Annotated in this window: 54 protein-coding genes (1 of these 54 cut by a window edge); 27 read left to right on the forward strand and 27 right to left on the reverse strand. The window is 59.5% G+C overall.

Features of this window, described 5'->3' with window-relative positions; translation table 11 throughout:
• Positions 1-100: 100 nt before the first annotated feature.
• Positions 101-304 carry a Nif11-like leader peptide family natural product precursor gene (locus AAY81_RS03245; RefSeq protein WP_143117326.1) on the forward strand — a complete coding sequence of 68 codons (204 nt, stop codon included), beginning with the start codon at positions 101-103 and terminating at the stop codon, positions 302-304.
• 122 nt (positions 305-426) lie between these two features.
• Here the strand turns inward: AAY81_RS03245 and AAY81_RS03250 are convergent, their stop codons facing one another.
• The 3 genes from AAY81_RS03250 to bsh all read right to left on the reverse strand — a co-directional run bounded on the left by AAY81_RS03250 (position 427) and on the right by bsh (position 6449).
• The gene (locus tag AAY81_RS03250; protein ID WP_066661325.1) at positions 427-3330 is read right to left on the reverse strand and encodes a hypothetical protein; all 2904 of its coding nucleotides are present in this window, start codon (positions 3328-3330) and stop codon (positions 427-429) included.
• 510 nt (positions 3331-3840) lie between these two features.
• Complete coding sequence (locus AAY81_RS03255) at positions 3841-5400, reverse strand: dicarboxylate/amino acid:cation symporter (RefSeq protein ID WP_169815787.1); 1560 nt, start codon at positions 5398-5400, stop codon at positions 3841-3843.
• 98 nt (positions 5401-5498) lie between these two features.
• A complete protein-coding gene (bsh, locus tag AAY81_RS03260) occupies positions 5499-6449 on the reverse strand; it encodes a choloylglycine hydrolase (protein WP_066661331.1) in 951 nt (316 codons plus the stop codon).
• A gap of 337 nt (positions 6450-6786) precedes the next feature.
• Here bsh and AAY81_RS03265 point away from each other — a divergent pair, with 337 nt between their 5' ends.
• From AAY81_RS03265 to AAY81_RS03275, 3 genes are all read left to right on the forward strand, one after another.
• On the forward strand, positions 6787-7329 hold the full coding sequence (locus tag AAY81_RS03265) for a type IV toxin-antitoxin system AbiEi family antitoxin domain-containing protein (RefSeq protein WP_074777163.1): 543 nt from the start codon (positions 6787-6789) through the stop codon (positions 7327-7329).
• The gene (locus AAY81_RS03270; RefSeq protein WP_066661336.1) at positions 7330-8130 is read left to right on the forward strand and encodes a nucleotidyl transferase AbiEii/AbiGii toxin family protein; all 801 of its coding nucleotides are present in this window, start codon (positions 7330-7332) and stop codon (positions 8128-8130) included. It begins immediately after the preceding gene.
• 266 nt (positions 8131-8396) lie between these two features.
• Positions 8397-9407: a prephenate dehydratase gene (locus AAY81_RS03275; protein ID WP_066661338.1), complete on the forward strand. Its 1011-nt coding sequence runs from the start codon at positions 8397-8399 to the stop codon at positions 9405-9407.
• 159 nt (positions 9408-9566) lie between these two features.
• Here AAY81_RS03275 and AAY81_RS03280 read toward each other — a convergent pair whose 3' ends face one another.
• The 3 genes from AAY81_RS03280 to AAY81_RS03290 all read right to left on the reverse strand — a co-directional run bounded on the left by AAY81_RS03280 (position 9567) and on the right by AAY81_RS03290 (position 12759).
• On the reverse strand, positions 9567-11045 hold the full coding sequence (locus AAY81_RS03280; protein ID WP_066661340.1) for an AMP-binding protein: 1479 nt from the start codon (positions 11043-11045) through the stop codon (positions 9567-9569).
• A 132-nt stretch (positions 11046-11177) separates the two neighbouring features.
• Positions 11178-11396 (reverse strand): acyl carrier protein, encoded by a 219-nt coding sequence (locus AAY81_RS03285; RefSeq protein WP_066661343.1) that lies wholly within the window; start codon positions 11394-11396, stop codon positions 11178-11180.
• A gap of 10 nt (positions 11397-11406) precedes the next feature.
• Positions 11407-12759 carry a condensation domain-containing protein gene (locus tag AAY81_RS03290; protein ID WP_066661346.1) on the reverse strand — a complete coding sequence of 451 codons (1353 nt, stop codon included), beginning with the start codon at positions 12757-12759 and terminating at the stop codon, positions 11407-11409.
• A gap of 141 nt (positions 12760-12900) precedes the next feature.
• On the opposite strand from AAY81_RS03290, the gene AAY81_RS03295 reads away from it, so the two are divergent.
• A complete protein-coding gene (locus AAY81_RS03295) occupies positions 12901-13638 on the forward strand; it encodes an NAD-dependent protein deacylase (RefSeq protein ID WP_066661349.1) in 738 nt (245 codons plus the stop codon).
• On the opposite strand, the gene AAY81_RS03300 is transcribed toward AAY81_RS03295, so the two are convergent.
• Complete coding sequence (locus AAY81_RS03300; RefSeq protein WP_066661351.1) at positions 13635-14198, reverse strand: hypothetical protein; 564 nt, start codon at positions 14196-14198, stop codon at positions 13635-13637. The two genes, AAY81_RS03295 and AAY81_RS03300, sit on opposite strands and share 4 nt — an antisense overlap.
• Positions 14199-14730: 532 nt before the next feature.
• Between AAY81_RS03300 and AAY81_RS03305 the strand changes: the two genes are divergently transcribed.
• On the forward strand, positions 14731-14928 hold the full coding sequence (locus tag AAY81_RS03305; RefSeq protein ID WP_066661353.1) for a Nif11-like leader peptide family natural product precursor: 198 nt from the start codon (positions 14731-14733) through the stop codon (positions 14926-14928).
• Positions 14929-14957: 29 nt separating this feature from the next.
• Here AAY81_RS03305 and AAY81_RS10770 read toward each other — a convergent pair whose 3' ends face one another.
• From AAY81_RS10770 to AAY81_RS03330, 6 genes are all read right to left on the reverse strand, one after another.
• On the reverse strand, positions 14958-15125 hold the full coding sequence (locus AAY81_RS10770) for an FAD:protein FMN transferase (RefSeq protein ID WP_082867843.1): 168 nt from the start codon (positions 15123-15125) through the stop codon (positions 14958-14960).
• Positions 15122-16006 (reverse strand): radical SAM protein, encoded by an 885-nt coding sequence (locus AAY81_RS03310; RefSeq protein WP_066661355.1) that lies wholly within the window; start codon positions 16004-16006, stop codon positions 15122-15124. The genes AAY81_RS10770 and AAY81_RS03310 overlap by 4 nt, the downstream gene beginning before the upstream one ends.
• A 112-nt stretch (positions 16007-16118) precedes the next feature.
• Positions 16119-17420: an ATP-binding protein gene (locus AAY81_RS03315; protein WP_066661356.1), complete on the reverse strand. Its 1302-nt coding sequence runs from the start codon at positions 17418-17420 to the stop codon at positions 16119-16121.
• A gap of 480 nt (positions 17421-17900) precedes the next feature.
• Positions 17901-18725, reverse strand: coding sequence for a nucleotidyl transferase AbiEii/AbiGii toxin family protein (locus AAY81_RS03320; protein WP_066661358.1), 825 nt, complete (start codon positions 18723-18725; stop codon positions 17901-17903).
• A complete protein-coding gene (locus AAY81_RS03325; protein ID WP_066661361.1) occupies positions 18712-19248 on the reverse strand; it encodes a type IV toxin-antitoxin system AbiEi family antitoxin domain-containing protein in 537 nt (178 codons plus the stop codon). Before AAY81_RS03325 ends, AAY81_RS03320 begins: the two co-directional genes overlap by 14 nt.
• A gap of 343 nt (positions 19249-19591) precedes the next feature.
• The gene (locus tag AAY81_RS03330) at positions 19592-20272 is read right to left on the reverse strand and encodes a site-specific integrase (protein WP_240480617.1); all 681 of its coding nucleotides are present in this window, start codon (positions 20270-20272) and stop codon (positions 19592-19594) included.
• A gap of 66 nt (positions 20273-20338) precedes the next feature.
• Between AAY81_RS03330 and AAY81_RS03335 the strand changes: the two genes are divergently transcribed.
• Entirely contained in the window at positions 20339-21637 is a 1299-nt protein-coding gene (locus AAY81_RS03335; protein WP_066661364.1) for an MFS transporter, read from the forward strand.
• Between the two features lie 296 nt (positions 21638-21933).
• Here the strand turns inward: AAY81_RS03335 and AAY81_RS03340 are convergent, their stop codons facing one another.
• Complete coding sequence (locus tag AAY81_RS03340; RefSeq protein WP_066661366.1) at positions 21934-22146, reverse strand: hypothetical protein; 213 nt, start codon at positions 22144-22146, stop codon at positions 21934-21936.
• A gap of 597 nt (positions 22147-22743) precedes the next feature.
• Positions 22744-23109 carry a hypothetical protein gene (locus AAY81_RS03345; RefSeq protein ID WP_074777145.1) on the reverse strand — a complete coding sequence of 122 codons (366 nt, stop codon included), beginning with the start codon at positions 23107-23109 and terminating at the stop codon, positions 22744-22746.
• Positions 23110-23242: 133 nt separating this feature from the next.
• Between AAY81_RS03345 and AAY81_RS03350 the strand changes: the two genes are divergently transcribed.
• Together AAY81_RS03350 and AAY81_RS03355 are read left to right on the forward strand one after the other, a co-directional pair.
• Positions 23243-23518, forward strand: coding sequence for a transposase (locus AAY81_RS03350; RefSeq protein WP_066661370.1), 276 nt, complete (start codon positions 23243-23245; stop codon positions 23516-23518).
• 17 nt (positions 23519-23535) lie between these two features.
• Positions 23536-24414, forward strand: a complete 879-nt coding sequence (locus tag AAY81_RS03355; protein ID WP_082867844.1) for an IS3 family transposase — start codon at positions 23536-23538, stop codon at positions 24412-24414.
• Positions 24415-24533: 119 nt separating this feature from the next.
• Here AAY81_RS03355 and AAY81_RS03360 read toward each other — a convergent pair whose 3' ends face one another.
• Positions 24534-26012 (reverse strand): FAD-dependent oxidoreductase, encoded by a 1479-nt coding sequence (locus AAY81_RS03360; protein WP_169815788.1) that lies wholly within the window; start codon positions 26010-26012, stop codon positions 24534-24536.
• A 525-nt stretch (positions 26013-26537) separates the two neighbouring features.
• Here AAY81_RS03360 and AAY81_RS03365 point away from each other — a divergent pair.
• The 3 genes from AAY81_RS03365 (at position 26538) to AAY81_RS03375 (ending at position 30405) form a co-directional block, all read left to right on the forward strand.
• Positions 26538-27980, forward strand: coding sequence for a helix-turn-helix transcriptional regulator (locus AAY81_RS03365; protein WP_066661375.1), 1443 nt, complete (start codon positions 26538-26540; stop codon positions 27978-27980).
• 207 nt (positions 27981-28187) lie between these two features.
• Complete coding sequence (locus AAY81_RS03370; protein ID WP_156501484.1) at positions 28188-29822, forward strand: CpXC domain-containing protein; 1635 nt, start codon at positions 28188-28190, stop codon at positions 29820-29822.
• 130 nt (positions 29823-29952) lie between these two features.
• Positions 29953-30405, forward strand: coding sequence for a hypothetical protein (locus AAY81_RS03375; RefSeq protein WP_066661380.1), 453 nt, complete (start codon positions 29953-29955; stop codon positions 30403-30405).
• A 374-nt stretch (positions 30406-30779) separates the two neighbouring features.
• Here AAY81_RS03375 and AAY81_RS10375 read toward each other — a convergent pair whose 3' ends face one another.
• The 3 genes from AAY81_RS10375 to AAY81_RS03390 form a co-directional block, all read right to left on the reverse strand.
• Positions 30780-30926 (reverse strand): hypothetical protein, encoded by a 147-nt coding sequence (locus AAY81_RS10375; protein ID WP_156501485.1) that lies wholly within the window; start codon positions 30924-30926, stop codon positions 30780-30782.
• An 892-nt stretch (positions 30927-31818) separates the two neighbouring features.
• On the reverse strand, positions 31819-32064 hold the full coding sequence (locus AAY81_RS03385) for an IS3 family transposase (protein WP_066661386.1): 246 nt from the start codon (positions 32062-32064) through the stop codon (positions 31819-31821).
• Positions 32065-32069: 5 nt separating this feature from the next.
• Complete coding sequence (locus tag AAY81_RS03390; RefSeq protein WP_066661388.1) at positions 32070-32891, reverse strand: MerR family transcriptional regulator; 822 nt, start codon at positions 32889-32891, stop codon at positions 32070-32072.
• A gap of 221 nt (positions 32892-33112) precedes the next feature.
• Here AAY81_RS03390 and AAY81_RS03395 point away from each other — a divergent pair, with 221 nt between their 5' ends.
• From AAY81_RS03395 to AAY81_RS03405, 3 genes are all read left to right on the forward strand, one after another.
• The gene (locus AAY81_RS03395; RefSeq protein WP_066661390.1) at positions 33113-34615 is read left to right on the forward strand and encodes a carboxylesterase/lipase family protein; all 1503 of its coding nucleotides are present in this window, start codon (positions 33113-33115) and stop codon (positions 34613-34615) included.
• Positions 34616-34641: 26 nt separating this feature from the next.
• Positions 34642-35856 (forward strand): MFS transporter, encoded by a 1215-nt coding sequence (locus AAY81_RS03400; RefSeq protein WP_074777144.1) that lies wholly within the window; start codon positions 34642-34644, stop codon positions 35854-35856.
• Positions 35857-35984: 128 nt separating this feature from the next.
• Positions 35985-37190 (forward strand): MFS transporter, encoded by a 1206-nt coding sequence (locus tag AAY81_RS03405; RefSeq protein WP_143117323.1) that lies wholly within the window; start codon positions 35985-35987, stop codon positions 37188-37190.
• Between the two features lie 241 nt (positions 37191-37431).
• Here AAY81_RS03405 and AAY81_RS03410 read toward each other — a convergent pair whose 3' ends face one another.
• Positions 37432-38124: a leucine-rich repeat domain-containing protein gene (locus tag AAY81_RS03410; RefSeq protein ID WP_066661393.1), complete on the reverse strand. Its 693-nt coding sequence runs from the start codon at positions 38122-38124 to the stop codon at positions 37432-37434.
• Between AAY81_RS03410 and AAY81_RS10525 the strand changes: the two genes are divergently transcribed.
• Positions 38123-38485 carry a helix-turn-helix domain-containing protein gene (locus AAY81_RS10525; protein WP_066661396.1) on the forward strand — a complete coding sequence of 121 codons (363 nt, stop codon included), beginning with the start codon at positions 38123-38125 and terminating at the stop codon, positions 38483-38485. The genes AAY81_RS03410 and AAY81_RS10525 overlap by 2 nt on opposite strands.
• A gap of 843 nt (positions 38486-39328) precedes the next feature.
• Here the strand turns inward: AAY81_RS10525 and AAY81_RS03420 are convergent.
• Both AAY81_RS03420 and AAY81_RS03425 read right to left on the reverse strand, forming a co-directional pair.
• Entirely contained in the window at positions 39329-40342 is a 1014-nt protein-coding gene (locus AAY81_RS03420; RefSeq protein ID WP_143117322.1) for an MFS transporter, read from the reverse strand.
• Between the two features lie 48 nt (positions 40343-40390).
• The gene (locus AAY81_RS03425) at positions 40391-41764 is read right to left on the reverse strand and encodes an ISL3 family transposase (RefSeq protein ID WP_066660379.1); all 1374 of its coding nucleotides are present in this window, start codon (positions 41762-41764) and stop codon (positions 40391-40393) included.
• A 598-nt stretch (positions 41765-42362) separates the two neighbouring features.
• On the opposite strand from AAY81_RS03425, the gene tet(W) reads away from it, so the two are divergent.
• The 10 genes from tet(W) (at position 42363) to AAY81_RS03475 (ending at position 52189) form a co-directional block, all read left to right on the forward strand.
• A complete protein-coding gene (gene tet(W), locus AAY81_RS03430; protein ID WP_066661399.1) occupies positions 42363-44282 on the forward strand; it encodes a tetracycline resistance ribosomal protection protein Tet(W) in 1920 nt (639 codons plus the stop codon).
• Positions 44283-44487: 205 nt separating this feature from the next.
• Complete coding sequence (locus AAY81_RS03435; protein WP_066661409.1) at positions 44488-45030, forward strand: hypothetical protein; 543 nt, start codon at positions 44488-44490, stop codon at positions 45028-45030.
• A gap of 3 nt (positions 45031-45033) precedes the next feature.
• A complete protein-coding gene (locus tag AAY81_RS03440; RefSeq protein WP_066661410.1) occupies positions 45034-46071 on the forward strand; it encodes a hypothetical protein in 1038 nt (345 codons plus the stop codon).
• A 2-nt stretch (positions 46072-46073) separates the two neighbouring features.
• Positions 46074-46412, forward strand: a complete 339-nt coding sequence (locus AAY81_RS03445; RefSeq protein ID WP_066661412.1) for a hypothetical protein — start codon at positions 46074-46076, stop codon at positions 46410-46412.
• Positions 46412-46738, forward strand: a complete 327-nt coding sequence (locus tag AAY81_RS03450; protein WP_066661414.1) for a putative minor capsid protein — start codon at positions 46412-46414, stop codon at positions 46736-46738. The genes AAY81_RS03445 and AAY81_RS03450 overlap by 1 nt, the downstream gene beginning before the upstream one ends.
• Positions 46739-46744: 6 nt before the next feature.
• Positions 46745-47131, forward strand: coding sequence for a phage tail terminator protein (locus tag AAY81_RS03455; protein ID WP_066661416.1), 387 nt, complete (start codon positions 46745-46747; stop codon positions 47129-47131).
• A gap of 142 nt (positions 47132-47273) precedes the next feature.
• Positions 47274-47993 (forward strand): phage distal tail protein, encoded by a 720-nt coding sequence (locus AAY81_RS03460; protein WP_066661418.1) that lies wholly within the window; start codon positions 47274-47276, stop codon positions 47991-47993.
• Complete coding sequence (locus tag AAY81_RS03465) at positions 47993-49213, forward strand: phage tail spike protein (protein ID WP_074777358.1); 1221 nt, start codon at positions 47993-47995, stop codon at positions 49211-49213. The genes AAY81_RS03460 and AAY81_RS03465 overlap by 1 nt, the downstream gene beginning before the upstream one ends.
• 51 nt (positions 49214-49264) lie before the next feature.
• Positions 49265-50797: a BppU family phage baseplate upper protein gene (locus tag AAY81_RS03470; protein WP_066661421.1), complete on the forward strand. Its 1533-nt coding sequence runs from the start codon at positions 49265-49267 to the stop codon at positions 50795-50797.
• Between the two features lie 3 nt (positions 50798-50800).
• Positions 50801-52189, forward strand: coding sequence for a leucine-rich repeat domain-containing protein (locus AAY81_RS03475; RefSeq protein WP_066661423.1), 1389 nt, complete (start codon positions 50801-50803; stop codon positions 52187-52189).
• Between the two features lie 8 nt (positions 52190-52197).
• Here the strand turns inward: AAY81_RS03475 and AAY81_RS03480 are convergent, their stop codons facing one another.
• The 3 genes from AAY81_RS03480 to guaA form a co-directional block, all read right to left on the reverse strand.
• On the reverse strand, positions 52198-53799 hold the full coding sequence (locus AAY81_RS03480; protein ID WP_205630843.1) for an ATP-binding cassette domain-containing protein: 1602 nt from the start codon (positions 53797-53799) through the stop codon (positions 52198-52200).
• 240 nt (positions 53800-54039) lie between these two features.
• Positions 54040-54378 (reverse strand): hypothetical protein, encoded by a 339-nt coding sequence (locus AAY81_RS10390; protein ID WP_066661425.1) that lies wholly within the window; start codon positions 54376-54378, stop codon positions 54040-54042.
• A gap of 195 nt (positions 54379-54573) precedes the next feature.
• Positions 54574-56160, reverse strand: a complete 1587-nt coding sequence (gene guaA / locus AAY81_RS03490) for a glutamine-hydrolyzing GMP synthase (protein WP_066661427.1) — start codon at positions 56158-56160, stop codon at positions 54574-54576.
• Between the two features lie 130 nt (positions 56161-56290).
• On the opposite strand from guaA, the gene AAY81_RS03495 reads away from it, so the two are divergent.
• A complete protein-coding gene (locus tag AAY81_RS03495; protein WP_143117405.1) occupies positions 56291-56500 on the forward strand; it encodes a hypothetical protein in 210 nt (69 codons plus the stop codon).
• 130 nt (positions 56501-56630) lie between these two features.
• Here the strand turns inward: AAY81_RS03495 and AAY81_RS03500 are convergent, their stop codons facing one another.
• Positions 56631-56963: a hypothetical protein gene (locus AAY81_RS03500; protein ID WP_066661431.1), complete on the reverse strand. Its 333-nt coding sequence runs from the start codon at positions 56961-56963 to the stop codon at positions 56631-56633.
• A 261-nt stretch (positions 56964-57224) separates the two neighbouring features.
• Positions 57225-57671: the end of an ISL3 family transposase gene (locus AAY81_RS03505; protein WP_066660379.1), read on the reverse strand. The gene runs 927 nt beyond the window's last position; 447 of the gene's 1374 nt are visible here — the last part of the coding sequence; the start codon falls outside the window, past its right edge — the gene reads right to left on this strand; the stop codon is at positions 57225-57227.

Raw genomic sequence — 57671 nt, forward strand, 5'->3', positions numbered from 1 at the left:
TGTGGCGAATTGCCCAACTCGAAGATAGGGCGCAACGGTGTCATCGCTCGCGGTGGGCCAGCATGATTGGAAGGCTTGCGACAAGCGTAAGGAGACAAAGATGAACATCAAAGACTTATCCCCCGAGCTGCAGGAGAAGGCGCGCGCATGCCGCACTACGGGAGAGCTGCTTGAGCTTGCCAAGGAAGAGGGCATGGAGATTCCCGACGACGAGCTCGAAGGCATTGCGAGTGGAGGTTGGTGCTCCGAGCATGAGTGGGGTTGCCCTGCTGACAAATGCGGCGTGTACGGCGTCGGTCGATAAGCCCGTTTGGCGTCAATAGTCGTTTTAGCGCCCCATGCGGCAAACTGCGCATGGGGCGCTTTCCCGTGAAAGAAGGCGGTGCGTCGATGGTCTCGACGCACCGCTTTTTTGGTTCGGGTAGTTTATTCCGCTTCTGAATCGCCTTGTTCGTTCCTCACGCGTCGTGCGGAGTACGCTGCCATTGCCGCGCCTGCCACGGCGGCGGCCGATAGCAAGACGTTTATGCCAGAAAACGGGTCGCCTGAATTCGGAAGGGTTGAGGCGGGGGCAGGTGTCCCCGAGTCGCCTGATTGCGAGGACGTCGGAGTGGAATCGGTTGTTCCTGGGTCGTCTTCCGTCGAGGGGTCCGGGGCGGGGTCTGGGTCGTCCTCGTCTGCGGGCGTGCCCTTTTCGTTCGTGCCCTCAATGACGCTGGCCACATGGGATGTGTCGTTGCCATACGTGAGGGTTCCGTACTCGTCGCCAAGCTCGAGATAGCCGGGGTTGGCTGAGTCGGTGAGTTCGTCTTCTTCGTTTTGCGTCGAGAGGCCCGTGGAGGCGGTGGTCTTACTGCCTGTGGCGAGCGCCCGTTCGTCTACGCCGGTTGTCTCGCCGTAGACCTCGTCGTAGTAATACACCGTGGCTTCGTAGCCCTCTTGCGGTATCGAACGCACATCGGCCGAACCGTAGTCAATCAGCAGGTAGTCGCGGTAGCCGTCATCGGCGTTGGAGTCGCCTGCGTTTGTGGCCAGCCACATATGCGAGCCGTCGATCCTTGCCACCGGATACGTTTCCTTTACAAGCTTGTCGGGAGCACTGAGCTCATCGTAGCCCACGAGCTCCAAGCCTGCCTCGCCATGGGAATAGCGTGCGCAAACATACGTGCCGACCTGCGGAATGTCAGTCAATCCGTCGCGGATGTCCAGTATGAAGTCGCTGATGCCATTCAGATCCAGAACAAGGCTCTTCTTGTCTTCGGATACCGATTCCACGGTGCCCGTGACGAGATACACGCCCTCTTCCATGTCGGAGTAATCGATGCTGGCTACGACGTATTGATAGTCGGGGTCGCCCTCGAACTCCGTTTGTAGGGTGTACGTTATCGTTAGGTTCTCGAGACCCTTCTTGAGCTTGTCGATGCCGGGGGTGTCCTCGGGGACGGTCATGATGCTCGTTTCGAGCGAATCCATGTCACGCACGGCTATCAAATAGGAGCCATCATCGAAGCCAAGGCTGTCCTCGATAGCCATGTTCGACGTTACGAAAGAATCGTCGTCTTGGTCGTCATCTGCCTGGATCGAGAGGGGGCCGCCGTCCGACTGCGCAGCCATCTTGCCCGCTCCCTTTAGGCCGGACTCAAAGAACTTGCTCGTCTCATCGAGCTTTTGCATGACGGGGTCATTATTCGGGCGCAAGCTTCCCCGCAGGTCGATGTTGAACTCCTGGAGCATGCCCCTTACTCGATTCAGCACGTCCACCATGTCATGGCATCCGTTGGGGCCCACCTTCGCAAGTAGGTAATTTTGCTTGTTCGCGCTTAGGTTGCCGAAGCCCTCGTTGATTTTGTCCACGAGGCCGATTAGCCTATTCTCTCCCTCGCTGTCGGCCCAGATGGAATCGCCTTCGTTGCCAGACGTGACGTACTTCGACTTGCTTGTGTTGTACTTTCCCGAATAGAAGGCATGGGCGCCGCGTTGCCAGGCATCGTAGCTGTTTGCAGCCTTTATCATTTCTTGGAAGTTGTCCGCTAGTTCCGCCTTGTCGTACGCTAGTTCCATCGACTGTATGGCGGCGGTTATGTACGTGGGGGTGTGCAGGCTGCGCCTGCCGGCGTCGCACACGTAGGATTGCCCGTTCGCGTCGAAATACGTAGGCATGACTTCGGTGTCGACCCAATTGCGCACGCCGTCGTCCCAGGCGGTCCCCTGGTATAGGTATTCGAGCAGCTTGGTGATGCAGGCGATGGTTTCGTTCATGCCGAGCGTGTTGAAATACGTGTGAGCGTCGCTGAGGCAACTCATGCCATCGTCGAGCACGTTCGCAAGCGTTTCGGTGCCCTTGTAATCGCCTGCGCCTCGCGTGAGCGCCTCGCGCCAGTTGGTGGAGTTCTCCATGTCCGAAATGGCATAGCGGTCGAAGGGGATGTGGTAGCCCAGTATGGGCGGCTTGCTTCCGTTCTGCAGCTTGTAGTTGCAGAACGCGAGGATCGAATACTGGGGAATGGTGCCACCGGCATGGTACGTACGGCAGGTGTGGGCGGGGCACCAGAAGTCTTCCATGGTGTGGCACATCATGCCGAGCGCGCGCAGCCGCAGCCTGCGATGCGGTAGCTTTATCGAAGCTTCCGACGAGCCTACTTGCAGCGACACGCTCATGCCATGCGCATCTTCGTCGAGCTGGCCATAGGTATCGATGAAGCCCTTGAAGATCTTCTCGGCCTGGGCTTTCGTGACGTCGCTTGTTGCCTGCACCTCGCCCGTGCGTGCGTATTCGTAGGCGACGCCAAGCCATTGCAATGCGAACGTCTTGATTTCGGAGTGCTTCAAGTACTGCGAATGGTTTGCCGTTGATGACAGCATGCCATGTATGAAGTTGTTACGGTCGTTCATCGTGAACTGCACGAGCGCATCGAGCCCCATGTTGCTTGCCGACTGGTTTCGCTCGTTTGTTTCCCGGATGTGTTGGGCAACGTCCCAGGCGCCTTCGTAATGATTGGAGCCCGAGAAAACGGGGATGTAGTCAGGGTAGAAGCACGAGTAGCCGAAGTCCATGAGCGTGTCTGCGGCCGCATCGTTCCAATACGACCCAATGCGCAGGTAGGCAAGGTTTTCGCGAAAGAGTCGTATGGCAAGGTCGTCGGAATCTTGGAATGCCTTGCCTTCGCCGATGTCCACGATGTCTCCCGCGATTTTCGCGTACCGCGCATCCTCTTCGATTGCTCCCGCCCAGGGGTTCAGAAGCGAGTTCGGCGTGGTGTCCTTCGCGTGGTTTCGCAGTACGCGCGCATAGGATATCTGAACGAGGTCTTCGTGCACGCAGTCGCCCATTCCGATGTTCTTCAGGATGGACGAGGTTGCGTTTGTCCAGGAGCTCCACGCAAACGCATGCTCGGTTGGATGCGTGAGCGCGGCGAGGCCTAGAATGGCTCCGGCGCCTAGGAGACTACGACGCGACAGGTTCCACCCGAGAATTCTTTCCGCTGGGTGGCTTGCCATTGCGTCATTTCCGGGATTCTTCGACTTTCCAAGCATTGTTCCCTCACCCCGAACCAGTGCTCTACGTAAGCAGGTGTGCCTCGCCAGAGGTTTCGTATTTGGAAAACGTTACATTCCGTGTCCCAATTATACCAGTTGAGGCAAACATGATGCTCATGCTACGCATTTCAGGCTAAGTGCGTAATGCCAGACGCTTAGCTCCGTAGCTATTATGCTTGCCGGTGCGGCTTTCAACTTCTCTTGGAGCTCGGGGCTCTTCAAGCATTCGAAGTTCATGGCGCGCCTCCTTGATGGGGATGGGCTAATGCAAATTGCATGCACTGTCGGCGCGCTTGGGTGTCGTTACTGGCGTATGCTGTCGCTTTCGTCGATGGCCACCGTTACGATATCGCCGATGACGTTGGCCATATTTTGCGCTGTGCCCAAGAATGCCTCAAGGTAGATGGCAACGCAAATCAAATCGTACGAATGTAGATACGCGGTGATGATGAGGGTTCCAATCAGGATGCTGCCTGGTTGATTTGGGGCGCCAACCGATAGAAGCAATACCAGCGCGCCCAATATGACGATGTCAAACGCAGTGAATCTGGTGCCGGTAATAAAGACGAATATGAGCCCGATGAGCATGATGAGAAAACAATTGCCATCGAGGTTAATCTGGGCCAGTACCGGCAGATTCCGTTCGAGCTTTTCGCGGGACAGTCCATACGTTCTTGCGCAGTATCTAACGTTGTATGATGTGGCGTCGATTGCGGAACCTATCTTGATGTTCTCGCGGATGAGAGGAATGAGCTTCCGCGCGAAGGGGATGGGCTTTATGCCGTGCGCGCGCAGCTGAACGGCGTATGAGGCAATCAGTAGAATCAGGCTTGCATGCAGGACGAAGAGGTACCCCAAGATCACGGGTATGCTCCAGAATGCGTCGGTGAGCAGGACCTCCAGAAACGCTAAGAAGCAGAAAAGGGGCAGTGTGGCCGTTACGACGTACAGCATGCGGGAAAAGAGGGTATAGCAGGCTTCCATAGCCCCACGCAGCATGTCGAAGTGCTTACCTGCGGAGCATAGCGCGTAGGTGACTAGGAGGGCAACGAGCATGAGCGGGATGGGGGAGATGGTCTCGAAGGGCTCGAAGATGTTGGATGGTGCAGACGACGTAACGATTTCGGCGAATGTGCGGTTGAATTCTGCGCCCGCGTATTCGGGTTCCAGTCCGGCTAAGCCGGCGAAGGGGATGCTCCAGAAGTGCGCTGCTACGATTGCCAGCAATATGGCAACGACCGAAGTTGCGATTGTTCTTGTCTTGAGCCTTCGCATGCCGGAGTTTCTCTGGGATACGACGTAGGTGTCCGTGAGGTTTTTCAGAAGCGAGAAGAAGGTTATGGGCGCGCCGACCATGAGCGTGATGTTGGCGAACATGGTCTCGACGGGCACAAGGTAGTCCTCGAGCAGTGAGTACTTGGTCGAGTCGTCGAGCAGAAAGTGCAGGGGAAGGTAAACGACTACGGCCGCCAGGGTGGCTAGGGCGCAGGCGAACAGCCTTGTTCGGTAGCTCCTGCTGACCGATACGCTAATAAGGTTGTAGCCCGCGCGATAGCTGCAATCCAGCTTGTCGTCGTAGCTGCGTATGATTTTGTCTTCGATGGAATCCTCGCCGTTTGAGTACAAGTTGAAGGGCTTTCCCTCGAACCCCACCATCACGCTGAATCCTCCGAGCTTGTTTGCCCGCGAGATATCGATTTCTGTGCTTTCGGGCAGGCCCAGGTCGAGCAGTTTCTGGAAGAGCGCCTCGAAGACGATTAGGGTTTCATGGGCAACTTGGTCGTTGATGTCGGCGCGATTGAGCAGGCCCTCCACGAAGGCGTGCGCGGCATCAAAGTCTCCCTCTAGGGCTTTGAACTTCATGGTATGTGCGTCGTTGTTGTCCATGCGTCCATGATAGCCCCTGAATGAAACTTCGGCGATTGCAATAGAACAACAAGTCGGGCTGGACGGGCTAGATCCTATTCGACTTCGATGAGCTCTGTTCCCGTTGCGTCGAATTTAGAAAGGGCGACGCTCTTGATGGCGGGGTCGTCGTACGTGTTGTAGTAGTACGTGTTCGTGCGCGTGGAAAGACCGCCCGTGTAAACGGTTATCTCGAAGTCGCCATCTAGCATCTTGGATGCGCCGTCTACCATTGCGACGCTTGCGAGTGTGTGAAAGAGGCGCGAGACGTTTTCTTCTTCGGTGTTCTTCCGCGGGTAGAAGGCATTATGGTAGGCGGCTCGTACGAAGCGGGAGGGGGAGTAGCAGTCGCCGGGGATTCCGTGCATGCCGCTTCCGCTTCCGTAGGGGGAAAGCTCGGCTGTGCCCCAGGAAACGGGGCCTGCCACCTCAGGAGAGCATCCAATGTAGTTGCGAACGTTCTCTTCGTGATAGACGAAGCCGGGTTGGTTCGCCAGGACGTTGAGCTTGTTCTCGAAGACCTGCATGCCTGCGGCCGTGTATTCCACTACGATGCAGCGCGTCGCATCGCCGATGATCCAGTGAAGCAGCGAACAGGGGTATTGCTCGTTGATGGGCTTGTTGACGATGACCGTGTTGGTCAGGGCGGCTTCCACTTCGCTTATGCTTTCGAAGTTTGCGACAACCCACAAGGGGAATTCCCATGCGCATACGTTGGCCTTGCCCTGCACCGGTTCGGGCTCGTATTGGGCATAGCCTGGGAAATTGAGGCCTGCGATGGCGAGCCCCGCATCGTTGGCGCAGTCGAAGTACAGAGGGGTGTTCTCGGCGACGATGCCCATTCCGTAGATGGGGTGACGAACTGCGCTTACGGCACCGAAGGGCGAATTGGGCTTCCAGCCAGTGGGCGTGATGACCACGTGCTCGCCGTAGCCGCAGCTCCAGTCGAGGTTGCGTCCGAAGTACATGTTGCCCTGTCCGTCCGTGAATCGGATTCCCGTGCACATAGTTGCCTCCTTGATGCCGCTGGCCTTTGGTTATGCCTAGGGAATAGCTTAGGCACTATGCGGGCGTGGGTTCCCGTTTGTAGCCAAGCCGCCAGAATTCGTAGTAACGTGGTATGAGAACGGGTGGCATGTTTTCATGCCGCCCGTTGCGTCGAATGCGTGTGTCATCATGGACCGTCGTACCGCTGGCGGCCGTACTACTTTCTGCGAATCGCGTTTGTGTTTTCATTGGGTTGGATACGCGGTTTGTTAGGCAGCGTACTGATAATTAGACTATATGCTCACACTATCTTGCTCTGTGTGAGCATATAGTCTAGTCTATAGGTGGTGATGAAAGATGCTCTATACCTACATCGACATGATTGACAGGTACGGGTCTGCCTACCAGATTGGGCGAGCTGTAGACTCTGGCGATGTCTACAAAGTAGCTAGCGGTCTGTATTCGGATGCTCGCCATCCCGACCCGAATGTCGTCGTCTGCGCTCGTTATCCGAAAGCCGTGTTGACCATGGACTCGGCCTTTTACCTGCATGGTCTGACGGATGTGATACCTGAATTGGTGCATGTGGCAACGCCGCGAAACTCTACGCGAATTCGCAGCACGCAGGTTCGGCAGTACTTTATGGAGCAGAGGCTCATGGATGTGGGCGTAAGCCATCGCCAGATTGAGGGCTCGGATCTCCGCGTTTTCTCGAAGGAGCGCATGTTGGTGGAGCTGCTTAGGAGTTCCGGAACGCTAGCTTTTGATTACTACAAAGAGCTCATTGGCTCGTACCGCAAGATTGCAGATGAACTCGACATGCGCGAGGTTGAGGACTGCGTGGCGCTGTATAAGCGGGCTGATACCCTCTTCGAAATGATGCAGAGGGAGGTGCTGTAGATGGACCTTAGGGCCATTCGCGATGCCTATATGGATGATGGCCCGGACTTCCAAAATGCGACGGCGCGAACCTGCCGTGATGTGGTGCTCACGCTGATATCGATGTCGCGTATGGCGGACCACGTTACTGTGAAGGGCGGCGTGGTTATGCAGCAGATTTCGGGTGATAGAAGACGAGCGACGCGCGATCTCGATTTGGACTTTGTCCGCTATCCGATGACCGATGAGGGAATTCGGGAATTCATTCGGTCTCTCCGCCCTTCGAGTGTTGGCGTACGGCTAGAGATTGTCGGCCCCGTCGAGGAACTCAAGCATCAGGATTATCGCGGCAAGCGTGTGCACCTGCGTATTACGGACAATGGTGGAGTCAGCATGGATACCAAGCTTGACCTGGGTGTCCACGACAGGCTTTCGCTTGAGCAGCAGGAGCTTTGGTTCGATACCGCGTTGCAGGATGAGGGTATTTCGCTGATGGCCAATAGCAAGGAACAAATTTGCGCCGAGAAGCTTCGATCCCTCATGCGCATCGGTGTGGCGTCTACTCGCTTCAAGGACGTATTCGACGTATATTACTTGCTCTGCCGCGAAGGAGTTGACCGTGAGTCGTTCGATTGTGCCATGCGCGTGCTGGTTTACGATGCGGATGACATGCGCGAGGCTGGGCCTTCCGATGCGCGCGCTCGGCTCACGCGGGTTTTGGGCGATCGGCGCTTCCGAAGGAACCTCGCAAACGCTCGTAATAACTGGCTCGGAGCGAATGTCGACGAGGTGGTTTCGGGCATCCTGTGTTTCTTTAGCTGATAGGGGCGTGGCATCCGGAAAGAATACCTCGACTATGCTTACGGTGCAGTGCCGGTCAAGTTCGTTTATTGTGCCGCCACGAGGTCCATTTGCGGCTTTGGAGATGAGCTTTAGGGCTGGAAGGGATAGAATTTCTGCTGAGGGGTACAGCCGAGTTCGCAAAAAGATCGCGACTGGCGTCATTTGCGAAGAAGACGCTCGGAGTAAGCCGTGTAGCAAGTAATGATAAGGTCACTCAAAGAGGACACTAAAGGCGGTGCTAGGCAATGGCGATGTATGCGAAGCTGCTAGCCGGCGTTCTCGCGGTTTCGTTGAGCATTGCGCTAGTCGGTTGCTCCCAGGACCAAGGCGGATCGGGTAGCGGCGGTTCGGCATCCTCTTCTTCCGTCGAGAGCGTCGAGGTTCCGGCTCCCGATGCCGAAATCGCCGATGTCACGACTGTTGCATACTTGGGGCCCGAAGGGACCTACACCGAGGAGGCGGCAAAGCTCTTTTTTGGCACCAACGACGATCTGAAGCCGCAGGCCACCGTTTCCGATGCGCTTGCGCTCGTGGCCGATGGCACGGTTTCCTATGCGGTCGTGCCGCAGGAGAACACGCTGGGCGGCCCGGTGACTGACTACATCGATGCCCTTCTCGCATCGCAGGACGTCAGCGTGGTGGGCGAGGTCGTCTTGCCGATTCGCCAGACGCTCATGGGCCTTCCGGGAACAGATCTTACCCAGGTCAAGCGCGTGCTGTCCCATAAGCAGGGTTTGGCTCAGAGTTCGGCCTGGCTCGATGAGAACCTGCCTAATGCCGAACGCATCGAGACGGCCAGCACCGCTGCTGCCGCTCAGCAGGTGGCTGACGGAGGCGACACCTCGACCGTGGCCATCGCGGCGCCTGGTGCGGCCGACCTGTATGGGCTCGAGGTGCTGCGGGAAAACGTTTCGAAATCCGACGCGAACAAGACGCGCTTCTACGTCGTGTCACGTCATGCGAACGAGCTTGCGGGTTATGATCGCGCTCTGTTCGTGGCGAGCATGTCGGCTGAGGAGCTGCCTGGCGTGCTGAATTCGGCATGTGCCAATGGGACGAAGCTCGTTTGCGTGCACGACCGTCCCGGAAAGACTGCGCTCGGGGATTACCGTTACGAGATCGAGCTCGAGCGCGAAGGTGGCTTCACGGACGAGGAGGTCTCGCGTCTCGAGGACATCGCGCAACTCCAGCTTCTCGGTCGGTTCGCCAGCGTCGAGACAACGAGTGCCGGCAATTCAGCCAGCTCGAGCGAATAGAAAACGACGGAGGGGGAGAGAGGGGAGACAGTGCGCCAATCGTTTCCGTTGCCCTGCTTGCCCTTGTCGGGCTGGTGACCCTGATTGCAACCCGAAGCCGCCAGAAGTCGTAGGGACGAGAGTTCAACGTGGGTGCGGCGGTAGATCTCCCCGACGTGCCTACCTCTTGATCTTCTGCGTGGTCGTTTTCGGGAACTCGGCATCGCGGTAGCGTATTTCGGCTATGCGCTTGTACGGCGGGAGCGTGCGGTTGAGCGCTTCGACTTCGGCATCGGCTGTTTTGCCTTCCTTGGAGTATATTTCGGCTACGATGCGGTCGTTTTCGTTTCTCACTACCGCTTCGCTCACGGCGGCGATGCGTGTAAGGCGTTCCTCGAGCTCCTCGGCCGAGACGTTTTTCCCGTTGGACAAGATGATGAGGTTCTTCTTTCGTCCCGTTATGAAGATGTAGCCGTCGTCGATGTACCCCAGGTCTCCCGTGTGGAACCACCCGTCGACAAGGGCGTCGTGCGTTGCGCGAGCGTCGTCGTAGTAGCCGAGCATGACGGCATCGCCTCTCACGCAGATCTCCCCGTTGTCGGTGATGACCTCGAGGCAGGATACTGGCTTGCCCACCGAGTGCGCCACGCGTTTTTCGGCTCTGTTCACCGAGACGATCGGCGAGCACTCGGTGATTCCGTAACCGTTGTAGATGTTGATGCCTATATCGTCGAAGAAATCGATGTAGCTTTGGTCGAGGTACGCTCCGCCGCAGATGATGTCGACGAGCTTGCCGCCAAGCTTGTCGAGAACCGTCTTGAAGAGCCTTCTGCGTACATCGATGCCAATCTTCCTTAGGGCCCTGCTGAGGCGCAAGGCCCATTTCAGCTTGCCTTCAAGCCCGTCGATCTTCGCTTGACGCCATATGCGCTTGTAGAGCGTCTCGAGATAGAGGGGAACGACGCAGAGGCTTGCGGGGTGGCGTTTTTCCAGTTCGCTGGCAAAATACCGAATGCCCTTCGAGATGTAGACGGCATGGCCGCAGATGTATGCACCCATGACGCCGACGGCCAGGCTGAAGGTGTGGTGCAGGGGGAGCGTGAGGACCGAATCGCCTTCCAGCCAAAGGTCGAAGGCGGAGTAATAGCTGTCGTGGCTTATGTTCCTCTCGGAGAGCATGACTCCCTTGGGCGTGCCGGTCGTACCCGACGTGAAGAAGATTGCGCAGGTGTCTTCGGGGTCCCTACGGTGAGCGAACTCCGTTTGGCCAGCCTGGGAAAGCACGTTGGCGATATCCGCCATCGACAGGGACGCGAGCGAGCGGTTTTCGCATAGCTCGCTGGCTACGTCGGCGTAGATCTGCGAATGGATGAGCAGGTCGCAGCCGCAGCGATCAACGAGCTCGTTCAGTTCGGTAGGCGGGAGGTCCTTGTCGAGGGGGACGATGATGTTGTCGGAGATGATCGTTGCGAAGAAGCAGACGATCCACTCGTATCTGTTCTCGCCAATGAGAGCGATCTTCGCATGCTGGTACCTGTCGTGCAGATACGAGGCAAGGGCCAGGACTTCGCTATAGAACCGCCTGCAGCTTTTCTTGGTTTCCGCTTCGCCATCGCCGTAGACGAAGGCAATGCCCTCGGGGTCGTTTGCAACCCGCACTTCGAATATCGTCCTTAAATCGACTGTATCGATCTGCCTATAGCATCTTTGTAGGGCTTCGGTCGTTAACATGCCTGAATACCACGCATTCCTGCATAGGGGCAACGCGCGTATGGCGCTTTGCCGATTCGATTATCGGGTCTTCTTCTCGAGATAATCGATGACGTCCTGCACCGTGACGAGGTTCACTATGTCACGATCGTCCACCGTGATGGAGAACCTGTCCTCGAACTCGGCGACAATGGCCGCTAGATCGAACGATGACAGGCGCAAATCGCCCATCAGCGAGGAATCTTCCCGCACTTCGTATTCCGTGTAGTGCTCGAGTATGTCTTTTACGCTTTCAAACACGGCTTTCCCCTCAATGGATGTCACGTACCAGCAGGCTGTCGTCCTCGATGCCGCTGCGCATGATGGATGCAACCTCGTCTAGGAGACCCATGGCCTCGTCTTCGCTGACTTTGCAATTATGGTCGAAATGCATCGTGAATTTCCCCCGGTTCGAGCCTTCCACTATGGACAGCTCTGTGAAATCCGCGAATGCTTCCGAAAAGTATTCCTTGACCTGCACGTGGGTGTCGGCTTCAAGGACCTCGTTGCGATAGCTCACGAAAAAGTTGAAGTAGTTTCCGTACACTTCGGTTGGGTTGGCATATCCTCGGGCATGCCTGAGCGTGGAAAACGTCTTCTCCCTCATATTGTGCACGAGTTGCTTGAAGCTGATGTCTGGCGTTACGTTCATGAGGATGGGTAGCGTGCTTGCGAAGAGGCCAACCGTGTTCTTTTCCTTCGTGCCCGCTCGGTTGATCGAGAGCGACCCCAGATGGAAGGATTCGCTGCCGAGCCTCCTGCTCAGGCAGATTCCGATGGCGCTCAGGAATACGTTCATTCCCGATACGCGATTATCCAGGCAATACGCCCGGATGCTTTGGGATAGTTCCGCATCAAGGTCGAGGCTATTTCTCGTTCCCTCGAAGGAATAGAGCTCCCCGGGGAAGCAGATGGTGGGTTCTGGATGCTTGAGCCATTCCTCCCTGAAGAAGTCCCTGTCAAGCTGCGCGCGCTCGCTTTGCTTGTACGCCTTGTCGCTTTCGACGTAGTCCTGGTAGTCATATGCCTTGAATGGCTCGCCTTTGAGCGCATGCAGGAACTGATTGCCCACGAGGACCATCGACCAGCCGTCGGAGATGATGTGGCTCATCTTGATGAGGGCGCCTGACGCTTCGGGGAGCTGCGCGAGAATCAGCTCGAAGCACGTTGGCTCTCTGCCTTCCAGCCCTAGCTTTTTCCTTCGCCGGGCGGTCGCTCTTTGTTGTCGCAGGATATTGAGTGCCAGTCTGGGACTGGGCTTGCCGATGCCTTCGAGCGTTGGGCCCTTGCCTTTGCCCTCGACTCGGTATTCGAGGGGGATTGTCGCATAGAGCTTCGCCCACGATTCCATGTCTTCGGCATCGTCGAAGTGCCTAATTTCGAAGACGTGCTCCTTGTACGGCTCGTAGGTCTGGTACGTTTTGCCGTCCTTCTCAATGAAGTACGAGCGCAGTACGTCGTTCGCATCGAGCACCTTATTCGCTGCCGCCTGGAGCCTTTCGTCGCTTATCTTCTGGGGGATGAGCAGGCTCCCGCAAAGCGTAATCTCTTGCGCAAGCCCAGCCTTCTGCAGGGCGTGCATGAACAGCTGGCTGTCGTATAGCTCAAACACTTCGTCGTTCATAATGCGCTTCCAGGTGGGTGTGAGATTATTGCTATCGAAATTACCCCCTTGTTTACTATAACCAACCCCTGGTTTCGCGCAAGGTACGAGCGGTTTTGCCGACGATATGTCAGAATGAGATGGGCGAGAAAGGGGCGTTGCATGAACGAGATCGAGCAATTGCGCGCATGGATCAACGAGTGCGAGCCGGGACGCATGGTCTTCTTCGGGGGTGCAGGGGTTTCCACCGAGAGTGGCATTCCCGATTTCCGCAGCCCCGACGGGCTATATGCGCAGAAGTACGGTGACGTGTCGCCCGAGGAAATGATTTCGCGTACGTACTTCGACAAGCATCCCGAACGGTTCTTCGACTTCTATTTCGACCGCATGATTGCGCGTGACGCGCAGCCGAACCGCGCGCATCTGAAGCTGGCCGAGCTTGAGGAAGCGGGCACGCTTTCGGCCGTTATTACGCAGAACATCGACGGCCTGCACCAGAAGGCGGGCAGTCGTAACGTGCTCGAGCTGCATGGGAGCGTGCTGCGCAACTACTGCATGCACTGCGGTCGCTTCTTTGATCTAGATGAGATGTTGGTCCTGCGCGAGGCGGCCGCTGATGGCGTGCCGCGCTGTCCGGACTGCGGCGGCATTGCCAAGCCCGACGTGGTGCTCTACGAAGAGGGCCTCGACGATTGCACGGTTCAGGCATCCGTGAATGCGATTCGCAGTGCCGACTTGCTCGTGATTGCCGGTACATCGCTTGCGGTGTACCCTGCTGCAGGTCTTATCGACTTCTTCGCGGGCGACCATTTGGTCATCATCAATCTGGCGCCTACTCCGCGCGACCGTTATGCCGACCTCTGCATCAGCGCCAAAGTCGGCGAGGTCCTAGGGTATTAGTCGGTTCGAGATTGCCGTAGCTTTGCGGCAGCCGTGCGCAGGTGCCATGCGTGATAGCGCAGCCGCGACGAAAGCGGCATGCGCCACCTCATCCCCTCGGCCATTGCATCCTTGCAGGGGTTGCAGGTTCCGCACGGCTTGCCATTCAATGGTGCATGGCAAAACCAGGTCCTGCGCATGATGGGCATCCAGCCCGATTCCCGTGCCACGCGCTTCGCTTCGACCTTGCTCACGCCCAGCATCCCGAAATCGAACTGGCCGAACACTGTTGCCGCATCAGAGCTTGCGCCTTTGGAAACAACGCGGAAGCGTCCTCGGGGACCATCGTCGCATGGCACAAGCAGGCATTGAGCGTCGATTGCCCGTTTTGCCTTGCTTCTTGGCGAGTTCTCCACGGCGCATTCGGCCCGAATGCCAAGGCCCTCGCATAGAAGCGCGAATGTTTCGTACTGATAGCCCAGGCCAAATTCCTCTTTGAGCCTGCCGTAAGCATCGGATACGCCCTTGTTTGGAAAGTCGCGGCATATCGCGTCTCGATCGTACAGTTCTACGTCGAGCACGCGGGCTCTTGCTATATCTCGGACCTGTGGCAGGATGCTGCACATGGCGGCGAGCTCGTGTGCCATGCCAGGCCGCCCATGGTCCCTGATGTAGATGGGGCGTATGGACAGTCCTTCAACCTGCGAGAGCTCAAGGAGGCGGAACGTTGAGTCCCAGCCCCCGGTCCACAGTATGTTGATTGTCTCGCTCATGTCACGCAATCCAGGCCGGGTGCTATTCCAGTGTCTTAGTGGCTTCCAGCTTATTCGGATGATTCGAGTTTTTCAAATTCATGCATTCTATGATTGTCCTTTCGGTTTGGTTCCCTCGCCGTCAATGCTACATAATCGCGGGGTGTTTCATCTCCGTTGACTTGAGGATGTCGCCGAGGTTGTGGGCCTTCAATAATCTGTGCGAGATGAAGCTCTCTCTGCCCAACCACAATCAACATGTCATCCCCAGCTGTGAATGGTGCGGGTTGGTCGGCGACCGAGCGGCGTAAAATGCGGTAGAAGCAAAAGCATCCAATGTTTTGCGTGATGGGAGGCCCATATGGACATCGAGAAACTGGATCCGGCGGTGAAGGCGAAGCTCAAGGGCTGCGAGACGCCCGAGGAGATTCTTGCGCTCGCTCAGGAAGAGGGCTACGAACTTTCCGACTCCGAGCTCGAGGGCATTTCGGGCGGATGGGGGAGGACCTGCGGCGAGTACGTCTACGACCCCTGCGATAGTCATAACTGGGGCGAGTAACGGGGCTGCAGATGCCAAGGACACCTCTTCTAGACATGGGCGTAGCGCACACCATTCAGCACGAACGACCGCTCGTATAGCCCGCTTGTGACCACCGATCCGTCCGCGACGTCCACAGCCCCCAGGATACCGCTCAGGTCCTGGGGATTCTTGATGCCGATACGCCGCGGCGAACTCGACCTGTTGCGGCGCGTCAGATCGTGCGCATCATCGCCCTCCTGTGCGAGAGCCTACGCTCGTCGTCCTCCGAGAAGCCGGCGATGGCCTCGTCGAGCGCGGCCAGGCACTCCTCGCGGTCAGCCGGCAGATTTGCGACGAAGCCGATGGAGTTGGTGACCAGGCGCGTGTCGATGACGATGGGGTTTTCCAGCGCGGCCACGAGCGCGCGGAACTCGCGGAACCGCTCGAGCTCGCTCATGGGAGCGAAGTCGCCCCGGGCCACCTCGGCGCCGAGCTCGGAGTCGGGGAAGATGGTGACGGTCGTGAGGTACATGAACCGCGGGCGGATCTGGTTGAGCACCTCCGCCGAGCGCGCGGCGGTCTCCTCGGCGCGCCCCGCGCCGGCGATCCCGCCCAGGTAGATGCAGTTGTAGGGCAAGCCGGCCTCATCGAGCTTCCCGCACTGCTCCACGACGTCGGCGGCGGTGTACCCCTTGTTCACGTGCGCAAGCACCTCATCGTCGCCCGACTCGATGCCGATCATGATGTCGGTGTAGTCCGCGTCGTGCAGCGTCCGCAGGTCGTCCACCGTCTTGTTGCGCATGCTGTCGACGCGCGCGTAGGTGGAGATGGTGGCGCCCGGCAGGTACTCGTGCACGAGCGCGGCAAGCTCGAGGAGCCTGCGCGTGCTCATGGAGAACGGGTCTCCGCCCGCCGCCCATATGTGGTCGGTGCCGGGGCGGAAGCGCGCGATCTCGGCGAGGTCGGCGCGCACCTGCCCGAGCGGGGCGGGGCGGAAGGGGTGGCCCTTGTAGTAGGTGCAGAACGTGCACGAGTCGTGCGTGCAGCCCACCGTCACCTCCAGCATGACGCTTTCCGCCTCGTAGGGCGGCCTGATCACCGGTCCCGTGTAACGCATGGTTTCGTCCTCCTTAAGACCAGATATCGCGATATGTCAATGCATTCTTCGCACCGCGCCCCTTTTGGGCGGGCCGAGCCTGTGACGTCGTTGGATGGCGTGCAATCGGGGTTCATTTCCAAAGCGCTCTGCACGAGACCGCAAAGAGGGGCACGTTGCGCATCCAGTCCTGCTCGCGGTAGCCGGACAGGCTGAACCGCACGGTACTCACCTCGGGATGGGCGTCCTTGAATGCACGCAGGCTCTTGGCCCGAAGGTTTTCTTCGGCCTTCACCTCGATGGCGAACACGTCGCCGTCGTCCTGGACTAGGAAGTCGATCTCACCCGTCGAGTTCTCGGCTGACCAGTAGTGGGGCGAGAGGCCGCATTCCGAGATGAGCTGCTGGCAGACGTACTGCTCGGTGAGTGCGCCTTTGAACTCCGTGAAGACCTTGTTGCCGTCGATGACATCCCTCGGCTCCAGGCCGCTCATGGCGCCGAGGAGCCCCACGTCCACCATGAAAACCTTGAAGGCGTTCATCTCGCAATAGCTCGACAGAGGCACGTGCGGTTTGCTCACGCGGCGGACCTTGTAAATCAGGCCGGCCTGCTGGAGCCACGCGAGACTCTCCTCGAAGTCGGTCGCGCGGGCGCCCTTGCGCACTTGCCCGAAGATGAACTTCTTGTTCTCCTGCGACAGGTGTCCTGGGATCGACTGCCAGGCGAGCATGGTGCGAGCGAGCAGGCGGGGCGGTATGTGCTTCGCGAAATCGCTCACGTATCCGTTCAGGATTTCCTGTTGGGTTGCCCGTGCGGCGCGCACGTCCTGCTCGGCGATGTAGGCGTTCACCGCCTCGGGCATGCCTCCCACAACGTAGTATTGCTTGAGGAGCTCGGCGAACTTGCCCGAGAAGGCGTTCATCATCTCAGCATCCCCCGAGCTTATGAGCTTTCCGAACCTCTCGTTTCCCGTCGCATCGAGGAACTCGGTGAAGGTTAGCGGGTAAAGGTCGAGCGTGTTGACCTTGCCGACAGGGTAGCCGGTTCCCTCGGTTGCCGATATCCCCAGGAGCGACCCAGCTGCGGCCACGGCGTACTCGGGCGCGTTCTCGCAGAAGTACTTGAGGGACGTGATGGCCTTCGGGCAGGCCTGCACCTCGTCGAGGATGATGAGCGTCTTCCCCGGTTGGATGTCCATGTCGAGCTCGAGCGAAAGCGAGGCGATGATCCTCGCGATGCCGAATCCGGAGTCGAAGTAGCTGCGAGCGAGCGGGTCGTTGTCGAGGCTCACGTAGGCGACATTCTCGAAATGCAGCCTTCCGAACTCCTTGAGCAGCCAGGTCTTTCCAACCTGCCTGGCACCGTTCAGGATGAGCGGCTTGCGCCGTGTGCTCTTCTTCCAAGCGACGAGTTCATCCATGAGGGTTCTTCTCATGCAACCTCCTTCCATAAAGCTACGTCCTTATTATAGCTCGAAATAGCAATAATAAGGACGTAATAATGCGTGATATCGCAATTTTCAGGAGGTTATATTCCCACTCAATGATTCCAGCGCCAGTCTGAGCGTTTCTGTTTTTATCATCTCGTGCGCTCTGGTGCCGTCCCATGCCATACGTTGCCTCCCGTGCATGGGGAGTAATTCACGGATGGCCCCATTTGCTGGAACTCACTTGGAACTCAGATGGGTGAGTTCCAACTGGAACTCACCTATGGGGAGTAATTTGCGATGTATGGGGAATAATGCTTCTGACCTGCGGTTTTGCCGCTCCGCGATGGCGGGGTGAGTTCCAGACGATTTCCAGCCGATTTCCGACGGCATGGGGAGTAAAGGTTCCCCGCATGGGGAATAATGCTCCTGACCTGCGGAAACGAATCTATTCTGCTCAACAAGTGAGTTCCATTGCAGGGCGAGGGACTAACGTGCATCGTCTATGGCAGATACGAGTTCGTTTGCCCATTCGACAGCTTCGCCTACGGTATCTAAGACGTCTAGCCCCGCTGCCTGCGCATCATACAGCCCGGCCCATCGGTCATCCCCCTCGATCGCGGGCGGCCATGCCTGCTGCCTCCGGTAAGCGAACAGCCTGACGCAGGTCTCGCGCGTCCTCGCGAGGTCGACGCTGCCCATGCTGCAGATGACCTGCAGGTCTATGAGGTCGTGCGCGCGGTCGCCGCCGGGCGTGCTCACGGCATGGAGCTTCTGGGCTATCTGGTGGTGCAGGGGCATGAGCGGCGAGGGCCCCGGTGCGGGCAGGCCCACGGCCTCGAACAGCGCGGCGACGTCCTCGGCGAGCCCGTATTCCACCTCGTCGGCATCCCCGATTTCGTCGTGTCCGACCTCCAGCGGGACGGTCAGCCAAGACTTCCCGTTGTAGGAGAGCTTCACGTCGAAGGGCTGCATGACGTACTGCTCGGGCACGTCCCTCGGATGCGCGGGGCTGCGCGGGACCACGTGCCCTGTGAAGCCGCACCATCCTTCTGAAAGGCGATTCTCCAAGTTCTCGATGAAGACCTCGATGTCGTGGACGCGCGCGGCGTCGAGGTCTGTGGTGAACCGCGTCGCAGCGTTGCCGAACCGAAGCTTGAGCGCGCTGCCGCCCTTGACGACGCCCTCGGGGAGCAGTTGCCCCACGATGGCGTTCGCCATGGCCGTGCGCGCACGCAGGTAGTCCTCGCCGTGCGCCCGCTTAATGGCCTCGTCGAGGTTCCGCCTGCTGTTCGGTGTCTTAATCGCCGCCATTCAAATCCTCCAACAGGGCCATCTCCTCCTCAGCCCGTATGAGGCCGAGCTCCCTTGCGCGGCGGGCGGCGTCAACGAGCCTGCTCGTCATCATCGTGCCCCTGCAGGACCGTATGGCCGCGGGAACCGTCTGGGAAGGGATGCCCTCGTACTCGGTTGTGTCGCCGCAGTCCGGGCGCCGCACCACCTCGATGGAGGCGGGCAAGCTCCTGCGGACGCGGTTCGGTGTCGCGACGTGGATCAATGCGGGGTTCGTGGGCGCAAGCGCGTGCATGGCGATGACGGACTCGGCGTACAGGTACGCCCCCTGTCCGACGAGAGCGACGGCCTCGGCGTACGGGTCGAGCTCGGTGGGGACCCAGTGCTTGATCCGGTAGACGCCGTAGCCGATGCGCGTGAGCCGGCCGTCCTTCGCGATGCGGGAGAGCTCCTTGTCGGACGCGCCGGCCCCCTTCGCCTCGGCGGAGGTGACCAGGCCGTAGTTGTCGGCGGCAATCTCGTATATGTCATCGTAAATCGTCATGCCAACACCTTACCATATTTGGTGAGGTTTTGACATGAATAATTGCCGTCGTTCCCAAAACGCTGACAAGATTGCGGTTTTGGAAGCGAAACCCCGGCTTTCCGTGAGGGGGACGCGCCTGAAGCGGGGGCACGCCGAACGGCGCGATTACGGTGCTTTTTCGGTTCGAAATTATTCCCACTCAACAGACGCATGAAAACCTCCTTTCAAATTGCGTCTGCATTCCCGCAGGTCAGAAGCTTGAAATTGCGACTCCTCTCGTCTTGGCGGTCTTGCTGGTACGAATCTGGTACGAATCGTGCAGAAGTTCGTACCAGGCAGTTCTGGCAGTGCTCGGACGGGTCTAGAAAACGGACGCAACGGCGGCTACCGCCTCGCGCTTCGAGTCCATGTTTACATGGGTGTAGATGTCCATGGAGATCTGCGAGCTGTAGTGCCCGGCGAGCTCCTGCATCACCTTGGGATGCACGCCATTGATGGCGAGCAGGGTCAGGTACGTATGGCGGAACTCGTGAAGGCACCAGCCTTCGAGACCATACTTGGCGCGGTCCTCTGTCCACCAACGGCTGAGACTCGTGGGCAACACGCGGGTGCCGCTGTTGTCGGATATCACGGGGCTGTCGTCGGTTTGCTCGATGTAGCCCTCCTCCGGCTTGCGCCACTGGTTCGTGCGGGCGTAGCGCTTGAACTGAGCCTCCTTGTGGGCCTTAAGAACTTGGATGGTCTTATCCGAGAGCGGCAGCACGCGGGTGCCGGCCTTGGTCTTGGTGGCCTTGAGGTTGCCCATGTAGTCGTATGAGTGGCGTATGTCGGCAACCCTGCGATCGAAGTCGATGTCGCCCCAGGAGAGCCCGCAGATCTCGCCACGGCGCAGGCCCATGGCGATGGCGAGCAGGTATGCGCACTCACGGTCGGGCTCGGGGTCGAGCGCTTCGATGAACTTGTGCGCCTGGGCGGGACTGAGGGCGCGCTTGGCCTTGGTGTCCATCTTGGGCGGATTCGCCTTATCGCAGGGGTTGGTCACGAGAATCTCCACCTAGGATATATAATTCTGGCAGTAGAGCCGTTTTGCGAAAGGAGGGATCAAAAGGTGGCAGCTACAGGCGCCTCGCAATCCGGTTCGCTTCGATCCTCGTGGCAGTTCAAGCTCGCCTGCGTGTGGGGCGGGGAGCTCGTCTCGGTGCTCACCAGTTCGATCCTGCAGATGGGGTTTATTTGGCACATCGCCCTTTCCACCAATTCAGCGGCCATGCTTTCGCTCGCATCGCTCGCGGGATTTCTGCCGCTCGCCCTGTTCGGGACCTTTGCCGGCACCGTCGTCGACAGGCATCCGCTCAAACGCGTCCTCATAGGGGCCGACCTGTTCATCGCGGCGGTGAGCGCGGTCGTCGCGCTCGTTTCGGCCGTGACGCCCCTGCCTGTCTGGGTGGTCATTTGCGCCCTATTTTTCCGTGCGGTCGGGTCGGCGTTCTATACTCCAGCCTCTCTTGCCCTCACGCCGCATGTTGCCCCTCCCGAGCACCTCGTTCGCCTCTCAGGGGTGACACAGGGGGTCCAATCCGGCGGATACATCCTCGGCACCGCCGTGGCTGCCGCGATCTATCCGCTCTGGGGGCTGACCCCCATGATCGCCCTCGACGTCCTCGGGGCGCTCGTTGCCTCGGCGGCCGTCCTCGTCGCGCGCATAGACGTCGGCGACTTGCGGGAAGAAGGCGCGTTGGGTGCCTCGGAGGGGTTTATCGGGGGGCTGCGGGCGCTTTTCCGCGAATCGCTGGACGGCCTGCGCGTGCTCCGCGGCTTCAGCGGGCTCTACGCGCTGCTGTGGTGCGGATTTGCGTTCTCGCTGGTGTTCTCGCCCATAGCGGCTCTGTTTCCCCTAATGACGCTCGGCCATTTCGGCGGTACCACTACCGATGCGGCGATGGTAGAGATCGCTTTCTCCGTCGGCATGGTCGCGGGCTCGGCCCTTCTCGCGGCGACAGGCGGTTTCAAGAACCGATCGATCAGCATCGTGGCCGCCACAGCGCTCTTTGGGCTTGCGACGCTCGTATCGGGCCTGCTCGCCCCCGGCGGCTTCGCCGTGTTCATTGTGATGAGCTTCCTCATGGGTTTGAGCTCGCCGTTCTATAGCGGCCCGCAGACCGCGCTCATGCAGGAGAAGGTGCCGCCCGAGTACCTGGGGCGGGTGTTTGGCCTGTATGGGGCAATCATGTCGTGGGCGATGCCCGTCGGCCTCGTCGCTTCCACGCTCCTGGCGGATTCCGTGGGGGTGCCGCTCTGGTTCGCGGGATCCGGGCTGCTGATGGTGGTGCTCGCCGCAGTCACGTGGCTCATCCCGAGTGTCCGCGAGGTCGGGCGCCCGCTCGTGCAGGACGATCCTGGACGCTAGCCCTAGGGCTGGAAGGAGACGTTCAAGCTTATGGATTCCGAGGGCAAATAGAGGGAGGGCCGCCTGTCTGGTGCTACAAGCGGCCCTCCGGGCATCTATGGGTTCTGGCTAGGCCGGAGGTGTGAGCTCTCGGTAGAGCGGGTCTCCGTCGCCCACGAATTTGAGCTTTGCCAATGCGAGAGCGGGCTAGAACGCCCGCGCCTTCTCGCTTTAAAAGTGCCAGAGGACACGTTCGCTTAGCGCTCGAAGCATCCCACCACCACTCGGGGCTCTCGACGCCAGAGGCGCAGAGCATGTCAAGGAGCTTGGCTCGGGCATCCAGGGCAGAACTGATCGAAGTCCTCGCGCATGGCATCGAGGACAGCCTTGCTGGTGGAGATCATGTCGTTGCAGATGTCCCTCTTTTCCTCAAGCGTGTAACTCTCTGGCGAGTACACGCAAAGATCCGCGCGGAAGTACGCCATGTTCTCGGTCTGGCTGAGTTCGGTCATCTTAGCTTTGCTAATCATGGCTTGAATCTCCTTCCTATGCCCAGCACCCTGAATGGTGGCGCTGAGGTGGTACGAATTCAGGTACGAATAATCCCGAAAGGAGCGTTTTCTAGTGAAGTGAAGAGGTGTGCCGATTTCTCGAACACACCACTTCTGACCTGTGGGTTTATTGCTTTCTGGGTTAGAGTGTGAAAGACTGATTTGAGGCTCGAATCATTCCCACTCAATGACAACCTGCACCGCCATGCGTCCACCTGGTTTCATATGGTGCTCCACAGTCCACCCAGTTGCAACAAGTGGCGAATCATCTGCGAATCACGCCTTGATTCGGGGCGCGGGGAATAGTCGACGCCTGAATCACTTTTCGTTGGAATAGCAACGAAAAACGCACAGTCATCCCCCGTTTTCCCTGAGGGAATAGTTGCAGGCGGCTTTGCTCGACGTCCCGATTGTCGAATCACGCCACCGTGAGTCAATTCGCGCCAATAGCGGCAGTCATCCCCGGGTTTTTACACGTCCGGGATGGTCTATGCGTGCTGGAAACCCGAGTGATTCAGAGAAGCTGACGCGCTCCGAATTAGCAAATGTCTTTATGCTACGAGCAGCTCACAACATCTATTCGGAATCGTCGTCGAACGCCCGCGGTACGCCCAGCTTTGCACCGACGCCCTCGACGAGGTTTCGGAGGTCCTCGAAGCCCGAGGGGTACTGGCCGTCCCCGTCGAGGAGGAAGCGCCTCTTATAGCCCTTACGCTCGATTGCGAGGTGCCACTTCTCTTGGTCGGTGATGAGGTAGCCGCGGTCGACCTGGTACTGCGACCTGCGCCAGCCGAGCACCCCGATCTGTTGGATTGCCGCGTCGAAGGACTCTGCCTCGCCCCTGTCCATGGCACCGGCGACGGGAGAAGGCTCGCCTATAAGCTCCACCCTCACGTCGTACCCACCGTCCTCGCGCTTTTGGAACGTGTAGTCGCGCACCATGCTGCCCACCATGCACACCCAGCCGAGCTCCAGGCGCTGTATACTCTGACCTATATCGTTTTTTCGGACACGTGATGAGAGGCAAAAGGACCTCCATCGGTTAACCTGCCCGAAGGGACGAAAGGAGCCACGAATGGCCAACAAGTACACCGACGAGTATGGGCGGGAAACCGCCGACTACATCATCTCGACCGGCAAGCCCATCAACCAGGTGGCCCGCGAGCTCGGCCTGAACGCGAAGACAGCCCAGCACTGGGTGTCGGCGCGCAGGAAGCAGCTCGAGGGCGGCGGGGAGCCGGAGAACGTAAGTCCGGAGCTGGTGGAGGCCAACAGGCGGATCCGCGAGCTCGAGATGGAGAACGAGTTCCTGAAAAAAGCCGCGGCCTTCTTCGCCAGGAACCAAGCGTAGCCGAGCGCTACCGCTTCATGCTGGAGGAGAGGGCCAACTACACGATCAAGTTCATGGCGCCAAGGCTGGGCGTGTCCAGGTCGGGCTTCTACAGCTGGCTGGCCAAGGGCGCGCCGGTCGACGACTGGGCCGAGGAGAGAAGGGCCGTGCGCCGGGTGTGGGAGGGGTCCGACCGCCGGTTCGGGGCGCGTTTCGTGAAGGCCATGCTGCCGCCCGAGTTCTCGCGGTTGGCCCTCTACCGCGTGCGCAAGCTGATGCGCGAGATGGGCATAAGGGGCTGCACGCCGTGGAAGAGCAAGCGGACGACGGTACCGGACAAGGGCGCGAAGCCCAAGCCCGACCTGGTGAGGCGCGACTTCACAAGCCCGGTCCCCACCTACAAGCTCTGCGGCGACATCACCTACCTGCGCACCGGCCAGGGCTGGCTCTACCTCGCCACCGTGATCGACTTCAACACGCGCATGGTGGTGGGTTGGGCCATCTCGAGGCGCATGACGGCCGACATCGTGGTGGCGGCGCTGGAGATGGCCGAGAAGCGCGGCTACGTGGCCGGCAACGCCATCTTCCACTCCGACAAGGGCGCCCAGTACACCTCGAGGCTGCTCGCCGAATGGGCCCGCGCCAACGACGTGAGGCTCTCGTGCAGCAGGACGGGCAACTGCCATGACAACGCGGTCGCCGAATCGTTCTTCTCGACCCTGAAGAACGAGATGTACTACCGCAGGAGCTTCCCGACCCGCGACGAGGCCAGGTTCGCCGTCGTTGAGTTCATCGAGAAGTACTACAACCGCAGGCGCCCGCACTCGTCGATCGGCTACCGCATACCCGCTGAGGCCATGGACGCCTTCTTCGAAAGGACCGCGCGGGTTGAAAACGAGCTGCCGGCCGCTGCTTGATTCCAGAGTCTTCCGTGTACGAAATCTTGACACAGGTCACTGCTTCGTGCGCCCCAAAACGACCCTCGATCCCCTTGTTGCTACAGCAGGGGGATCGAGGTGTTTCCCACAAATGATTGTTAGGCAAGACCCAAATCCTTGCAAGCTGCAGTCGCGGCAACGTATCCCGTCGTGCAAGCAGCGCCCTGCCCCGATCCTCCATGCAGCCCATAGGGATAGTCGTTGAACTGCATAGAGCCGTTGTCGATGCCGCATACGAACAAGCCCTTGATGGGGAGGTCGTTGTGACCAACCGCCCGCGCCTCGTAATCTCCCCGCACGCCTCCGCAGGTGCTATAGGCGCAAGCCTCGACTTGAACCGCATAAAATGGTTTCTTTTCGAGAGGCGTCATGAGCGCGGGGTCGGCTCCAAAGGGGTCACGAGAGCCGTCTCCCTTCGCTCTATTGTTGTAGTCTTCCATCGTTGCAGCCAGGGTCTCCGAATCAACCCCCATAAGCTCGGCAAGCTCCTCGAAACTATCGGCCTTCCAGACAAAGTCGCTGCCTTCAACCAAGGATCGGAGCTCTCCGCTGCCAACGCCCATGAAGGCCACGAACTCATTGAGCTTATCTTCGCCCTCGTAGGCTTCAACATGTGCCTCGTCGAACAACGTAAAGGCCTTCGCCTGAGAAGCTATTGCCGTGTTGAGACGGGAGGTGTCGGCGTCTTCTGCAAGCGTCTCGTTGTAAAAACGCTTGCCACTCTGATTGACCATAGGGAGCGTTTTGCCTATTTCAAGTGGATACCGATAAGCCGGCGGCCACTGAGTAAAAATTGACAGCATGCTACTCCAGCTCTCTCCGCACGCCTTTGAGAGTCCGTACATTACCGCAGACGGTGCCTGAGGAAGCGCCCCTGCTGCTAGCGCCATATTGATGCCATCGCCGTCTTGGCCATCAAACCCCAGAAATACAACACGCTCACTAGGGACACGAAGGCGCTCTGCGCACATTTCTGGGTTTTTCCCGAATCCGCCTGTAGCAAGCACCGTCGCCTTGGCATTAATGCGCACGAGGTCATCCCCGCATTTCGCGTAGACGCCTCCAACACCTTCGTCGTTGAGGATGATATTCACGGCGGGAGACTCTAGGCGAAAATCCAAATTATCGAGGGTTTCCCCATAGGCCCAAAGCGGCTTGAGCATACCCTCGCCGTTGTTTACCCAGTTTCCTTCCTTATCAAAGCAGCTCAGGAGGGAGCCCTGACCTCCAGTCGACATCGAAGCCCCATGGCTTATGGCCCAATCGAGAGCTTGCCCAGAGTTATCCAAGTAACACCAAATTCCTGGCGCGTAAGCGCCCCAATTGTGCCATTGCATGTAGGATTCGAACTCAGCCTGTAGGTCAACTGGCCCCTGTGCGTCAAGCTGCTCTTGGGTGTTGTATGCAAGTGTGCCTTCCGTCACGGTCGAAGTCCCTCCCTTGAGGTTTGTCTTCTCGAGCCAAATTACACGGGCACCAAGTTCAGCCGCTCTGATCGCGGCAAAGGTTCCGGCAGATCCTGAACCGCACACCACAACATCGCAGTCCTCTGTGCGAGCCACATCCTTTTCGTCCACTTCGATAAGTTGCGAAGACGGCGAGCGATCCTTGCCCTTTTTCTCACTGGCGTCAGATGCGTCAGCCCTCGACCTAGGGGCGCACCCTACGAGGCCGGCTATGGCCGCGCTCGTACCAAATACTCCGCTTCCAACAATAAAATCCCTGCGCGATACGTTCTTGCCCATTTTTTGGTCCTCCCTTTTTCTGGCTGGTTTATTGTTTACGCGATTTCGGGTTTGCAGGTCTCTGTCCCGTTTTGCCTGTCGACAAAAACCTTGGCGGCACTTACTAGCAATCACACTTGTCTATAAAGCACAGGTGGTAGGTTTCGAAGATGCAGATTAGGGTTGATTACGAGAAAAGAAGGGTTGAAAAAACGGTTGAAGAAACGGTTAATGACACGCATTGCGCACTTCAAGCTATTTTTTAGCCCTGCGCTCTGTTTTCTCAAAGCATGGCTACCTCGCGTTTTCCACGCCAAATCAGTTTAAAATAGACCGTAGGGCAGCTCCATCATTTGTAAAACACTCGGGAGGTCGAACGTGGCAAAGGCGGTGACGGTAAACCAGATACGCAACGTGCCTTTCGCTCTCGCCTTGGCCTTCGCTTGCGCCTGGATGCTCGACCCTTCTGCCGCAATTCCGGCGGGGTTCGCCTCTCTCATATCCTTTTCTCGATACCCCCACCTTCTTGTGACGTCACTTACATTCGGTCTTTTGGCAGCGTTTCACCGCCCAGCCAGAACTCTCCTCAGCAGTACATCGTTCACCGTTTCCGCCTGCGCACTGTGCTCTCTCGGCTTTCTTGGCGCTTGGGCGTTCTCGCTTCAGACGGAAGCGCCCTGGGGATTTCTGCCGTTCGCTTGCCTTTGCATAACGACGCTCTGCCAAGCTTCTCTGCTCATTTCATGTCTTAAGGCGCTTGCAGGATTACCGCTCATTGACTGTCTCTTAACGCTCATTGCCTGGCAGCTTTTTATAGGCATATTGCGGGCGCTCTCTACCTTGTTGCCTCCACTTGCCATATCTTGTATCGCGCCTCTCGTGATCGTCTTCTGCCTTACTCGGAAATCCTCGATTGCACTCTTGCTCGAAAATCCTACGGATAGTCCGGCCTCGGAAGAAGAGGTAGGCAAAATCGAGCCGCGCTGTTTTTCCCCTTTCGCGCGGTTGCTGCTAATTTATTCGCTTATCATTTTCACAATCCAAACGCTACAAGGCTTTGCACCTGTGCCCGTAGTCAATGTTTCTTATTTCGGGCTCTTCATCGCCATTGCGGCTACCTCAATTGCCCTCGTGGTAAACGGAAGAATCGTCCGTATCAAGCAACTCTATGATGCATCGCTTGCCATTCTGGAGTTGGCGATTATAGTTTTCGCAATCGGAGTCGGATACTCTTACGAAATCGCCTCAATCCTCCTCGATGCCTCCTATATGACCTTCTCAACGTTTTTCTTCGCGGTACTGTGCAATCTCTGCCAGCGAAGAGGGTGCGACCCTGTCCTTGTTTTCTCGCTTGCTTATCTTGCGGAGCAGATTGCCGCTTTTTTAGGGGATGCTTTCTCTGGCACGTTAGGGTCTGGCGTGCATACGTTGCCCCTCGTCCTACTTGCTGGATTAGGAGCCATCTCGTTCGTTTATCTTTCCCCTCTCAAGGACCGAAGTCTCGAGCGGGACTCCAATCCGGCAAAGGCTCAGTGCATCGATCCGGCGCGCTATTATGCCATGCTCACCGAAACCTGTACATCGGTCGCCATGCAGTTCTCTCTGACCAAACGCGAAGGAGACGTACTCCTCCTGCTCGCCCAAAGAAAGACGTCTTCGCAAATTAGCGACGATCTGGTGGTGAGCCTCGCTACGGTGAAGACCCACACGCACAACATTTATAAAAAATTAGGCATCCATAGCAGACAAGAGCTATACCTGTTTCTCGGTCTAGAGGCTCCTTCCTGTCCCGTCAAATCCTCCACGAAGCCGACGCGGTAGTTCTTGAAGATGACCTCGCCTTCCTCCTGGGTGGCGTCCAGGTGATACCGATAACGTAAGAATCGCCGATTGAGACAACGACGATCGCCGTTCGATATGACGAGGATATGCCGCTACGGATGATGAACTTTTACCAATCGGGACTATGTGAACGACACTGGCGCTACGCTCCATCCCGTATGCATCGGGCGAAGGGGGTGCGGCAGATTGGAACGGAACATCATGGGAGAGCTCGACATGTACAGGCAGCTGGGCACGAAGCCCAGCTTCACGGAGATCGGAAAGAGATACGGCCTGGACAGGCACACCGTAGCGAAGTACTGGAACTCCGGCGGGCAGCTGGAGGACGCCAGGCGGGAACGCGCCAGCGGGTTCGACCAGGTCAGGGACATCATCGAGGAGAAGGCGAAGCTGCCCGGCTCAAAGGTCAGACCCATCCACGAATACCTCCTGCACCGCCGTCCGAACCTGGAGCTCCCCGGCTACACGACGCTCGTCCACTACATGCACAAGCACGACATCGTGTGCGGCATCCCCGACGAGGGTTCGGAGCCGCACCCGAGGTACGAGACGCCGGCGGGAAAGCAGCTCCAGTTCGACTGGAAGGAGGATATAACGATGCACGACCGCCACGGCCGGCGCTGCGACTTCAACGTCTTCTCCGCCACGCTCGGCGCCTCCAGGCTCCACCGCTTCCGCTACTCGCGCCTGAAGACCACGGACGACACGCTGCGCTGCCTGCTATCCGTGGCCGTCGCGAACGGCGGCTTCGCCAGGAAGGCGCTCACCGACAACATGTCGTCCCTGGTCACCATCTCGAACGGCCGCAGAAGGCGCTCCGAGCGAGCGTGGCGCTTCGCGAAGGAGGCGGGGTTCGAGATCGAGCTCGCGAAGGTCCGCACGCCGCAGACCAAGGGCAAGGACGAGTCAGCCAACCGGTTCCTCACGCGCCTGGCGGTCTACGAGGGCGACTTCGAGGACGAGGCCGACCTGGTCGCGGCCATCGCGCATAGAGGCGCGCTGCAACGCCGAGCCCGACGAGACCACGGGCGTGCCACCCGCCGTCCTGTTCATGCGCGACGAGAAGGACGCGCTGCTGCCGATCGGCAACCTCCGGCACCTCGAGGAGATGGTCGGGGACGTGAGCGTGCAGACGGTGCCGCCCACCATGCTCGTGCGCGCGTGCGGCCGCGAGTAGTCGGTGCCGAGGCGCTGCATTGGGCACGCGGTCAAGGTCTTCGCCATGCCGTCGGGCCAGATCGCCGTCACCCCGAGCTCGCCGAGCGGCTGCTCGCCGGGACGCTCTTCGAGTTCACCTGTCCCGAGTGCGGGTACTCCGCGAGCCTGAGGTCGCCCTGCCTCTACCTCGACCCTGAGCACGGCGCGTGCGTCTACCTGGTGGTGAACGAGGAGATGGCGCAGAGGGCCGCGGGGATGTTCACGGAGCTCGACGGCGAGGACAGCGCCATCGGGCACAGCGAGAAGAGGATCGTCTTCGACCGGCAAGATCTGAAGGGCGTTGCCGTCGCGCTCGCCAACGGCCTCGACGACCGTGTTGTTGAGATCCTGAAGACGGCGGTCGCGGGCACGGCCAGGCAGCAGGGCGGCGTGGCGCCCGGCGGGGAGTGCGAGGTCGACCTCGTCGGAACGGAGGACGGCGACCTGCTGTTCAGCGTTGTGGCGGATGGCAACAGTCTCACAGCAGCGCTCCCGCGCGGCGCGTACGGCCTCTACGCCGACGCGCTCGCAAGGTCGTCGATGGCGGGCGACCAGCCCCTCGTCGTCGACCGCGCCTGGGCCGAGAGGGCGGTCGACGCCTTCTCCGAAGAGGGGATCCTGTAGCGTCGCCAGAGGACCGCGCTTGTACGTCTGGGGGCTCGGCGCTACAATATCAATTGATGGGCCCGTGCCGACCTCTGATTCAAGTCACCGGGCCTCAATTTGTATCTTGGGGAGTTTGCGGGGGCCTATATTGGGCGGACACGGCGACAGCGTCCAATGGGCGAAGCGGTGGCTCTCGGAAGAGAGGCTTGAACCCTATCTGCGTCGCTGCGACGGGGACATCGGCCGTGCGATAGAGCTCTACGAGTGGAACATCTCACTCGGCGAGGTCCTCATGAGGGACGTCTCGCACTTCGAGGTCGCAATCCTGAACTCCTACGACCGGGTCATGGCCGAAAGCTGGGGCGGGGCAAAGCATTGGCTCCTCGACGAAGAATCTCCCGCAAGGCGACCAGTCATGAGGAGCGCCGCTCGCGGTCAGCTCGACGTCAACCGCATCAACAGGAAGATCATCGACGACGCCGTCGCGCGCCTCCGCCCGGGATTCACTTCGGGGTCCCTCGTCGCCTCGCTCACGCTGGGGTTCTGGGTGCACCTCTCCGACCGCAGCCGCGAGGCGGTGATCCGGCGCACCGGTCTGTAAAGGGCTTGGCCCAGGGGCACGAACCGTGCGGAGCTCGAGCGCTCGCTCGACGCCATACTGAAGCTCCGCAACCGCATCGCGCACAACGAGCGCCTCTTCGACCCGTCGAGGCCGGAGCTTTCCCCGCTCCGGGTGGAAGCCGACCTCGTTCGGCTATTCGCCGCGCTCTGCCCGGAGGCGGAAGCAAAGGTGAATGGCGGTTCAGCAAGCACCCCCGTCGAGGCGTTCCTCCAGAAGAGCCCCGCACCTGCCGTTGTCATGCTATAGGACACGCAGTGCATGCACTCGCGCGGGGGGAAGGGCGGCCTCCGGGCCGCTTTTTCGTGCCCAAAACGAGTAAAAACCACCGCGAAAACGGGGTCGGTGCCGATTTGTTATCCCCCTATCCTGAACTGGGCCTTGGCGATTTCAACCCGCGAAAACGGCCGTGATTCGGGATTCATTCGAATCACCCCGAAATCGGCGGTTTTCGGCTTTGGGAATTGTTGCAGGTGGCTTTGCGAGGCCGTCAACTTCTGCATGGTCTGCCACCTTTGGTCATACCGTGCCGAACCGTGTCACCGTCGGAGAATGATTCGAATCAAAATCGCAGTTCAAAGCTCGAAAGAAGACCCCCGAAAACGGCTGTTTCCGAGGGTCTTTCCAAGCTGTCATTCCCGAAAGTTTCCAGCGGCTTGGCGCTTCCTGCAACGGTTTGCTCCGTCATGCGCCGCCGTGAATGACTGCGGGTGGCTTTCTAAAATCTGGGTTCGGTCATTCCCACTCAATAGTTAAAAACTATCTCCAGTTTGTTCCAGTTTGCCGCAGTTTGTTCCAGTACGTCCCATTTGCATCCAGTCTCAAAAATTGCCGCGAATCCATGGGGTCAAATCTGGGTCACGGCTTTTCGGGTCATTCGAGTCGTTTTCGTGGGTCACGGTGGGTCACGGCAAACTGCGAGAAGTAGCTAATGATCGCATGGACATTATATTTCAAGGGAGGGTAGGATAGAGGAAACTCCGCAAAGCCCTCCCTTAGCAAGTTAGAACAGAGACCTTAGATTTTCCTTCGCTCATCCTAGAGAAAGCTTATGTTGTTTGGTTTGGTTGCGGTAGTTGCAAAGGCAGTCATAGCAATACGTGTCTCCATCGAACGTGCAGGTCGAAACGATTCCGCTTTCGGTAAGCGGCTCGGGTATCGCGAGCGCGAGGTGGAGAAGCGCGAGGCGGTCGCGGTCGCTGAGCCTGCGACTCCCGTGACAGCGACTGCCCCCGCGACAGCCACTGCGGCACCTGCAGGCGCGGCGAGTGCGGTCGCAAGCGGCGCGGCCATTCGCATCTCCAACAGGAAGAAATAACGAAAGCGATTCCCAAAAAAGAGGGGGCAGAACGTCCAGTGAGCTGCACCCCAATACTTGGACGGCTCAAATAAAGACTACGCCACCAGGGACTGGCTCCGGAACTCCTCCAGGGTCAGTCCCTTCAGTTTAACCCGGCGCCTCCTCGTGTTCCAATGGATGATATAGGCGTCGAGGTCCGCCTTGAAGGACTCGAAGTCGGGCCACGTCCTTCCCCGGAAGAGCTCGTCTTTGATGTGACCGAACACCTGCTCAGTCGCGCCGTTGTCGAAAACCCCGCAAGCGGCGCAAAACCCGCAAAACCAAAGGCAGGCAACGCTCATCGACGCTATTGTTGCTGTTCAACCATTATTTCAAGCGTATGCAGGTATTCCGAATCATCATCTGAAACGTATTCGCTCACGTGCCAAAACTCCAATAATTTGCCGCGAGGGGCAAGCGAGTGACTTTGCATGAAAGCACTCATTTCTTCAAAAGCAGCTGGTGTCAGTTGAGCCGGGCCTCTCACCGTGCGACAAAGATACGTGCCCTCGGGAAGAACAAGGGCATCATGATACTCAGCCTTCTCAATAGCCAACAGTGCTTTTTCGGGAACAAAGCAATCGTCATACCGTAGGCGAGTATAGTCCATGACGAAACACGGGATGCTATGAAGCGAGTCTATATTTATTCCCAGTTCGTGAGCTTTCTTGATTGCGTAGTACGGCAGTGGATCGGCGTCTATGTCCGAATCCTCGCTGATAACGATGTAATGGCGAGCGCCCCTATGTCTCAGCCTCGGCTCGCTGTCGCTACTCGCAAGGACGGCATCGGTCGTACTTCTCAGGCACTGCTCGATTTTTCGACGTCTTAACAAAAGTTTACTTATTGTTTCATCGATTCGATCCATCTCCTTGTTAAAGAGTTCGATGGTCTTTTCGAGGCCGTGCGACGAAAGATAGTCGCGTATGTCGCTCAAGGTGAAATTCATTTCGAGCATCGACATAACGATATTGAGGCGAGCGAACTCAACTTCGCCATATACGCGATAGGAGTTCCGCTCCCTCCTGGGCGTTATCAGTCCAACGCTCTCGTAATACCTTAGCGTGTCGGAACTAACGCCGTAGAGTTGGGCGGTCTGCTTAATATTCAGTGGCAACTTCTCGTTCATCGCCGACCCCGTCGCTCGAAGGATTCGCTACCCGCAACACTATAAACCTTAGACCGACTCCAAAGCCAATTCAAGCTATTTGATGCCATTTGAAGGAATTGGGCCTCATAAAATGACTCGTTTTCACATTATTAATCGCTTGACATTGGAATCCCTCAAGACTTTACCATTCCCTGTGGCGAGCCAAAGAAAACATTGTGCGCATTCATGATTCGAAAGGAATGGAAGTAATTATGCAGGCAGAAACCAGAACGGGAGTGATGCAGAGCGTCACCCTCGAAAGCGGAGTCGAAGCCTTCTTGGGAATCCCCTATGCAAAGCAACCTACTGGCGAGCTACGCTGGAAAGCTCCTGTCAGGTTGGAGGACTCGGACGAGCATCGGATTTGCGACTCGTTCGGTCACTCGGCATGCCAGTTCAAAGACGAGGTTGAACCAGCCTCCCTGCACGAGCAGGGCGAAGATTGCCTCTCCCTCAATATTTGGGTCAATGGGGCTGGGAAAACCAACCTCCCCGTCATGGTTTACATTCACGGAGGTGCCTACTTTTCCGGCGGATCCGCCGATCCCCTTTACAACGGCGAGCATTTCGCCCAAAGCAAAGACGTGGTGATCGTCTCCATCAACTACCGTCTTAACGTGTTCGCCTCGATTGCACTCGACTGCCTACCCGGTGGCGAAGAGTATAAGGAGTCTGGCTACCTCGCGATTCTCGACCAAATCAAGGCTCTCGAGTGGATTAAGGAGAACATCGCCGCCTTCGGAGGAAATCCGGACTGCATCACGCTGTTCGGCGAATCGGCAGGATCGTCTAGTCAAGCCCTTCTCGCTATCCTTCCCCAGGCGAACACGCTCTTCCAGCGCGCCATCCTTGAATCCGGCCCCATACAGCTTTACAAAACCAAGGAACGCGGCGAAGCGTTCACGAAGGAATTCGCCGAGATCATGAAATGCGAAACCGCGCAACAGCTTTTGGCGAAAACTTCCGACGAGCTCCTTGCTGGAATGCAGGTTTGGTGCGATAGGCACACCTACGAGGTATCCCTCATCTTCTCGCCAACCTGCGATGGGTCGTTCCTTCCCCTCAAGCCGATGAAGGTCTGGAAGGAAGGCGCCGCGAAAAACATCGATATCATGATCGGTTGTACAGAAGACGAGTTCACTTACTTCAAATTCTATTTCGAGGATTTGCCGAGCTTCTGGCATGGCCAATTCCCCATTCATTTCGACGATCAAATCGACACAATCGATTGGGAGGAGAAGTATCGCGAAGCTTACCCCGAAAGAGATTTCGGGGAATACTACACCGACTTCATGAATGTCACGGGCTTCTTCGTCGGCGCAGACCTTATGGCCGAAGAGCAGTCCGAATACAAACCCGTGTACAACTACCTATTCCGCTACAAGTCGCGTATCGAGGGAATGGGGGCATGCCACGCCATCGAGGTTCCCTTCGTCATGAAGAATCTCAACACCCCGAACGGCCTCATGTTCACCGGTCCGAACCCCCCGGCGCATCTCGCCGAGCAGATGAATACGTGCTGGTATAACTTCGCCAAAACCGGCAAGCCTTCTGTCGAGGGAGTGGAGGAATGGCCTGTCTACACCGCAGAAGATCGCGCTCATATGGTCATCGACGAGAATGGGTGGATTGTCAAACATGACATGCGCGCGAAAGACGACGCCGTGTTCCGCCCCATGTATAGCGTTCTGCTGAACGACTAGTGATTCGAGAGAAAAAGGAAAACACCATGGATAAGGAAATGAAACTATCGGGTTATCGATGGGTTGTGCTGCTCACCGTATGCCTTATTTGCTTCATGGCAAACTTCATGCAATACCAGGTTTCAGCATGGGGCGTCGTCGTTATGGACACCCTTGGCATCGATGTCGCGGGGCTTACGAATCTTATGCTGATGCCCATGCTAACCGCAGTGTTTCTGAGCATACCCGCAGGTTCGCTTGCCGACCGTTACGGCGTAAAGATTGTGGTCTCCGTCGGACTTATTTTGTCTGTCATCGGCGGTTTCATTCGCTTCTTCATGATTGCGAACTTCGCCGCCCAGTTGGTTGCCATGTTCTTGATTGGTTGCGGAATCGCTTGCCTCAACGCCAACCTCGCGAAGGTACTGGGAACCTGGTTCAAGCAGCAGACCTCTCTCGCAATGGGCTTCTTTTATGCAGCATCGTGCGTCGCCATCGTCGTCGCCCAGGCATTCAGCACGATGTTCCCGACTCTCGGGATCTCGTACCTAGTTGCAGCGGTTGCCCTTGCCGTCACCGCGCTCTTGTGGATTCTCTTTATGGGCAATGTCCCCAAAGGCGAAAGCCTTCCTGAGCCCGAGCCCGTCATCAAGTACCTCAAGATTGCAATCAAATCGCGCAACGTTTGGTTTATCGCGCTCGCCTATGGCCTGACCCTCGCTTCTACCACCGCTTACTGCTCAATCCTCCCCTCCGCGCTTGAGCTCGCACGCGGCGTCGAAACCTCGGTCGCTGGATCGATGGCGGCAATCATCACCGTTGGCAGCTTCTTCGCCTGCTTCGCCGGCCCCGCCGTCGTACTGAAGCTAGGCAAGAACAAGCCCTTCCTCATCCTCACCACCATCGTCGCTGCAGCGGTCATGATTGTGAACTGGTTCCTTCCCCTGGGAGCCATCATGTGGGTCGTACTCGTCGTCAACGGCTTCATGACCGCCCTCTCCGGCCCTATCATCCAAGCGATGACCCCCGATTTGCCGGAAATCGGTGTGAAGTATGCCGGTTCAGCTGGCGGCATCATCGGCACCGTCGGCCTTTTGTGCTCGTATTTCATTCCCGTTATCGTCTCGACGATCACTGGTGACAATTGGACGATGAACCTTTGTGTCGAGTCTGTCCTGTTCCTCCTGAGCGTAGTGCCAATCGCCCTGTTGCCCGAAACCGGAATCAAAGCTAAGCTGCAGCAAAGCAAGCAATCCGAATAATTTCCCCTGCCGAACCCGCCTCGGCAGACTGCAACCAATCGGAAGGCCCCCTCCTCCCGCATCGCCTTCCGACAATTTATCTTCCTTCGCTGCCCATCGCCATATCCCCACATCAGTGAGCATGGGCAGTGAAGGAAATCGAACGAGAGGACGTCGACATGCCATTGCGGCGTTTTGCAATTCTGCTTTCGGTATGCTGCCTCGCTTTTACGGGCAACTTCATCCAATATCAGGCATCCGCCCTGGCCCTCGATATCATGCCGATGCTGGAAATCAACTCCGTTGGTTTTTCCACCATGTTTCTCGTTCCCATGCTTGCGGCAGTCTTTTTCGGAATCCCCTTTGGACTCGCCGGAGATAAATTCGGTTCCAAACGAGTTGTCGCAACGTGTTTTGCGATTGCTTGCATAGGGGGGTTGCTCAGGATAATCACCCTTTACAGTTACCCCCTTCAATTGGCTTCGCTCTTCCTTATAGGCATCGGAATGGCGGCATTATCGACAAACGTCGTTAAGACCATCGCCCTTTGGTTTGGAAGCAAGACAGACACAGCTGTTGGCGTCTACTATGCAGTATCCTGTCTGGGAATCGTCGCCTCACAAGCAGTGGGGGAACTGTACGACTCGGTCCGCCAAGCATACGTCATCGCAGAAATCGCCCTCGTAGCCGTGACGGCACTTTGGGTTATCGTCGATAAGAACCTTCCAAACGGCGTGAATCCCCCGAGCGAAAAGCCAGCGCTCAACACGTTTCTCGTGGCAGCAAAAAACACCAATGTCTGGCTTATTGCTCTCGCTGTCGGATTCACCCTCTCATCCAGCACAGCTTTCGCTGGACTGCTTCCCCAAGCGCTTGAATCAGGCAAAGGAATGAGCGGATTCGCTGCAGGGAACATGGCAGCCTCGGTAACCATTGCAAGCATTTTCGGATGTATCGCGGGACCTGCACTGTGCGCACATCTTAAAAGCTTTAAGCCCTATCTGATGATTATTAATATTGTCGCAAGCGCAGCAATGCTCTCCGTTTGGTATGTCGAAGGCAATGCTTCCCTACACTTCACTCTGGCAGCAAGTGGCTTTCTTTCAGCCATGACAGGGCCAATCCTTCAAGCTATGCCCGTCATGATGAGGGGAATCGGAAGTCGTTTCGCAGGAAGCGCCAGCGGCATCATCGGCACCGTCAGCCTTGCGATGTCGTTCCTGCTGCCGATATTGATCTCCGCATTATCTAACGAGAATTACGAAATCGATCTCATCATGCAGGCCGCCTGCTTCGCTACCAGCATCCTCCCTATTGCGATGCTCTCGAAGATCGAGAAGGAGCAGCCTGCATAGCCTGTCTTTCAGATCTCCAGGAACCGTGTATACCACCGCGCGACTTGAGGCTGCCGAGGCCGTCCGCAAATAGCACGCCTATACGAAGCGAATTGGCTCATGGCTACGACACGCAGCAGGCTTTATGGGCAGTATCCCAGAGCTAGCGCCTCAAGGGCCATCGCCTAAACCGTCGCCACCCTTCTTCTTGAAAATCGAGGGTCGCGCCCAGCAAGCCCCGAAGACCCGCGCACCCCATACGCTACAGCATCCCGAGCAGCTCCTCGTCGGTCGGGTTGTCGAGCGCGTCAATCAAATCGCGCACCTCCGCAAGCTGGCCTTCCAGCTCGTCGAGCCGCGCCTGGATCCGCTCCTTCTCCGCACGCGCGAACATGCCCAGGCCAGCGAGCTGTTTGCGCAGCTCGTCCTCTTCGGCGCACAGGCGCTTGCCATCTGCCATGAGCTCCGCCCGATCAGCCTCGTGCGCCTCCTGAAACGCCGCCGAAAGCCGCGTACGCTCGGTCTTTAACACGACGCCCGCTCTGGCTGCCACTTCCTGCGTGAACGACTCGGGAAAACGCTGCACAATGCTCTCGGGAATTGAGGCCGCATCGAGGCTGGTGCATCCGCGAAACGCCCGCGGCTCGATTTCCTCCACGCTCTCGGGTATCACGACCTCGCGAAGGGCTTGGCATCCCGAAAAGGCCTCTTCCCCTATCACCTTCAACGTGCCGGGCAGTTCGATCCGCTCAAGTTCGGTGCAGCTTGCGAACGCACGTCGGCCGATTGTCTTCAGGGCACCAAACTGCACGTCAACAAGCGAGGTGCAACGTTGAAAAGCATAGCGGTTGATCTCGGTCACCCCAGGCGCCACGATGCGGGAAAGCGAGGTTGCTCCCTGGAACGTGGCGTCGTCGATGCAGCCGAGCGTTTCAGCGAACGTTATCTCGCGCATGCTCGGAATATCCGCTGTCTCCCTTTGCAAGTACGAGTACGGGGAGCGCACTCCGAAGGACCCCATGATCGCCGAGATCGCCCGCTGCCTCGAAGTGAACCCCTCCTCTCTCAAATCCGACTGGGGAAGCGACGCGAACGATGCGATACACATGCTGTTCGAGCTGGAGGAGGCGTTCTGCCTCGAGCCTACCAAGGTTGGGGAAACCATCGTGCTGGCCCTTCCAGAAGACTTGGGCAGCGAGGACCAGGAGGCTCTGGCAAAGGCGCTTCGCCATTGGTATAGGAACAACAGAGACCTGAAGGACGATGAGCTGACGAGAGACGAGTATGTTGCCTGGAAGGACTCCTTCAAGGCCTAGATTCCCTAAATAGAACCGCAAACGGCCTCGTCAGAGGCTGTATTATGCCGTGACCCGTTTGTGACCCAAACCGCAAAATTCTCTTTTAGGATTGTTGATACGTTGCCGTATCAGTTTTGTGGTTGCAGGTGGCTAGCGGGTCTGCATCACCTTAGGTGGCGTATTACAGCAGGTAGTGATACGGACTCGTATCAACCGTTACTCTTGGTGATTTATTCCGATTCCGTAAAAGTCGCAGGTAGATATTGGTAATTCCACCTGTTAGCCACTTGCGAAGTGGCCTCATTATGACCTAGTTGTCTTAGGTCACGCTGCTACGAGTTTGTATATGAGCTTACGCGATTAGATATAGAAACACCCCTTGAGCAGGTAATTCTCAAGGGGTGCACTAGGTCACATATTGATACGTTATTGTATCAAATACTACTCCCACTCGCTAAATCGAGAATCCCGTCTCATTTATCTGATAGCGTAGATTATTCACGAAACGGATGCGACGGCACTCTGCGGTACGCCACGGCACTCAACTGGGACAGCACTGCTCTCTTCCATGAAACTCGAATTCAACTCAGTGGTGTTGAGTTTCATTTTTGTCCCAGTTGCCGGCTGTGGAGCGAAAACGGCTGATTCGAACCCGAAATCAATCCAGCTCGACCTGAAAAGGGGCTTGTCGCCAGCATAAGTTGCAAGTGAATAATCGCAAGTGGTTTGGCTTTGAGAGTTAAACCGCAGCTCAACGCAATAAGCCACCTGAAGTATTCGTTTGGAATAATCGCAAGTGGCTTGGTGCTAATCGGTTATGAGTTTCAAATGTCCCCATTGGGACAATTTGTCCCGGTCGAGCTAATCCAGCAATTTCCTTGAATCTTGCAGTTTCTCGAGAGCCTTTTCGCAACGCTCCATGCACTTCAAGCTTTTCTTCATTTGGGAGATAAGCTTTTTGTCAGGTCCGTTATCCGCATTCGACAGCTTCTCGATTTCGGCGCGTAGCTCCTCTGCGCAGTTCTGCATTCCTTGTTGCGCTAGAGAGGCGATGTCGTAGCGTCCGTATTTCTTGACGGCGATTTCAGAGCAGAACGCTAGAAGCTTGGAACATTCGCTTTGCACGAAAGACTCGGACGATTGCACGGCAACGCTCGCCGCCGTGGTTACACCTGATCCCGCGAGGCCAAGCAACGCGCCTCCGCCTGTTAGAATCGCAGTTCCGCCAGCCATGCCCATGCCGCCAACTGCAAGCGAGCCTCCTCCGACGAAAGCCAGGCTGGCGCTAGTCAATGCTGCACCTGAGAGCCCGACAACCGCATCGCCTGCGATGAGCACTGCAATTTCAGGAGCGAAGAATAATGCGCCTCCTGCAGTCGCCGCGGTGACCGCAAGCGTCGCTACCGCTGCAGCAGCCACCCTTTTTCGATTGCCGGTTATCGTTCCGATCGCATGCGTGTATGCCTTTTGAATTGCCTTCACATCGGTGCTGTCAATGTAGTTCTGCCCCTTGCAGAAAACGTCGCCAAGGTAGTCGGTCTTGACCTTGAGTTTCTTATAAGGCTTGTTCTCTTCGAGACCTAGCTGGTAGTAAGGCGTAAATCTAGATAGCTCGAGAACCAGCAGGTCAATCCAGGAGCGGTCTTCGACATCGTTGGAGATCTCTTCCATTAAATCGAATGCTTGCCTGCCGCTGCGGATGAAGAATTCATCTCTGGCCACATCCAGGGATTCGCAGACGGTGGCCTCCCATTCGTCCTTCCATCTTGTTTTCACTAGCGCCAGATCCGCCTTCTTCGTGCTCAGGATGTCAAAGGCCACCATCATCGACTGGAAGGAGTACAGGAGCCTGGTTTGGTCAGAGTTGAGCGTCAAGAATCGATATTTTGGAGGCTTCGGTAGTTTGTGTGACAAGGGGCTAGCCTAGGCAGCAACGCTCTTCGCTCCCTTCACGCCCTTCTTCCTCGCCTTCACCGGGCGACCCGGGAGCTGGGGCTGGCAGTCGCCGCACCTGAGCATGAGCAGGGCCACGAGGTTGTCGGTGTTGCGGAAGCCGTAGCCCATCCTCACCGTCACCTTGATCTTGTTGTTGATGGCCTCTACGCGCCCGTTGCTGATGCCGAGCTCGACTGCGGCGATGATGTCGTCGCGCCGGCGGCGCACCTTCTTCTCCACGGCGACGACCTTGGCGATCTTGCAGTAGGCGGCCCTGTGCATCCAGTCGTCGAGCAGCTCGGCGGCCTCGGAGCCGTCGGCTGCCCGGAAGACGGCCCGCAGGTCCTCCTTGAGCTCCCAGGCCCTGACCAGCCGCGAGCCGGCCCTCTTCTTGAGCGCCTCGAGCCTCGCCCTCTGGCCGTCGGTGAGGTCCTCGGGGTTCTTCACGAGCGCGTAGCGGCTGCCCTTGATGGAGGCCGCCTCCTCCTCGAGCGCCCTGACCTCCTCGGGCGGCAGCTCGCCTTTGGCAGGCCTGCCGCGCTTGCCCTCGGGCCTGGGCCTGGCGGCCCTGGCGGCGGCCCTGGCGGCGTTCCACTCCTCGCAGCGCACGGCGTCGAGCGCGTCGTTCATCCACTGGACCACGTGGAAGGGGTCCATGACCCACCTCGCGTTGGGGCAGCGGCGCTTGACCAGCTGCCTTATCCACCTCGCGCCGTCGGCGGTCACCACCTCTATGGCGCGCCTCTGCTCGCGCGTGAGCTCGTCGAGGAACAGGTTGAGCACGTCCTTGCCGGTGCCCTCGTGCGCCCAGATGAGGCAGCCGCGGTCGTGGTCGACGACCACCGTGACGTACTTGTGGCCCTTCTTGTACGACGTCTCGTCGATGCCGATGCGGCGCACGCCGTCGAACCTCGAGGCGCCGCGCGCGGCCTCCAGCTCGGCGTAGACGCGCCTGCACACGCCGCCCACGCTGTGCCACTCGACGCGGGCGAGCTCGGAGACCGCCGAGGCGGTGCAGCGGACCGCCAGCCACGCCACCCAGTCCTCGAAGTCACGCGTGAAGCGCGCCCCGTGCCGCGCCCAGGGGACGGCCTCGGTGCGCACGCCGTGCTCCGGGCAGCGCACCCTGCAGGGCGCGTACTCCAGGTAGCAGGCCGAGCGCGCCAGGTCCATCGCCCTCCACAGCCTGGGGGCCCCGCGGTTCGCCATGTCGTAGAAGTCGCAGGCCCTGCCGCATACGGGGCAGCGGCGCTGCTCGCGCTTGTAGGGCCGGACGCTCACGACGATGCGCTCGGCCTCGATGCGCGCGCCCAGGACGACCGTGCGGGCCAGACCGAGGGCGAGAAGTAGTAGACTCTTCATGCGTCACACCTCTTCGGTTGTCTGAATTTGGCTTAGCAATCATAGGCGGATGACGCGGAAACGGCCCCTCCCGGGGCCGTTTCAGTTCCAGATCGTTGTTTTCGCCCGCTGAGCTGGGCCTATGCCGGAATCTCTCCCACAGAAACCACCGAAGAGCCGTAAAATGCAGACAACATCACGGATCGGCTTTTGGTTGGACAATTCCAACCAAACACCACAGCAGACAGCAGAAAACATTCTGAACGCTAGGAAGCCGGTATGATTGTTACATATAAGGGGAAGAAAAATTTCTTTTAGGTACTTGCTTTCCTAAAACTGATGTGATACAATGATTTAATCCAGAAAAGGAGTAAAAAATATGCGGCAAGGTATTCTTAAATAAAATTTGATAATGGGCGCAAAAATGATTGCCCCTTGCAGGGGCTTAGTTTTTGTACCCAATTTAAGAATACTTTTGCCTTTTTAGTAAATATCGTGACGGACAGCGGCTCATGTAAGCCGTCATACTTCTGTTTGTCCGAAGTCATGATCCCCAGCGGTAAAAGTATTAGCCGCTGGGGATTTTTGCGCCCATTTGGGCCTTGTATGGAGGATAGACATGAACATTATCAATATCGGGATTCTTGCCCATGTAGACGCTGGAAAGACAACCTTGACGGAGAGCCTGCTATATGCCAGCGGAGCCATTTCAGAACCGGGGAGCGTCGAAAAAGGGACAACGAGGACGGACACCATGCTTTTGGAGCGGCAGCGTGGGATTACCATTCAAGCGGCAGTCACTTCCTTCCAGTGGCACAGATGTAAAGTCAACATTGTGGATACGCCCGGCCACATGGATTTTTTGGCGGAGGTGTACCGCTCTTTGGCTGTTTTAGATGGGGCCATCTTGGTGATCTCCGCTAAAGATGGCGTGCAGGCCCAGACCCGTATTCTGTTCCATGCCCTGCGGAAAATGAACATTCCCACCGTTATCTTTATCAACAAGATCGACCAGGCTGGCGTTGATTTGCAGAGCGTGGTTCAGTCTGTTCGGGATAAGCTCTCCGCCGATATTATCATCAAGCAGACGGTGTCGCTGTCCCCGGAAATAGTCCTGGAGGAAAATACCGACATAGAAGCATGGGATGCGGTCATCGAAAATAACGATAAATTATTGGAAAAGTATATCGCAGGAGAACCAATCAGCCGGGAAAAACTTGTGCGGGAGGAACAGCGGCGGGTTCAAGACGCCTCCCTGTTCCCGGTCTATTATGGCAGCGCCAAAAAGGGCCTTGGCATTCAACCGTTGATGGATGCGGTGACAGGGCTGTTCCAACCGATTGGGGAACAGGGGAGCGCCGCCCTATGCGGCAGCGTTTTCAAGGTGGAGTATACAGATTGCGGCCAGCGGCGTGTCTATCTACGGCTATACAGCGGAACGCTGCGCCTGCGGGATACGGTGGCCCTGGCCGGGAGAGAAAAGCTGAAAATCACAGAGATGCGTATTCCATCCAAAGGGGAAATTGTTCGGACAGACACCGCTTATCCGGGTGAAATTGTTATCCTTCCCAGCGACAGCGTGAGGTTAAACGATGTATTAGGGGACCCAACCCGGCTCCCTCGTAAAAGGTGGCGTGAGGACCCCCTCCCCATGCTGCGGACGTCGATTGCGCCGAAAACGGCAGCGCAAAGAGAACGGCTGCTGGACGCTCTTACGCAACTTGCGGATACTGACCCGCTTTTGCGCTGCGAGGTGGATTCCATCACCCATGAGATCATTCTTTCTTTTTTGGGCCGGGTGCAGTTGGAGGTTGTTTCCGCTTTGCTGTCGGAAAAATACAAGCTTGAAACAGTGGTAAAGGAACCCACCGTCATTTATATGGAGCGGCCGCTCAAAGCAGCCAGCCACACCATCCATATCGAGGTGCCGCCCAACCCGTTTTGGGCATCCATCGGACTGTCTGTTACACCACTCCCGCTTGGCTCCGGTGTACAATACGAGAGCCGGGTTTCGCTGGGATACTTGAACCAGAGTTTTCAAAACGCTGTCAGGGATGGTATCCGTTACGGGCTGGAGCAGGGCTTGTTCGGCTGGAACGTAACGGACTGTAAGATTTGCTTTGAATACGGGCTTTATTACAGTCCGGTCAGCACGCCGGCGGACTTCCGCTCATTGGCCCCGATTGTATTGGAACAGGCATTGAAGGAATCAGGGACGCAACTGCTGGAACCTTATCTCTCCTTCACCCTCTATGCGCCCCGGGAATATCTTTCCAGGGCTTATCATGATGCACCGAAATACTGTGCCACCATCGAAACGGTCCAGGTAAAAAAGGATGAAGTTGTCTTTACTGGCGAGATTCCCGCCCGCTGTATACAGGCATACCGTACTGATCTGGCCTTTTACACCAACGGGCAGAGCGTATGCCTTACAGAACTGAAAGGGTATCAGGCCGCTGTCGGCAAGCCAGTCATCCAGCCCCGCCGTCCAAACAGCCGCCTGGACAAGGTGCGCTATATGTTTCAGAAGATAATGTAACGTCTTGCGCAATCCAACCGGTCTCAAGCGCGACCTGGAGAAGATAATCCCCGGGTTCGTTACCGTCATCATCGCACGATAGACAGAGTGAGCAACCTTTAGAATCAGCAACATAATCACTACCTTGTGACAGCCCACTAACCTCATCGCAGGTTGGTGGGCTGCCTTCATGTTGGCCGCCCAATTCTACGAAAGGCGGTACAGCATGGACGGTGAGACCAATGGCAGCCAGGAAGCCACGCAGGGTGCGCAGGACCAGGCGCAGCAGCAGGGCCAAGAGCAGCAGGAAACGCAGCAGGGCCAGCAGGAAGTGACCAGCGGCAACGCCCCCGACTACGAGAAGCAGATCGCAGAGCGCGACGAGAAGATCGCGTCCCTGGAGGCCCAGGTAGCAGAGGCGGCCAAGAACGCCGAGACCGCCGAGCAGCTGCGCGCCGAGATCGCCGAGCTCAAGGCTCAAGGCGAGAGCGACCGGATCGACTTCAAGCTGCAGCTCGCGGGCGTGCGCAACGTTAAGGCGGCACGTGCGCTCCTCTCCGATCACGGCAACGACGTGGACAAGCTCAAGGAGGCCGAGCCCTGGCTCTTCGAGGCCACGGGCAAGCACGCCAAGGGCGGCAACTCCGGTGGCACCGGCACGACCGGGCTCCCCAACGCGGGCGCCGCTTCCGACGAGGGTAAGACCTTGAAGCACTGGCGCGAGATCGCGGGCCTCACCGACGATGACGACACCAAGAAGGAGGGCTAAGAGATGCCTAACAACATCGCATTCGCACGCAACTACACCTCGGTGATCGACGAGGTGTACCAGAGGGCGTCCGTCTCGGGCGTGCTCAACTCCGGCCGCCGCATGGTGCGTGCGGGCCACAACGCGAAGGAGATCCTCATCCCGAAGATCTCGGTCACCGGTCTGGGAAACTACACCCGAAACGTGGGCTACAAGACCGGCGCCATCACCTACGAGTTCGAGACCAAGACCTTCAACTACGACCGAGGCATCCGCCTGTTCGCCGACGTGATGGACGTCGAGGAGGCGGGCGTGAACGACTGCTTCGTGGAGGCCGGCGCCGAGCTGCAGCGCACGCAGGTGGCGCCGGAGGCCGACGCCTTCACCTTCGCGCAGATCGCCGGGCACACGGGCGTGACCACGGTCTCCGAAAGCTATGCGAGCGCGGACGCCGAGGACATCCTGGAGGACCTGCGCACCGTGACCTCCGCCATGGACGAGAACCAGGTGACTCTGGGCAGCCGCATCCTGTTCATCACGCCCACGCTCAAGGGCGTCCTGGACGACTTCTCCTACGCGAACCCGAACCGCTCCAACCGCGTGCTCGAGCGCTTCTCTCGCATCGTGGAGGTCCCGCAGGTGCGCTTCTACACGGCCATCGACCTGCTCTCCGGCGACGATGACCAGTTCGGCTACCAGAAGCGCGCGGCTACCTATGAGCTGACCACGGACACCGAGGTCGACTCCGGCAAGACGTACTACACACGCAGCGGCAGTGGCACCTCCGCGAGCCCCTACGTGTACACCGAGGTCGCGAGCCCGCAGAAGGCGAGCCTGGGCACCTACTACGAGATGACCACCACGCCCGGCCTGGACATCAACTTCATGGTCGTGGAGCGCAGCGCGGTCATCAAGTTCGACAAGCACGTGGCGAGCCGCGTGTTCTCCCCGGACGAGCTCGAGGCGCTGGACAGCTACATGATGAAGTACCGCAAGTACGGCATCGTGGAGCTCTTCGACAACAAGCTCGACGGCGTGTACGTCTCGGCCTCCACGGAGTAGCCGTGGCGTCCACCGTGACATACGAGTTCTACTCGCAGACCTATGGGGGCGGTCTCTCTGAGGCCGCCTTCGCGGCATCTCTTCCCATCGCGGACAGCCACGTGAAGTGGCTCTGCGCCGCGAAGGGCGCGACGACCACCTGCAACGTGTTCAAGCGCGCCGTGTGCGCCGCCGTCGACGCCTTCGCCGAGTACGGCGCGGGCGAGGTCGGCGGGTTCCAGATCGGTGAGTTCTCGGTCAAGAACTACGCGAGCCAGCAGACGACCGGCGAGGAGCTGGCGACGGCCGCCGCGCTGCGGGAGCTAGGGCTCTCCGGTATGGCGTTCACGGGGGTGTGCTGATGAGGTCGATCCGCCCGATACCGCGCTCGGCGCTGCCCGACACGATGACCGTGCGTGCGCCACTTCCCGACGGAACCTACGACGAGCCAGAACTCATCTGCAACGTGCGGTTCGAGCGAACACAGAAGGTCTCGGACGACGACCACAGGAGCGCAGACGCCGGAGGCGGGACCGTCTTCGTCGACGCGGTCAACTCCATCGGCGCGTTCGAGGTGGTGGCGGGATCGAGGGTGGCCGTTGGCGGCCGATCCATGTACGTGGCCGAGTCGCACGCCTGCTGCGACCTATTCGGGCGCGTGCACCACTGGGAACTCAAGGTGAGGTGATTCTCCTTGCAGCTTTCGTTTCTTATCGCAAAGGCCCTGCTAGAGGGCGACTTCGCAAGCTACTTCGCAAGTGTTCCGTCGGCGGCCGACGACCCCGAGCCCATCGTCGTGCGCGAGGGAAGGTTCGAGCGCGAGGCGCGGATGGAGGACGAGGAGCGCGGGACCGTGACTGTCGCCGTGCTCGTCGTGCGCGACGTCGAGGCCCAGGCCGAGGAGGACGCCCAGGCCTGCGAGCGCTGGATCCGCGCCTACGGCTGGGAGCCGGTCGCCGAGAACGGCAGCTGGCGCATCTGCGGCCTGGACACGACTGCGCCTGCCTTCAAGGAGCGCGACGGGTCCGGCCGCTTCGTTTACGAGTTCGACGTGAGGCTTACGGTGGTGAGGAGCCTATGAGCGACAAGACCAGGCGCGTTAACAATGCTGGGCGCACGCCAGAGCCCGTGGTGAAGCGGGCAAAGCCCTTCGGCAAGGACGACCGCGCGGCCCGCGAGTCGCAGCGGCGGGCATCCTCCTACGGGAGAGCGAGGGGCAACGCATGAGGTCGATCGTCTACGCTGGCAACGACTTCTCCGACGTCTGCAGCGCGGAGGTTGTCGCAAGGTCCGCGAACCCCATCATCGCCGAGTACATGCGCGTCCCCGGCCGTGCCGGGGCGCTGCTCGTCACGGGCTACATCCCGCCGGTCGACGTGACCGTGCGGCTCTTCATGGACATGGGCTACAACCCAGGCTTCACCGGCATGGCGCAGATGCGGGCCAAGGTGCGCCGCTGGCTGTCGTGGCCCGGCGGCGGCAACCTGATACTTCCCGACGACCCGGAGATCGAGTACCGCGACGTGATCCTCGTCGGCGCGGCCGACTGGTCAAACCTCTTCGAGGACGGCGAGTGCCAGCTGACGTTCACCCTGTTCGACCCCATTGGGTGGGGCGCCGAGCGCGTGGAGCGCACGGCCCGCTTCGACGTGGGCGGCAACTGGCCGACTCTGCCCGAGATCCGGCTCGTGGCGGCTGCCGGCTCCTACCTGCAGGTGTCGGTACCGGCGATCGGGCGCGGCATCCGCGTGGACTACGAGTTCTCCGGCGGCGAGGCCGTGGTCGTCGACTGCCAGGGCGAGACGGTGCGCATCAACGACAACGATGCTCGTGACTGCGTGGCGCTTGCGAGCGACTTCTTCGCGCTGGAGCCTGGCGAGGCGATCCTTTCGACGTCCAACTGCACCTATGTGGAGACGCGCTTCTCCGAGAGGTGGGCGTGATGGCGAGCATGGTGCCGACGCTCTACTGGTTCGACCGCTGGGACGAGCGAATCGGCCTCCTACGCGTTGTCGGCGAGCTCGTGCACACCGAGGAGCTGAACGGCGAGGACACGCTCGAGTTCAGCAGCTACGATGTGCCGGCAAAGGGCGACCGCTTGCTTTGGCTCGACGGTGAGACCTGGCGCGAGCACGTGGTCGTGAGGACCGAGGAGCCGCTCGAGGGGCTCTGCTCCGTCTACGCCGAATCTTCCCTCTGCGAGATGCTCGACGACTTCATCGAGGAGGCGCAGCTAGTCTCGCGCACGGCGCGGCAGGCGCTGACGGCGGTGCTCGCGCCGACGAGATGGTCGATTGCGTACTGCGCATCCCTTGGAACCGCCGGGGCGCTCATCTACCACCAGAACGCACTCTGGGCGCTCCGGCGCGTCGCCGAGGTTTGGGGCGGCGAGGTTACGCCGGTCATCACGGTTGCGAACGGGCGCGTGGCATCGAGGGCGATCCGCCTGGACGAGGAGCGTGGCGAGTGGCGCGGGCTGCGCTTCACCTACGGCAAGAACATGGCCGGATGCACGCGCACGGTGCTCGAGCAGGACGTGTACACGGCGCTCTACGGCTTCGGGGCGGGCCTGCCCTTCACCGACGAGGATGGCAACTACAAGGCCGGGTACCGGCGCAAGCTGACCTTCGGGGACATCAACGGCGGGCTGAACTACGTGGCCGACGAGAGCGCCAAGCTGGTCTGGGGCCGCTGGAACGCGGACCGCACGGCAAAGGTGCACAGCTTCGGCCAGGTTACGTTCTCGGAGGTCACCGAGCCCGAGAGGCTATTGGCGCTGACCAGGCGTGCGCTTGCGGAGGCCTCGCAGCCCAAGGTGAGCTACGAGGTGGACGTGGCGGCGCTCGACGGCGACGACGCCGACCTGGGCGACACCGTGGCCGTCGTCGACACGTCGCGCGACCCCGAGTGGCGGCTTACCGCCCGCGTGGTGCGGCGCGTGCGGACCTTCGGCGAGCAGGTGGTGGCGCGGGTGACGATCGGAACTGTGGAGCCCGTGGACTACGCGCAGGTGAGCGCCCTTGCGGCCGACGTGGCCACGCTGAGGGATGACGTTGTTGGTATCGACGGCAACCTGACCACGGCGGCCTCGGTGACCGTTGTGGAGAACACCGTGACCACGGCGATCGACGACCTGGACGAGCTGGCGGACCTGGACTTCTAATCTGTGACGCGGGCGGATGCTCTTCTCGGCAACTACGGCGAGGAGGGCGGCATGCTCGACGGTTACGGACTTCACACGATGATATGGGACTCGGCGGACGAGCGGCTGGGCGAATTCCTGGTGGCATCGCCCGCCGATGCGAACGGGCGCGGCTTGGAGCTGCACGTGCGGCAGGGCGGCGCTGCGGCGGACCTGACCGGCGCGGAGGTCTACTTCCTCTGGCGGCACAAGATGGCCGGCACGCGCGGGTGCGAGCCGATGACGGAGATCGACGCCTCGCTCGGGCAGTTCGTCGTGTACTACCCGGCCGCCATGCAGGAGGCCGAGGGCGCTGTGGACGCCCAGTTCATGGTGAGCTGGGGCGACAAGAGCATTTCGACCCGCGCGTTTACGATCCGCGTGGAGCCCGTCATCATCGGCGGCACCGAGAGCGAGGACGGTTTCACCCTGTTCGTGGAGACCATCAAGCGTTACGAGGGCGTGATCGAGATAACCACGGCGGCGGCTGACGCGGCGAACGAGGCCGCCGAGGCGGCGAGCGATGCGGCGGACAGTGCGACGGCGGTTGCTAACGCGATCCAGGCGGCCGCGCAGCGCGGCGACTACGACGGGGCCGACGGCGCGGACGGTTTCAGCCCGACGGCCACCATCACGCAGACCGCAGAGGGCGCGACCATCACCATCACCGACAAGAGCGGAACCACGACCGCCAATGTCTCCAAGGGCGTGAAGGGCGACAAGGGCGACACCGGAGACGTCGGCCCGCAGGGACCGAAGGGAGACGCCGGCGAGCAGGGGCCACAGGGCATCCAGGGCTTGACCGGACCGCAGGGCCCGAAGGGAGACACCGGGGAGACCGGTGCCACGGGGCCGCAGGGACCCAAGGGCGACACGGGCGCGACCGGTTCCCAGGGCATCCAGGGCGAGACCGGCGCGACGGGACCGCAGGGGCCGAAGGGCGACACGGGAGACACCGGCGCCACCGGTCCGACCGGGCCGCAAGGACCCAAAGGCGACAAGGGCGACACCGGTGACACCGGGCCGCAGGGCCCGAAGGGCGACACCGGCGACACGGGACCCCAGGGCTTGGCCGGTCCAGCCGGCGCTGACGGCGTCTCCTGCACGCACTCCTGGGACGGCTCGGTGCTTACGGTGACGAGCGCGTCGGGCACGAGCTCGGCCGACCTGCGCGGGCCGCAAGGCATCCAGGGAATCCAGGGAGCCACCGGACCACAGGGCGAGACGGGGCCGAAGGGCGACACCGGCGAGACTGGCGCCACGGGACCACAGGGGCCGAAGGGAGACACCGGCGACGACGGCACAAACGCCACGATCACCGGCGCAAGCGCGACGATCGACGCGAGCACAGGCACGCCATCGGTGAGCGTCACGCTGGGCGGCACGGCGTCTGCCAGGACGTTCGCCTTTGCGTTCCACAACCTCAAGGGCGCGACGGGCGCTACCGGTCCGCAAGGGCCGCAGGGTCCCGCCGGCACGACGCCGGACCTCTCCGCCTACGCCACCAAGCAGTACGTGGACGATGCCATCGCGGCGCTCGCCAATCTCGAAGAGGAAGAGTTTTAGGCCATGGCTGTTGGAACCGTATCGACCCGCATACTCACCGACATTGCCAATGCGATCCGCTACCAGGCGGGCGTGGCCACGCTGTACAAGCCGCGCGAGATGGCGGCGGCCGTCTCGGCGCTCGACGGCACGGACGTCGGCGACTACCAGGCGCAGCCGTACATGACTTTGGAGTCGGGCGTGCTGCCGGAGTCGGTGTTCTCGGACATAGCCGACGCCATACGGGGGCAGAACGGGCTCTCGACGCTCTACCAGCCCGGTGACATGGCGGCCGCCATCCTGGCGCTCGAATGGGACGTTGGATACAAGATCCGTGGCCTCCTCCTGGACGACGGGACCTTCGAGATCAACTACTACGAGCGGCGCACGAGTGTGACTGGCGGGCGCATCGTGCAGGTGTTCGAGATCGACCCGGCGGGCTACTCGTCCGCGAGCGCGCGATCCTACGACTCGATAAAGCTGCTGGTGAAGAAGGTCTACATCGACTCGACCATCGGGGGCCTCGGCTTGACGAACTGCGCGTTCTGGTTCAACGCGTTCTCGAACTGCACGGAGGTGCGCGGGTTCGAGAACCTGTCCGGCATGACGAGCGCCGCGCAGATGTTCTCCAGCTGCACCTCCCTGGAGACGATCTACGCAACGAGCTTCAGCAACTCTGGGCTCTCGGGCTCCCTCATGTTCACCGGCTGCACCAGGCTCGTCGGCGGGACGGACGGATTCGTGCCGTCCCAGACTAGCGGCGCATCGGTGTGCAAGCTGGGCGCGGGCGGCGTGTTGACCGACCCGAACAACGACGCCCGCACCTGGTTCTGGGCGCACTACTACGCCGACGGCGAGGGCGTGCTGACGGCGACGTCGACGCCGGACGCGACGCGCACACTGCGGGCCTCCGGGAGGATCTGCGCCATCGGCAAGTACGTGGGCCTGGGCTTCACGCCTTGGGACGGCGTCACCGGCGCCACGCACCGCCAGTACCTGACGAGCGCGACCTTCGCTGCCGACATGGCGACGTTCTCGTACCTGAACCTGAACTACCTGTTCTACAGTTGCACGAACCTGGCGAGCGTCTCCGGCCTGGGCAACCTGTCGGGCGTGCGCTCCATGCGCTACACGTTCTCGTCGTGCGCGTTCACCACGATCGACTTCCGGGGCTTCGACCCGTCCACATTGACGGACCTGTTCTACACGTTCTCGGGATGCTCGCACATGACGACGATCTACGCGGACGCGACCTGGGCGCTACCTTCGAGCGGGATCACGGGCTCTCAGTGCTTTTATAGCTGCCGGGCGCTTGTCGGGGGGAACGGAACCGCGTGGTCGAGCTCGAACGTCGGATACACGTACATGAGGATCGACCGGGCTGGACAGACGGGGTACCTGACGGCGGCATGACCGGCTGTTTACCGAACTAGGAGGCAAAACTCATCGCCAGCCCCAGAGATGCGCCACGTGATCCCCGTCGCGGCTGCCACCAGCTTGGCGTCATGCGACACGAGCAGGAGCGCGGCGGGGTACGCGGCGAGCATGCGTTCCAGGGCTACGGTCGAGCCGAGGTCAAGGTGATTCGTAGGCTCGTCCATCACGATGAGCTCGGGCCTGTCAAGGATGCCCAGGGCGAGCATGAGCTTGCGCATCTCCCCGGGACTTATGGTGTCTCCCTCCAGGATGCGTTCGGGCTCCGAGTTGAGCTGTGCCACGATGGAGAGTGCGCGGCCTCGGCGGACGTCCGGAAGGTCACTCAGGGTGGCGAGGGCGGCGCGCTTGTCCGCCTCGCTGGGTTCCTGGGGGATGTAGAGCGTCCTCGTTCCGTCTGGAAGGCGGCCGACGACCTGCTTGATGAGCGTCGTCTTGCCGGTGCCGTTGTCGCCGACGAGTCCGATGTGGTCGGTATTGCCGATGTGCAACGCGGGCACGCTCAAGGTGGCGTCGCCGAGGGCCAGCGTCTGCGGTTCCATGCGCAGGAGCACCCTTCGCCTGCTGGGTGCGGCGTCGAGCCACACGTCGGCGTCGTAGCGCTTCTCCACATGCGTTGCCGCAAGTCTTGCCTCGGCCGTCGCAAGCTTGGCCTCCATCCTCGACGACAGCCTTCCCGCTTTGCCGTCCTGGCCGGAGACCACGGCGATGCGCTTCTTGCAGCGAGCGTCGCTGTCGTGCTTGCCCACGCCCTTGAGGCTGCGCTTTCCCGCCGAGCGGGACGCCTCCTCGCGGCGGCGAATGGCCTCGCGCTCGATCCGGGCCTTCTCCCTGCGGGCGACCTCGCGCGCGTGGACGGCGCTCGCACGCTCGAGCGATGCCTGGCCTTCCGCCTGGGTATAGCCGCCCGGCCGCATGGTCGCGATGCCGCCCGCCACGAATAGGCACTGTGTGCAGAGCGCATCCAACAGCTCGCGATCGTGGGAGACGAGGAGCCCTATGCCGCCGAAGCGCGCGAGCGCCGAGGATATGGCATGCCGCGTGCTTGCGTCCACGTGGTTCGTCGGCTCGTCCACGGCGAGCACGTCGGGGGCGGCCCAGAGGGCGCAGGCCACCTGGAGTCGCTTCTGCTGGCCGCCCGAGAGCGTGCCGTAGCGCCAAGGCCAATCGTCCTCGATGCCGAGGTCCCGGCGGAGGCGCGTCGCATGGCCGTCGTATGCAAGCGCGAAGTCCTCAAGGTTCTGCGGCGGTTCGGTCGCGTCCTGGGGACAGTACAGGGACAGGAGGGACGGCGAGACGGAGCCCGAGTCTGGTCGCAGGATCCCGCACGCCACGAGCGTGAGGGTCGTCTTTCCGCCACCGTTATCGCCGACGATGCCGGTCCATCCCTGGGGGAACGTCGCCGACACCCCGCGCAGGGCGGGATCTGCCGCCGTTGGGTACGTGTACTCGATGTTCGAGAGGTTCAGCTGCATGGTGCCTCCGGTTCTGCGAGAGGCCATGCGGGGCAGCAGGGCATAGTCCGTTTGGTTCGGGATATTGGGGCTAAGGTCGTGAATGGACACGCGATGCTGCACCCGTTTGGGCATGGCCGCTAGCGGTAGCGCTTGATCAACGGGTGGTTGTGAGCATCGCTAGTTCTTCATGCACCTGGTCCCTTCTCTTGCCGGTGCTTGCCAAAGGCCCCGGCTGATTCGACTTTGTCGATTATACCCACGCTAATTGCTGCGGTCAATTCATTTGCCATGCCCCAAGCCACCTTGTGACGCCATTAGACACTGCCTCCTGAGGATGGACAACGAGACCTTTGGAGGCAGTTCTTTATGGAGTCAATCATCGTGGCGTGCATCACCGGTGTCGTGACGCTGATTGGGGTGATCCTCTCCAACTCGAAGAGCAGGGCCGTCATGGAGGTCAAGCTGGACGCCCTCACGGCAAAGGTCGAGAAGCGCAACCAGGTCCTGGAGCGCACCTACCAGCTCGAGCAGGACATGGCGGTGGCGAAGCACGACATCGGGAACGGCCTCGCTCGTGGCCATCATGCCGTTGCAGATCCCCTTCTTCTCCTCAAGGCTGTAGCTCTCGGGCGAGTAGATGCATAGGTCTGCTCGGAAGTAGGCCATGTCCTCGGCCTGGGTGAGTTCGGTCATCTTCGCTTCGTTGATCATCTTTCTAATCTCCTCTCAGTGCCTAGCGTCGGGAATGGTGGCGCTGGGGTGGTACGAATTCCGGTACGAATAATCCCGAAAGGAGTGCTTTCTTTCGAAGCAAAGTGGTGCGCCGATTTCTCGGACACACCACTTCTGACCTGCGGTTACGTTATGTTTCGGGGCGGAGTGCGGAAAAGTGTTTTCTTGAGAGTTTTATTCCCACTCGATCGTCGCGGGCGGCTTGCTCGTGATGTCGTAGGCCACGCGGTTCACGCCGGGTACCTCGGCTACGATGCGGCCGGAAATGCGTGCCAGCACGTCGTAGGGGAGCTTCGCCCAGTCGGCCGTCATGGCGTCGCTGCTTTCCACGGCGCGCAGGATGATGGGTCGCGCGTAGGTGCGCTCGTCGCCCATAACGCCCACCGAGCGGATGTCAGGCAGCACGGCGAAGTATTGCCAGCAGCTATGCTCGCTGTTGCGCTCGCCAGTTTCCTCGAACAGACGCGCGTTGTAAGCGTCCAGTTCCTCGCGCACGATGGCGTCGGCGTTCTTCAGGATTTCCAGCTTTTCGGGGCTTACCGAACCGATGATGCGGATAGCCAGGCCGGGGCCGGGGAAGGGCTGACGGTGCACGATGTAGTCGGGCAGGCCCAGTGCCGTGCCCAGCGCGCGCACTTCGTCTTTGAAGAAGTGGTCGAGCGGCTCGATGAGGTCGAAGTGAACCCCTTCGGGGAAGGGGATGAGGTTGTGGTGGCTCTTGATGGTGGAAGCCTTGCCGCCTGTCTTGCGAGCGCCGCTTTCGATGATATCGGGGTAGATGGTGCCCTGGGCCAGGTACTTCACGCCGCCCGTATGCTGGGCCACGGTGAAGAACTCTTCCCAGAACTGCGTGCCGATGATGCGGCGCTTCTGTTCGGGCTCGGTTACGCCGTCGAGCAGCTTGGCATAGCGTTCTTCTGCGTGCACGTGCACGAAGTCTACGTCGAACTGCTTGGTGAAGACTTCCTCCACCTGTTCGGGCTCGTTCTTGCGCAGCAGGCCGTGGTTCACGAACACGCAGGTGAGCTGCTTGCCAATGGCGCGAGCGCACAGGGCGGCCACGACGCTGGAGTCTACGCCACCGGAAAGGGCCAGAATCACGCGGTCATTGCCGACCTTGGCGCGGATGTCTTCCACCATGGAGTCGATAAGACCTTCCATGGTCCAGTTCGCTTCCAGGCCGCAGATGTCGAACAGGAAGTTGCTGAGCATCTGGTTGCCGTTGGGCGTGTGGCGCACCTCGGGGTGGAACTGCGTGGCGTACAGGTTGCGCTCAGCGCATTCCATGCTGGCCACGGGGCAGGTGTCGGTAACGGAGGTGATGGTGAAGCCCTCGGGCACCTGGCTTACGGCGTCGCGATGGCTCATCCAAACCGTCTGCTCTTCGGGCGTGTTGGCCAGAAGGCGGCTTTCGCCCTTGCGCGTGAGCGGTGCTGCGCCGTATTCGCCCTTTTCGGTGTGGCCCACGGTGCCGCCCAGGGTGGTGGCCATGATCTGCTGGCCATAGCAGAAGCCCAGTACGGGCACTCCCAGCTCGAATACGCCAGGGTCTACCTTCGGGGCATCTTCGGCGTACACGCTGGCGGGGCCACCCGAGAGGATGATCGCGGAAGGCTGGGCGGCTGCGATTTCGCTTGCGGGAGCATCGCAGGGCAGAATTTCCGAGTAGACGTGCAAATCGCGCACGCGACGAGCAATGAGCTGGCCGTACTGAGCGCCAAAGTCCAGTACGATGACTTTCTGCTGGGTGGTTTCCGCCACTGTTACCGCCTTTCGCGTAATGTATAAACGCCGCTATCATAGCGCCTGCGCTTGAAGGTGGCGTGTGCGTTGGCGCGTTCTCATAAAAACGCTAGGGAGCACGATGCGCCTTTGCCCGTATAATCGGGGCATGGCAGATAAGTGGGAACAGATTCAAAACATCCTTAGTGCAGAAGCTTCGGGCGCGGAACGTCCGCCGCGGCTGCGTTCCCAGCGCACGCTCTTTGGCATTCCCAGCGAAATCGAGCAGATTATGGCCAATGCTTCCCAGGAGGGTACGCGTGCAGCGCGCGACAAGAAGCAAGGCCAAGCCCGTAGTTCGTCGGGTGATCGTTCCTAGCTCCATCTTCTCTTTTGGGTCGTGTGCGCGATTGCCTTATGTCCCGAAAAGGGCATCGCCCCTCTGGCGCAAGCGGCGATATGCGACGAAAGCTCGGATGCTTGGCTAAACAAGAGAAGCGTGAAGGTTGCTACTGCGTAGGCGCATAGGATGATTGCCGCCCCTCCACTACGCTGGGGTTGGCGCCTATGGCCGCCGCGGCGAGTGTTGGTAGGTCCGCCAGGATGATGCCTTGTCCGGCAATGCCCGCGATTCCGGCGGATAGGGCAAGGGCCCAAGCGGCTCGATTGCTTGCCCTCGTGCGGGCGCGCATGGCCATTGCCAGAAGGAAGAACGCAATAAGCGCAAATGCGTAGAGTGCGTGCCTGAGCGGTATGTCGGAGAATGACGACGAAGAGAAGTGCGGCGAAAGCGAAAATGGGAAGTAGGGGCTTACGTGGAGGTACGCCCATAGGCTGGCCATTCAAACGACGAGACGTGCGTATTGCTTTGCTATGTTTGCGAGGGGCGTTTTCATCGAGTGAATTCTAGCAAGTTTAACTTGCTATGGCATGAGGCTACTTTGCCTTTCTATCAAAGCATTTTCCGCGGGAAAACATGATAACACTCTATCGCGCTGGAGTGTTTCTTGCTACGATGTGCGCAATTGCCGTACGAAAGGATGCATCATGGCTGAACAAGAGGAAAACTGAGGCTTCGGTAGTTTGTGTGACAAGGGGCTAGCCTAGGCAGCAACGCTCTTCGCTCCCTTCACGCCCTTCTTCCTCGCCTTCACCGGGCGACCCGGGAGCTGGGGCTGGCAGTCGCCGCACCTGAGCATGAGCAGGGCCACGAGGTTGTCGGTGTTGCGGAAGCCGTAGCCCATCCTCACCGTCACCTTGATCTTGTTGTTGATGGCCTCTACGCGCCCGTTGCTGATGCCGAGCTCGACTGCGGCGATGATGTCGTCGCGCCGGCGGCGCACCTTCTTCTCCACGGCGACGACCTTGGCGATCTTGCAGTAGGCGGCCCTGTGCATCCAGTCGTCGAGCAGCTCGGCGGCCTCGGAGCCGTCGGCTGCCCGGAAGACGGCCCGCAGGTCCTCCTTGAGCTCCCAGGCCCTGACCAGCCGCGAGCCGGCCCTCTTCTTGAGCGCCTCGAGCCTCGCCCTCTGGCCGTCGGTGAGGTCCTC

Origin of the sequence: Denitrobacterium detoxificans (assembly GCF_001643775.1) — a bacterium.
GTDB classification, from domain to species: Bacteria; Actinomycetota; Coriobacteriia; order Coriobacteriales; family Eggerthellaceae; genus Denitrobacterium; species Denitrobacterium detoxificans.

Bases quoted from the DNA above. Each gene is read 5' to 3' on its own strand.
- AAY81_RS03245 (WP_143117326.1), top strand. From the start codon at position 101: ATGAACATCAAAGACTTATCCCCCGAGCTGCAGGAGAAGGCGCGCGCA.
- AAY81_RS03250 (WP_066661325.1), bottom strand. From the start codon at position 3,330: ATGGGCGACTGCGTGCACGAAGACCTCGTTCAGATATCCTATGCGCGC.
- AAY81_RS03255 (WP_169815787.1), bottom strand. From the start codon at position 5,400: ATGAAGTTCAAAGCCCTAGAGGGAGACTTTGATGCCGCGCACGCCTTC.
- bsh (WP_066661331.1), bottom strand. From the start codon at position 6,449: ATGTGCACGGGAATCCGATTCACGGACGGACAGGGCAACATGTACTTC.
- AAY81_RS03265 (WP_074777163.1), top strand. From the start codon at position 6,787: ATGCTCTATACCTACATCGACATGATTGACAGGTACGGGTCTGCCTAC.
- AAY81_RS03270 (WP_066661336.1), top strand. From the start codon at position 7,330: ATGGACCTTAGGGCCATTCGCGATGCCTATATGGATGATGGCCCGGAC.
- AAY81_RS03275 (WP_066661338.1), top strand. From the start codon at position 8,397: ATGGCGATGTATGCGAAGCTGCTAGCCGGCGTTCTCGCGGTTTCGTTG.
- AAY81_RS03290 (WP_066661346.1), bottom strand. From the start codon at position 12,759: ATGAACGACGAAGTGTTTGAGCTATACGACAGCCAGCTGTTCATGCAC.
- AAY81_RS03295 (WP_066661349.1), top strand. From the start codon at position 12,901: ATGAACGAGATCGAGCAATTGCGCGCATGGATCAACGAGTGCGAGCCG.
- AAY81_RS03305 (WP_066661353.1), top strand. From the start codon at position 14,731: ATGGACATCGAGAAACTGGATCCGGCGGTGAAGGCGAAGCTCAAGGGC.
- AAY81_RS03310 (WP_066661355.1), bottom strand. From the start codon at position 16,006: ATGCGTTACACGGGACCGGTGATCAGGCCGCCCTACGAGGCGGAAAGC.
- AAY81_RS03315 (WP_066661356.1), bottom strand. From the start codon at position 17,420: ATGAGAAGAACCCTCATGGATGAACTCGTCGCTTGGAAGAAGAGCACA.
- AAY81_RS03320 (WP_066661358.1), bottom strand. From the start codon at position 18,725: ATGGCGGCGATTAAGACACCGAACAGCAGGCGGAACCTCGACGAGGCC.
- AAY81_RS03325 (WP_066661361.1), bottom strand. From the start codon at position 19,248: ATGACGATTTACGATGACATATACGAGATTGCCGCCGACAACTACGGC.
- AAY81_RS03340 (WP_066661366.1), bottom strand. From the start codon at position 22,146: ATGATTAGCAAAGCTAAGATGACCGAACTCAGCCAGACCGAGAACATG.
- AAY81_RS03345 (WP_074777145.1), bottom strand. From the start codon at position 23,109: ATGGTGCGCGACTACACGTTCCAAAAGCGCGAGGACGGTGGGTACGAC.
- AAY81_RS03350 (WP_066661370.1), top strand. From the start codon at position 23,243: ATGGCCAACAAGTACACCGACGAGTATGGGCGGGAAACCGCCGACTAC.
- AAY81_RS03355 (WP_082867844.1), top strand. From the start codon at position 23,536: ATGCTGGAGGAGAGGGCCAACTACACGATCAAGTTCATGGCGCCAAGG.
- AAY81_RS10375 (WP_156501485.1), bottom strand. From the start codon at position 30,926: ATGCAGAAGTTGACGGCCTCGCAAAGCCACCTGCAACAATTCCCAAAG.
- AAY81_RS03385 (WP_066661386.1), bottom strand. From the start codon at position 32,064: ATGAGCGTTGCCTGCCTTTGGTTTTGCGGGTTTTGCGCCGCTTGCGGG.
- AAY81_RS03390 (WP_066661388.1), bottom strand. From the start codon at position 32,891: ATGAACGAGAAGTTGCCACTGAATATTAAGCAGACCGCCCAACTCTAC.
- AAY81_RS03395 (WP_066661390.1), top strand. From the start codon at position 33,113: ATGGAAGTAATTATGCAGGCAGAAACCAGAACGGGAGTGATGCAGAGC.
- AAY81_RS03400 (WP_074777144.1), top strand. From the start codon at position 34,642: ATGGATAAGGAAATGAAACTATCGGGTTATCGATGGGTTGTGCTGCTC.
- AAY81_RS10525 (WP_066661396.1), top strand. From the start codon at position 38,123: ATGCTCGGAATATCCGCTGTCTCCCTTTGCAAGTACGAGTACGGGGAG.
- AAY81_RS03410 (WP_066661393.1), bottom strand. From the start codon at position 38,124: ATGCGCGAGATAACGTTCGCTGAAACGCTCGGCTGCATCGACGACGCC.
- AAY81_RS03425 (WP_066660379.1), bottom strand. From the start codon at position 41,764: ATGAAGAGTCTACTACTTCTCGCCCTCGGTCTGGCCCGCACGGTCGTC.
- AAY81_RS03435 (WP_066661409.1), top strand. From the start codon at position 44,488: ATGGACGGTGAGACCAATGGCAGCCAGGAAGCCACGCAGGGTGCGCAG.
- AAY81_RS03440 (WP_066661410.1), top strand. From the start codon at position 45,034: ATGCCTAACAACATCGCATTCGCACGCAACTACACCTCGGTGATCGAC.
- AAY81_RS03450 (WP_066661414.1), top strand. From the start codon at position 46,412: ATGAGGTCGATCCGCCCGATACCGCGCTCGGCGCTGCCCGACACGATG.
- AAY81_RS03460 (WP_066661418.1), top strand. From the start codon at position 47,274: ATGAGGTCGATCGTCTACGCTGGCAACGACTTCTCCGACGTCTGCAGC.
- AAY81_RS03465 (WP_074777358.1), top strand. From the start codon at position 47,993: ATGGCGAGCATGGTGCCGACGCTCTACTGGTTCGACCGCTGGGACGAG.
- AAY81_RS03470 (WP_066661421.1), top strand. From the start codon at position 49,265: ATGCTCGACGGTTACGGACTTCACACGATGATATGGGACTCGGCGGAC.
- AAY81_RS03475 (WP_066661423.1), top strand. From the start codon at position 50,801: ATGGCTGTTGGAACCGTATCGACCCGCATACTCACCGACATTGCCAAT.
- AAY81_RS03480 (WP_205630843.1), bottom strand. From the start codon at position 53,799: ATGCCCAAACGGGTGCAGCATCGCGTGTCCATTCACGACCTTAGCCCC.
- AAY81_RS10390 (WP_066661425.1), bottom strand. From the start codon at position 54,378: ATGATCAACGAAGCGAAGATGACCGAACTCACCCAGGCCGAGGACATG.
- AAY81_RS03495 (WP_143117405.1), top strand. From the start codon at position 56,291: ATGGCAGATAAGTGGGAACAGATTCAAAACATCCTTAGTGCAGAAGCT.
- AAY81_RS03500 (WP_066661431.1), bottom strand. From the start codon at position 56,963: ATGGCCAGCCTATGGGCGTACCTCCACGTAAGCCCCTACTTCCCATTT.